The organism is Stieleria sedimenti (genome assembly GCF_025060895.1).
Classification (GTDB): domain Bacteria; phylum Planctomycetota; class Planctomycetia; order Pirellulales; family Pirellulaceae; genus Stieleria; species Stieleria sedimenti.
Map to the genome: position 1 here is coordinate 1 of NZ_JANZKV010000075.1, position 48,692 is coordinate 48,692.

35 protein-coding genes are annotated in these 48,692 nt (G+C 60.2%); 17 read left to right on the plus strand and 18 right to left on the minus strand.

Going from position 1 to position 48,692, the window contains the following annotated elements; translation table 11 throughout:
- Nucleotides 1–11 precede the first annotated feature (11 nt).
- Nucleotides 12–1,175 (minus strand): glycosyltransferase, encoded by a 1,164-nt coding sequence (locus tag NZK35_RS11515; protein ID WP_259632681.1) that lies wholly within the window; start codon nt 1,173–1,175, stop codon nt 12–14.
- 113 nt (nt 1,176–1,288) lie between these two features.
- A complete protein-coding gene (locus NZK35_RS11520; RefSeq protein ID WP_259632682.1) occupies nt 1,289–2,440 on the minus strand; it encodes an endonuclease/exonuclease/phosphatase family protein in 1,152 nt (383 codons plus the stop codon).
- A 165-nt stretch (nt 2,441–2,605) separates the two neighbouring features.
- Here NZK35_RS11520 and treZ point away from each other — a divergent pair, with 165 nt between their 5' ends.
- Nucleotides 2,606–4,420: a malto-oligosyltrehalose trehalohydrolase gene (gene treZ, locus NZK35_RS11525; protein WP_259632683.1), complete on the plus strand. Its 1,815-nt coding sequence runs from the start codon at nt 2,606–2,608 to the stop codon at nt 4,418–4,420.
- 19 nt (nt 4,421–4,439) lie between these two features.
- Here treZ and NZK35_RS11530 read toward each other — a convergent pair whose 3' ends face one another.
- A complete protein-coding gene (locus tag NZK35_RS11530; protein ID WP_259632684.1) occupies nt 4,440–7,337 on the minus strand; it encodes a hypothetical protein in 2,898 nt (965 codons plus the stop codon).
- A 389-nt stretch (nt 7,338–7,726) separates the two neighbouring features.
- On the minus strand, nt 7,727–8,122 hold the full coding sequence (locus NZK35_RS11535) for a fluoride efflux transporter FluC (RefSeq protein ID WP_259632685.1): 396 nt from the start codon (nt 8,120–8,122) through the stop codon (nt 7,727–7,729).
- A gap of 142 nt (nt 8,123–8,264) precedes the next feature.
- Here NZK35_RS11535 and ilvB point away from each other — a divergent pair, with 142 nt between their 5' ends.
- The gene (ilvB, locus tag NZK35_RS11540) at nt 8,265–10,046 is read left to right on the plus strand and encodes a biosynthetic-type acetolactate synthase large subunit (RefSeq protein ID WP_259632686.1); all 1,782 of its coding nucleotides are present in this window, start codon (nt 8,265–8,267) and stop codon (nt 10,044–10,046) included.
- Nucleotides 10,047–10,361: 315 nt separating this feature from the next.
- Nucleotides 10,362–12,701 carry a DUF255 domain-containing protein gene (locus NZK35_RS11545; RefSeq protein WP_259632687.1) on the plus strand — a complete coding sequence of 780 codons (2,340 nt, stop codon included), beginning with the start codon at nt 10,362–10,364 and terminating at the stop codon, nt 12,699–12,701.
- 364 nt (nt 12,702–13,065) lie between these two features.
- Here the strand turns inward: NZK35_RS11545 and NZK35_RS11550 are convergent, their stop codons facing one another.
- The 4 genes from NZK35_RS11550 to NZK35_RS11565 all read right to left on the minus strand — a co-directional run bounded on the left by NZK35_RS11550 (nt 13,066) and on the right by NZK35_RS11565 (nt 18,405).
- Nucleotides 13,066–14,400, minus strand: a complete 1,335-nt coding sequence (locus NZK35_RS11550; RefSeq protein ID WP_259632688.1) for a hypothetical protein — start codon at nt 14,398–14,400, stop codon at nt 13,066–13,068.
- The gene (locus NZK35_RS11555; RefSeq protein WP_259632689.1) at nt 14,397–16,859 is read right to left on the minus strand and encodes a hypothetical protein; all 2,463 of its coding nucleotides are present in this window, start codon (nt 16,857–16,859) and stop codon (nt 14,397–14,399) included. Before NZK35_RS11555 ends, NZK35_RS11550 begins: the two co-directional genes overlap by 4 nt.
- A gap of 137 nt (nt 16,860–16,996) precedes the next feature.
- The gene (locus NZK35_RS11560; protein WP_259632690.1) at nt 16,997–17,914 is read right to left on the minus strand and encodes an ABC transporter ATP-binding protein; all 918 of its coding nucleotides are present in this window, start codon (nt 17,912–17,914) and stop codon (nt 16,997–16,999) included.
- Nucleotides 17,915–17,964: 50 nt separating this feature from the next.
- On the minus strand, nt 17,965–18,405 hold the full coding sequence (locus NZK35_RS11565) for a GntR family transcriptional regulator (RefSeq protein ID WP_259632691.1): 441 nt from the start codon (nt 18,403–18,405) through the stop codon (nt 17,965–17,967).
- Between the two features lie 285 nt (nt 18,406–18,690).
- Here NZK35_RS11565 and NZK35_RS11570 point away from each other — a divergent pair, with 285 nt between their 5' ends.
- Nucleotides 18,691–19,560: an Fpg/Nei family DNA glycosylase gene (locus NZK35_RS11570; protein ID WP_259632692.1), complete on the plus strand. Its 870-nt coding sequence runs from the start codon at nt 18,691–18,693 to the stop codon at nt 19,558–19,560.
- 69 nt (nt 19,561–19,629) lie between these two features.
- On the opposite strand, the gene NZK35_RS11575 is transcribed toward NZK35_RS11570, so the two are convergent.
- The 4 genes from NZK35_RS11575 to NZK35_RS11590 all read right to left on the minus strand — a co-directional run bounded on the left by NZK35_RS11575 (nt 19,630) and on the right by NZK35_RS11590 (nt 24,123).
- Nucleotides 19,630–20,469 carry a biotin--[acetyl-CoA-carboxylase] ligase gene (locus tag NZK35_RS11575; protein ID WP_259632693.1) on the minus strand — a complete coding sequence of 280 codons (840 nt, stop codon included), beginning with the start codon at nt 20,467–20,469 and terminating at the stop codon, nt 19,630–19,632.
- Nucleotides 20,466–20,645 carry a hypothetical protein gene (locus NZK35_RS11580; RefSeq protein ID WP_259632694.1) on the minus strand — a complete coding sequence of 60 codons (180 nt, stop codon included), beginning with the start codon at nt 20,643–20,645 and terminating at the stop codon, nt 20,466–20,468. Before NZK35_RS11580 ends, NZK35_RS11575 begins: the two co-directional genes overlap by 4 nt.
- A gap of 96 nt (nt 20,646–20,741) precedes the next feature.
- A complete protein-coding gene (locus tag NZK35_RS11585; protein WP_259632695.1) occupies nt 20,742–22,262 on the minus strand; it encodes a DUF1501 domain-containing protein in 1,521 nt (506 codons plus the stop codon).
- Between the two features lie 109 nt (nt 22,263–22,371).
- Complete coding sequence (locus tag NZK35_RS11590; protein ID WP_259632696.1) at nt 22,372–24,123, minus strand: DUF1800 domain-containing protein; 1,752 nt, start codon at nt 24,121–24,123, stop codon at nt 22,372–22,374.
- Between the two features lie 492 nt (nt 24,124–24,615).
- On the opposite strand from NZK35_RS11590, the gene moaA reads away from it, so the two are divergent.
- The 3 genes from moaA to NZK35_RS11605 all read left to right on the plus strand — a co-directional run bounded on the left by moaA (nt 24,616) and on the right by NZK35_RS11605 (nt 27,802).
- Nucleotides 24,616–25,695: a GTP 3',8-cyclase MoaA gene (gene moaA / locus NZK35_RS11595; protein ID WP_259632697.1), complete on the plus strand. Its 1,080-nt coding sequence runs from the start codon at nt 24,616–24,618 to the stop codon at nt 25,693–25,695.
- Nucleotides 25,696–25,745: 50 nt separating this feature from the next.
- On the plus strand, nt 25,746–26,558 hold the full coding sequence (locus NZK35_RS11600; protein ID WP_259632698.1) for an SDR family oxidoreductase: 813 nt from the start codon (nt 25,746–25,748) through the stop codon (nt 26,556–26,558).
- A 167-nt stretch (nt 26,559–26,725) separates the two neighbouring features.
- Nucleotides 26,726–27,802 carry a sugar kinase gene (locus NZK35_RS11605; RefSeq protein ID WP_259632699.1) on the plus strand — a complete coding sequence of 359 codons (1,077 nt, stop codon included), beginning with the start codon at nt 26,726–26,728 and terminating at the stop codon, nt 27,800–27,802.
- A gap of 200 nt (nt 27,803–28,002) precedes the next feature.
- On the opposite strand, the gene NZK35_RS11610 is transcribed toward NZK35_RS11605, so the two are convergent.
- Nucleotides 28,003–28,608: a DUF2585 family protein gene (locus NZK35_RS11610; RefSeq protein WP_259632700.1), complete on the minus strand. Its 606-nt coding sequence runs from the start codon at nt 28,606–28,608 to the stop codon at nt 28,003–28,005.
- Between the two features lie 430 nt (nt 28,609–29,038).
- Between NZK35_RS11610 and NZK35_RS11615 the strand changes: the two genes are divergently transcribed.
- The 3 genes from NZK35_RS11615 to NZK35_RS11625 all read left to right on the plus strand — a co-directional run bounded on the left by NZK35_RS11615 (nt 29,039) and on the right by NZK35_RS11625 (nt 31,758).
- Complete coding sequence (locus tag NZK35_RS11615; protein ID WP_259632701.1) at nt 29,039–29,203, plus strand: hypothetical protein; 165 nt, start codon at nt 29,039–29,041, stop codon at nt 29,201–29,203.
- A gap of 60 nt (nt 29,204–29,263) precedes the next feature.
- Entirely contained in the window at nt 29,264–30,541 is a 1,278-nt protein-coding gene (locus tag NZK35_RS11620) for a DUF1559 domain-containing protein (RefSeq protein ID WP_259632702.1), read from the plus strand.
- 116 nt (nt 30,542–30,657) lie between these two features.
- Nucleotides 30,658–31,758: a CvpA family protein gene (locus tag NZK35_RS11625; RefSeq protein ID WP_259632703.1), complete on the plus strand. Its 1,101-nt coding sequence runs from the start codon at nt 30,658–30,660 to the stop codon at nt 31,756–31,758.
- Nucleotides 31,759–31,909: 151 nt separating this feature from the next.
- Here the strand turns inward: NZK35_RS11625 and NZK35_RS11630 are convergent, their stop codons facing one another.
- Nucleotides 31,910–33,208 (minus strand): nickel-dependent lactate racemase family protein, encoded by a 1,299-nt coding sequence (locus NZK35_RS11630; RefSeq protein WP_259632704.1) that lies wholly within the window; start codon nt 33,206–33,208, stop codon nt 31,910–31,912.
- Nucleotides 33,209–33,447: 239 nt separating this feature from the next.
- Complete coding sequence (locus NZK35_RS11635) at nt 33,448–34,164, minus strand: class I SAM-dependent methyltransferase (RefSeq protein ID WP_259632705.1); 717 nt, start codon at nt 34,162–34,164, stop codon at nt 33,448–33,450.
- 184 nt (nt 34,165–34,348) lie between these two features.
- On the opposite strand from NZK35_RS11635, the gene NZK35_RS11640 reads away from it, so the two are divergent.
- Both NZK35_RS11640 and NZK35_RS11645 read left to right on the plus strand, forming a co-directional pair.
- Nucleotides 34,349–36,103, plus strand: a complete 1,755-nt coding sequence (locus NZK35_RS11640; protein ID WP_259632706.1) for a DUF1549 and DUF1553 domain-containing protein — start codon at nt 34,349–34,351, stop codon at nt 36,101–36,103.
- A gap of 138 nt (nt 36,104–36,241) precedes the next feature.
- Entirely contained in the window at nt 36,242–37,549 is a 1,308-nt protein-coding gene (locus NZK35_RS11645; RefSeq protein ID WP_259632707.1) for a DUF1501 domain-containing protein, read from the plus strand.
- Between the two features lie 219 nt (nt 37,550–37,768).
- Here NZK35_RS11645 and NZK35_RS11650 read toward each other — a convergent pair whose 3' ends face one another.
- Nucleotides 37,769–38,230 carry a superoxide dismutase, Ni gene (locus NZK35_RS11650; RefSeq protein ID WP_259632708.1) on the minus strand — a complete coding sequence of 154 codons (462 nt, stop codon included), beginning with the start codon at nt 38,228–38,230 and terminating at the stop codon, nt 37,769–37,771.
- A gap of 311 nt (nt 38,231–38,541) precedes the next feature.
- Between NZK35_RS11650 and NZK35_RS11655 the strand changes: the two genes are divergently transcribed.
- Both NZK35_RS11655 and NZK35_RS11660 read left to right on the plus strand, forming a co-directional pair.
- The gene (locus tag NZK35_RS11655) at nt 38,542–40,530 is read left to right on the plus strand and encodes an NAD(+) synthase (protein ID WP_259632709.1); all 1,989 of its coding nucleotides are present in this window, start codon (nt 38,542–38,544) and stop codon (nt 40,528–40,530) included.
- 264 nt (nt 40,531–40,794) lie between these two features.
- Nucleotides 40,795–42,060 (plus strand): hypothetical protein, encoded by a 1,266-nt coding sequence (locus NZK35_RS11660; RefSeq protein WP_259632710.1) that lies wholly within the window; start codon nt 40,795–40,797, stop codon nt 42,058–42,060.
- Here NZK35_RS11660 and NZK35_RS11665 read toward each other — a convergent pair.
- On the minus strand, nt 42,057–42,947 hold the full coding sequence (locus NZK35_RS11665; RefSeq protein ID WP_259632711.1) for a TIM barrel protein: 891 nt from the start codon (nt 42,945–42,947) through the stop codon (nt 42,057–42,059). The genes NZK35_RS11660 and NZK35_RS11665 overlap by 4 nt on opposite strands.
- A gap of 53 nt (nt 42,948–43,000) precedes the next feature.
- Between NZK35_RS11665 and NZK35_RS11670 the strand changes: the two genes are divergently transcribed.
- Nucleotides 43,001–43,306: an MGMT family protein gene (locus NZK35_RS11670; RefSeq protein ID WP_259632712.1), complete on the plus strand. Its 306-nt coding sequence runs from the start codon at nt 43,001–43,003 to the stop codon at nt 43,304–43,306.
- Between the two features lie 101 nt (nt 43,307–43,407).
- On the opposite strand, the gene NZK35_RS11675 is transcribed toward NZK35_RS11670, so the two are convergent.
- The gene (locus tag NZK35_RS11675) at nt 43,408–44,415 is read right to left on the minus strand and encodes a 3-keto-disaccharide hydrolase (protein WP_259632713.1); all 1,008 of its coding nucleotides are present in this window, start codon (nt 44,413–44,415) and stop codon (nt 43,408–43,410) included.
- Nucleotides 44,416–44,710: 295 nt separating this feature from the next.
- Here NZK35_RS11675 and NZK35_RS11680 point away from each other — a divergent pair, with 295 nt between their 5' ends.
- Nucleotides 44,711–47,056, plus strand: coding sequence for a PSD1 and planctomycete cytochrome C domain-containing protein (locus NZK35_RS11680; RefSeq protein ID WP_259632714.1), 2,346 nt, complete (start codon nt 44,711–44,713; stop codon nt 47,054–47,056).
- 4 nt (nt 47,057–47,060) lie between these two features.
- Nucleotides 47,061–48,476 (plus strand): DUF1501 domain-containing protein, encoded by a 1,416-nt coding sequence (locus NZK35_RS11685; protein WP_259632715.1) that lies wholly within the window; start codon nt 47,061–47,063, stop codon nt 48,474–48,476.
- Nucleotides 48,477–48,692 lie beyond the last annotated feature (216 nt).

Below are 48,692 nucleotides of genomic sequence, written 5' to 3' on the forward strand. Positions count from 1 at the left end.
CGTCCCCCAGGTCATTCAACTAAACTGTTACGGGGGGCGTCCAGCAGGTCTTCGATGCGGCGGGTGATCGTGTTTGGGTGATGTTCAGATTCGACGAGATGCAATGCTGCGCGACGTTGCGTGTCGGCTTGCTCGGGGTTGGCTGCGAATTGCAGGATCGCTTGGGCGAGTGATGCTGGATCGTTGGGGTCGGACCAGAAGGCTGTGGGGGAGTCTTGCTGCAATTCAAGCGTTCCTCCGGCGCGTGTCGCGATCACAGGCGTGCCGAGCGCCATCGCTTCCAACACCACGTTCGGCATGCCTTCGAATCGGGACGGCAACACCAACGCGTCAGCCGCGTTGATCTCCGCGGCCGCACTGGCGAGGCTGCCGACGAATTGAATCTGATCGGCTAAACCGAGTGATCGGGAGCGTGCCTCCAATTCGCCACGCAACGGGCCGTCGCCGACCATCCGCACGGTCCAGGGGAAACGCGTCTCGGGCCACTGTGATTTCGCGATCGCCAACGCATCGATCAAATCGGCATGCCCCTTCTCTTCGGTCATGCGTCCGACACAAACCAGCACGGTTTGGTCGCTGGAGCGCGGCGGTGGTGTGCCGGCGGATTGGCGAAGGTTTGCCACATCAACCGGATTCTTGACCACAACAACGCTATCGGTGGCCAGGCCGTAGTACGATTCCGCCGACTCGGCGGCTTGCCGGCTGACGGCGACAACGACGTCGGAGTTGCGATAGGCCTCCGCCAGCCGCCGACGCTTGAGTGCGACGAAGCGTTTTTCGACCAGCGGTAGCGCCAGGTGTGGCGGGCTGACAATCGTCGAAACTCTGCGAATGCCGACCGCCGCTTTGCCGGCGATCAATGTCATGTGAAACGTCCGGTCGTAAACCACGTCGATCTTGTGATCGCGAATCACGCCGCGTAAAAATGCGGTCTGTCGACGAAGTTGTCGGCCGGGAAAATAGACGCCACCGGAATCCGGGCAGGTGTCAAACGAATGAATCGGGACATCCGACGGAACGTGACCCAGGAATTCACCCGCAGCTTCGGTCAAGTAGAGATGCGGTTCGAATCGCGATCGGTCCAGCGATTGCGAAAGCAGCAACACCTGCCGTTCGCTGCCGCCGCCGCGCATCGAGCTGACCATCAACAAGACTCGTTTGCGCAGATTCGGCATGCGGTTTCCATCTCTCGTTTGAAAACGTGGCGTAAGCTTCCAGCTTGCGATTCGGGGGAGTTGGCAAGCTGGAAGCTTACCCCACTTGGCAAGCTGGAAGCTTACCCCACTGTTTATCGTTTCACGTCGATCCAGACCAGCCGGTGATCGCTGGCCTTGATCCACGTGCTCTGTGGGCCGGCGCCGGTCGGCCAGAACACCCCGCTGTCGATGACATTCAAATCTTTGCTGGGAAGAACGAAGTCGACTCGCATCAAACCGTTGCGTCCGAAATCAGCGGTCTTGCCCTGCTGGACGTCTCGGGTGCGGGGATGATTCAACAGTCGGAGGATCGCTTCGCGGCGGCCGCTGCCATCGATCGGGTCGGCGTTCAGATCGCCCATCACGACAAAACTTGCGTCGGCATCGAGCGGGCCTGCCCGGCCGGCGTCATCGATCAACCACGTGTTGGCAGAATCATCGTCGGACAGATAATGATTCCAAAACTCGATTTCATCATGGTTGCGAGCCCCGTTTCGGTCTTCGGGTCCGTCGAACACCGGCGGCGTCGGGTGGCTGGCGAGGACGTGGAGCACGCGATCACCGATTTGAATCGGCACATCGATGTGATTCTTGCTGCTCAGCCGCAGCTCGGACCACGTCGCGTCGTCGTAATAGGGCTGCCCGGTCGCGGGTTCCACCGGGCGAATCGCACCGGGCAGATCTTTCCAACGCAGTTTTTGAAACGAGCGAATCGACGCGGTGTCGATCGGAAAACGGCTGTAGACGGTCATGGAGTATTGGCCGGGGTAGATGCCGTAACCCCAAGCGTCGTTGCCGGAACCCAATTGTCCATCGTTGTTCAAATCCAACGTCGAGTCGATTCCGGTGTTGCTGGGCGCACTATAGAAGAACGGGAACACGACGGGGGATAGTTTCCCCTCGCCATCGGCATTGTTTTGCGGGACCGCAAAATAGTTTTCCGCAAGCAGCCTGGCCGGTGCCGCATCGGGTTCGTGATCGAGTTCATTGATCAGCAGGACGTCTGGTCGTATGGTTTGGATGATGCTGGCGATCCGTTTCGCTTGCAGATCGTCGCGATCGGAAAGACGCTCTCGGATTTGTCCTTGGCGTTTGCCGTACAGAGAGGCGTTGAAGGTCGCGATGCGCAACGTTTCCGTCATCGGAGTCTCCGTGGACGACGTTTGGGCCGTCACTTCAGGCACCAGGAAGGTCGCGATCGAAAGCGCCAGGGTCATTCGAATCAACGTGGTCTTTCGATACATTGTTTGTCGTTTGGACCTCAATCGTGTGCCGGTCGCGAAACCGTTGATGACGTTCGCGATGCCGTTTCCCATGGATACAGACGGGCGGAACCACCCGTAGCCTACCCCGGACGCTGCTCGATGCTAAGAGAGCGGATCCAATTCTATCACGCTGAATCAGAACCGATGATTGATCTTCATAATTGCCTCGCGATCGAAGTGCACCAACACCTGGGGGCTCGACCATTAGCCGATGGGTCAACGAGTTTTTCGGTTTGGGCGCCGCTGGCCGATCGCGTCAGCATCGACGTGGTCGATGGGCCGCAAGCGATCGAGATGACCAAGGATTCGGTCGGGTATCATCACGCGACGGTTGCCGGAGTCACTTCGGGATCGCTTTATTTTTATCGTGTCGACGGCGGGCCGCGACGGCCGGACCCCGCCTCACGATTTCAGCCCCAAGGGGTCCACGGACCGAGCGTGGTGGTTGATCCGAGCTTTGACTGGACCGACCAGGATTATCGCGCCCCGAGTCGCGACGAGCTGATCATTTATGAGCTACACGTCGGAACCTTCACCGACGCGGGAACGTTTGTCGCGGCGATCGATCGAATTGCTGAACTCGTGGAATTGGGGATTACCGCGATCGAGTTGATGCCGGTCGCGGCGTCGGCCGGCCGCTGGAATTGGGGTTACGACGGCGTCGCGTTGTTTGCACCGATGAACGCCTTCGGGACTCCGAACGACTTTCGCCGCTTTGTCGACGCCGCACACGCGGCGGGGTTGGCCGTGTTTTTGGATGTGGTTTACAACCACCTGGGACCGGAAGGCAACTATTTGTCTGAATTTGGTCCTTACCTTTCGTCGAAACATCGGACCGTTTGGGGTGATGCGCCGAATTTCGATGATCCCGTTCACGGCGATGCGGTGCGACGCTTCTTTGCGGCCAACGCGGTGTACTGGTTGGACGAATTTCATCTCGACGGGTTGCGCGTCGATGCGATTCATTGCATGGCGGATGATCGTGAGCCACATGTGGCCGCCGAGATCAGTGACGAAGTGGCATTCTGGTCGCAGCAAAGCCGACGCAACGTGATGCTGATCGCTGAATCCAACGTCTATGATCCCGAGATGACGGTGCCGCGTGAAAGCGGCGGGATCGGTTTTGACGCAATGTGGTGCGACGATTTTTTGCACAGCACATTCTCAGTCCTCCGCCCCGGCGAACAGCTTTGCCATCGTCCGTACCTGCCCAAGACCGATTTGGACCACGCGTTGCGGCATGGATATGTTTACGAAGGCACCCTGCGCAACGAACGCCGACGATCGACGCCCTCCAGCCGTGTCGACACGCATGCCTTGGTGTATTCGATTCAGAACCACGACTTCATCGGCAACCATCCCCTCGGTGTCCGCTTGCACCAGCTCACGTCCGTCGATGCCCAGCGAGCAGCCGCGGCGCTGATGATGCTGTCGCCGGCGATCCCGATGTTGTTCATGGGCGAAGAGTTTGCGTGCGAGCATCCGTTTCGGTTCTTCGTCGATTTTTCCGACCAAGGACTGCGCGACGCGGTCGTCGAGGGCCGCCGCCGCGAGTATCCGCAACACGATTGGGATGGCGGAGTCCTGCCGACCGATCCGGCCGCGTTCACCGCAGCCAAGATCGGACCCCGCGGTGACGGCGATGCGGTGACGTTGCAGTGGTATCGTCGGTTGATCGAATTGCGGAAACGGTGCCGTGCAACTGGCTTGCTCGTCGATGCCAACTTGACGGTCGAAAACGACCTGGCAAAGAGTCTGTACCTGCTTCGCTACGCCGACGGCAGCGAGACACTGACGATCGCCGTTCGGCTCTCACCGCTGACCGAGCCGGATGATTCGATCGACGTTGATTTCGATGGCGAGTTGATTCTGGATTCGCGTGAGGAATCGGGGAGCGGCGGTTTGCGTTGCAACCATGCCAGGGTTTATTGGGGAGAGCGGTTAGCGGTTAGCGGATAGCGGCACGGCGCGAGCCGTCTCAGCGAAAATCCACGCGGACGCGTGTCAGCGGATCGGGCATCAGGTGGTAGCGTCTCGGTCGGCCGGCGGCGAGCGACTGGGCTTCGACGAACCAGGTGTCTCCCTCTCGCAGCGACACCGCCAGACTGCTTTGTTCGATCGCGATCTCCGCGGTCAGGACGCCGTCGTCGGACGCATGGGTTGCGACGTACCAAGTGGGGTTCCAGCGGTCCGAGCCGTCCAAGTCGTCGTGCGTCCGTCCCCGACGGGTGAAGCTGAGGTTCATCGCGGTCAGCAGATCGCGGTCGATGTCGAAGCCCAACGTGACGCGATCCGATTGCGTCAGGTCTGCATCGCGGCGTCCGACCGGCTGGGAATCATCCGTCGAGACGAAATGTTCGGCGGGGCCCTGTACCGCGACATACAGATACTGTTCATCCCAAGCGAATCGAAGCGTCAGCGGTCTCCGGCCTCGTGTTTGCGCGGATTGGGCGCCCCGAGCGTTCCAGAACGATTCGTGGAGCTGTCCGTCCAATCGCGGAGGTTCAACGGTTCTTGCGGCGATCGCGGTTTGGCGTGAAGTCGGCTGAAGCAAACTGGACCAGGGTGATTGGTGATCGGCGATGCGACGCACGTCGGCGGAGAAATCGTGCTCCGCCACCGGGGCTTCGGTGGGGGCTTCATCGGCCTGCTCGGATGTGGCTTGCTCGGTTTTTCCCCGTTCGCTCGCGGCTTGATCGCTTGCGTTCCGCGGGTGCCGAGCCAACGCGTCTTCGACGATCAAGCGAACCGGATGCATTTGCCAGGCCAGGTCGATCTGGTGGTCAGCCGTGTGTTCGGACGCGTGACGAAAGGGGGTGAGCAGGCTATTGGGGCGATGCAGGCTGTTGAATCGGTGATTGCCGAGCGGCAGTGCCGCGGAAGCTTGGATCACGGCCGGTGGCGTATTCGGGGTCGCGCTGCGGTTGGATTGGAATGGCGAAACGATTGCCGCATGACCGCCGCCGGTCGGCAACAGTTCCTGGGCAGCGTCGGGTAACGATTGGACGTCGCTGAAGGGCGTCGCGGCAGGTCCGCCCGACGCAGTCGATTCGCCCGCTGAACGCAGGCGGTTGATCAGTGCCCGATGCCGGTCCCATTCCTGGCTCTGCTGCCGCGCGCGGGCGTGGAGTCCCAAGAGCTGGGCGGCGGAGGAATCGTTGAATCGGCGTGAGATCTCGACCCACACCGCGATCGGGTTCGGCTCACCGATCGACCCTCGGGCGATCGACCACGCCGACCGAAATTGATCTTCGCGGCTGGTTTGATCCAGCAGTCGGCTCAGCGATTCGGCGAACTCGTCGGGCGTCACTTGTCGTGACGCGCCCGTTTGCGTCATCAGCAACTCGGTGATGGCCGCCTGCTGTTTCAGTCTTCCCTGGATGATATTCAATCGTCGACGACTGGCCTTGGTCTGACGCGGCGGCAAACGATGCCCACGGTTCAGACGAACGCCCAGCCCTAGGCTGTCGCCGCGTGCGAGTTGGGAACCTCCGCTGTAACGGGTGTTGATGGCGATCCAGGGATTCTCAACCGCTTCTGCGCCGGTGGCGACTTCGAAATCCGACACCAACATCAAGCCATCAGCGGCGAAGTCACCCACCAGCACGCCGCTGTCGGGAAGCATCGCGCTGTCGTGCAGGAGTGTCTCGCCGCGTCCGTGCAATGCGAACTCGACCACCTTTTCGGTGCCCCCGGCGACGGCGTGTTGCAGCAGCGCCGTTTTGGTTTCCACAGGCAGTGCGTCGCTGAGGGCAAGGATCGGTGGCTGGTGGACGTCGATCCAACGTCGCAGTGTCGCCAGCGAATCGTTCTCGTCAGCGGCCGGAAACGAGTCCACTGCCGCGACACCGAGTCTCATCGCGGCTTGGTCCAGGGCATGGGACGTCGGTGGGTCGAGCGTCCCGACGATCAGATTGCAACGCAATCGTTTCTCCAACGTTTCGCGTCCGATCAACGTCCACGGGATCTGGTCTTCGTTGGCGGCGATCACCAACATCGCACAGGATCCGGGCGGACCCTGCGGGGCGTCGGCCGACCGCACGGCCGACCAGGTTTGTCCGCCGTCGATGGATCGGAAAATGTTTCCGTGGTCGCCGGCACACAAGATGGTTTGATCATCCAGTCGACACGAGGCGCGGATGATCGATCGCGTGTTGACTCGATCAGACAAACTCGCGGACTGTTCCGCGGTCGCGGTCGGTCGGATCGACGATCGTGACAGTGCGTTGCGTGGCAGTGAGTTGGTCGATGGAGTCGATTGCGGGTCGAGCATGGATTGCCAGCTTCGTCCGCCGTCGCGCGACTGAAACGAGGTGGCGCCGGTGATCGGATCCGGAGCGCCGACGGCGGTGATGGAAGAACGCCGGTCGCCGGGGTGGTTGCCCGCGGTGCGATCGATCGCGTGCAGCAACGGCAGCTCGGAATCACCCGATCGACGCCACGAAGCTCCGGCATCGTGGCTGACCAAAATGACGCCGCGGCTGATCCGCGTGACGACGTCGACGCCGCCGCCGAGGGCGACGACGCGCCGGTCATCGACCCACAGGACGTCATTGAGTCGGCACTGCACCCCGCTTTCCACATCCTTCCACGATCGTCCGCCATCGGCGGTGACAACGATGCTGCCGTGGTCGCCGACCGCAACGCCGCGATCCTGGCCCCAAAACTGCAACGCTCGAATCGTCGCGGACGCTCTCAAGGTCTCGCTATCGCAGTAGGGCGGAGACGTCAGCGCGTCCGGGGCGGTGCCTGTGGAACCGGCACCCGATGTGATCGGGAGGGCTTGAATGGGCGGCAGCGATCGCAGGGTGTCGGGACCGTTGGGAGCTGGCTGGGCATGAGCTGCCGGTGTGCCGACCAGTCCGAAGGTCAGCATCGCGATCAGACCTGCCCACGCGGGGAGAGACCTTCCCGCGCCGCGCTCACCCCTCCCGCTCAGCGGTCGTGCGGTTTTAAGTCGTTGAAAATAAAGGAGTTTAGTCACTCTCCCCCTGGGAGAGTCGAGCGCAGCGAGGAGAGGGTTTGCCTCGATGCGCCGGCGGCGCTGGAAATCACTGAAGTGGAAATGACGATTCACCGTTCGACCTCCCCTCGCTTCGCTCGACCCTCCTGCCAGGAGGGTGACTTCGGAACCGCGCGACCTCCACACGGGAGGGTGATTGCTTAACTCGGTGTGTCTGGGGGCTGTCGTGCGCGTCTCCACCGTTTGGCGAGGAAAGCGACCTCCATGATTGTGGTCTGTCTGGTGCATCAATGTTCCGCCGTTCATGTTTGAATCCACCACCTGACCAGGTTGCCCGCGAGAATCAAAGCCAAATAGCCGAGGATCAGGTTGGCCAGAACATAGATTCCCGATGCCCCCCAGCGGCCCTCACCAGCGAGCATCGACGACTCGGCCGTGAACGTGGAAAACGTGGTCAACGAGCCCAGGAATCCGACCCGGAGGGCAAGCATTAATCGCTCAATGGACTCCGATTGTGTCGGGTCAAGGGAAGACAGAGCCCCCAAAAGGCCGCATCCGACGAGATTGGCGATCGTGGTTCCCAGCATCGTCGACCCGCCCGGCAGCGCCGCCGCGGTGAGCGTCACGCCGTATCGGCAGAGCGATCCGATCGCTCCGCCCAAGGCGATTGCTGCCAAATTGAACCAACTAGTCATCATTGCCGGGTGTTTTTCGCATTGCCTAAGCTTCGGCCCCCACTTACGTTAGCGGCTAGGTTCGGAAGTTCTCCCTGCCACGTAAATGTCAGTTTTTCTACTTTCGACGTCTCCATTTCCATTTCGTCCTAGCAATTTCCCACTCATGAGCACCGCAAAAGCTGCCAACACTGAAAACCGCGTGATGACCGGAGCCGACATCATTGTCAAATCACTGGTAGATCACGGGGTCGATGTACTATTCGCCTATCCGGGCGGATGCAGCATGCCGTTGCACCAGGCCCTGACGCGTTACGGCGATTCGATTCGGACGATTTTGCCGCGTCACGAACAGGGGGGGGCATTTGCCGCCCAAGGTTACGCCCGTTCGACCGGTCGGGTCGGCGTGGTGCTGGCCACCAGCGGCCCGGGCGCCACAAACCTGGTCACCGCGATCGCCGACGCCAAACTGGACAGCATTCCGATGGTCTGTCTGACCGCCCAGGTTCCCACCCGAGCGATCGGTTCGGACGCGTTCCAAGAAACGCCGATGGTCGAGGTGTGTCGCGGAATCACCAAGCACCACTACCTGGTGACCGATATCCGCGAATTGCCGCGAGTGATGAAGGAGGCGTTCCACATCGCCAGTTCCGGTCGCCCGGGGCCGGTGTTGGTCGATCTGCCCAAAGACGTTCAGCTGTCGGACGTGACGAGCGACCTGGATCTCGATCCGCCGATGAATCTGCCCGGCTACGAAGCGGCGCCCCCGCCGGTGGCCAGCGAGACGATTCGTCAGCTCACCGCCGCGATCCGACTCGCCCGTCGCCCGATGATCTACGCCGGCGGCGGAATCATCTTGGGCAACGCCAGCGAAGAACTCAACGAGTTCATCAACAAGACGGGGATTCCGACCGTGACCACCGTGATGGGCATCGGTGCCGTTCCGCCGGACAACGAAAACTCCATGGACTGGTTGGGGATGCACGGCGCGGCGTACGCCAATTATGCCGTCCGGGATTGCGACCTGTTGATCGCGTTGGGCGTTCGTTTTGACGACCGCGTGACCGGGAAAGTCGAAGCGTTCGCCAAGGACGCCAAGATCATCCACGTCGACATCGACGGATCCGAGCTGAACAAGAACAAGGAAGCCCACATCCCGGTTCGCGGCGACGTCAAGCAAGTGCTCAACGCCCTCAATAAGACCGTCACCAAGTGCGACATCGAGCCCTGGCGCGAGCATTGCAAGGAACTCAAAGCGAAGTACCCCTTCAAGTATGACACCGAGTTCGACGGGATCTTGCAGCAGCACGCGATCCGCACGCTCAGTGACATCACCGCGGACATGGACGCCCAAATCTCCGTCGGTGTCGGACAGCACCAGATGTGGGCGGCCCAGTTCTACCGATTCCGACGCCCCCGCACCTGGCACTCCAGCAGCGGACTGGGCACCATGGGATTCGGATTGCCGTGTGCGATGGGCATTCAAGCGGCGCTGCCGGATTCGTTGGTCATCGACATCGATGGCGACGGCAGTTTCCAGATGAACGTCCAAGAACTGGCGACCTGTTTCTGCGAAGAACTGCCCGTCAAAGTCTTCCTGCTCAACAACCAGCACCTGGGAATGGTGGTTCAGTGGGAAGATCGCTTCATGGATCGAAACCGGGCCCACACCTACTTGGGACCGATCAGTCACAACGAAGCCAGCGGCAACAGCGACGCGGAACGGTTCTCCTACGCCACCGAGCGTTATCCCGACTTTGTGAAAATCGCGCAAGGATACGGGTGCGGTGCGGCGACGGTGAGAAAGAAGGCCGATTTGGAAGGTGCGATTCGAGAAATGATCGCCCATCCGGGTCCCTACGTCTTGGACGTCGAAGTGCCTTACCAAGAGCACGTCTTGCCGATGATCCCCGGCGGCATGACCGTCGATGACATGATCCTGCAGTAGGGGCAAGGTCACGCTTGCGCCGCGTCCCAGCACGTGGCGTCAGCCAGTGGCGCGTGTTGGCTTTGGCTTCACCACGGACCGGTCGCTGACCGGTCCGCTGATTGATCCACGATCCACCGAGTCAATGGTGAGCCGCTGGCCGTAAGGCCTCGGGCAGCCGCCGCAATGCCCGGCCGCTTACGCGTCACGGCTCACAAAGCCAACAAGCCGTCCCGCTGGGCGCGAAGCGATGCGCGATCGCCGCTACAATGATTCGTCCCCACCCTTTCCGGACGAGTTTTTCAAGTGATGGTCATGATCGATCGGCGTCAACGCATGCGTATCCCTCTGCTCGCCACCGGCATGGCGTTGCTCGCTCTTGGACGACCGGTTTCCACGCAGGAGCCCAAGCACATGCACACGAACCAGTTGGTCAACGAAACCAGTCCGTACCTGCTGCAGCATGCCCACAACCCGGTCGATTGGCACCCCTGGGGCGAAGAGGCGTTCGCCAAAGCCAAGCGGGAAAACAAACCGATCTTCTTGTCGGTCGGTTATTCAACCTGCTACTGGTGCCACGTGATGGAAGTCGAATCGTTCGAGGACCCCGAAGTCGCGGCGGTCATCAACAAGTACTTCGTCGCCATCAAAGTCGACCGTGAGGAGCGACCGGATATCGACGAGCAGTACATGCTGGCCACACAGATGATGACCGGACGCGGGGGCTGGCCCAATTCCGTTTGGCTGACCCCCGACGGCAAGCCCTGGATGGCGGGAACGTATTTCCCCAAGCCGACGTTCATCTCGGTGCTGAAACAGATTAACGAGTTTTGGGTCAATCGCCGCGATGACGTCAACCGCCAAGCCGACGCGCTGGCCGACGCGGCCAAGCGATCCAGCACCACCGCGGCCATCCAAGCGGTCCCGCTGTCGCTGGAACTGGTGGACCAGGCCTGCGCGAATCTGCTCGGTCAGTTCGATGCTCAAAACGGCGGATTCGGCGGAGCACCAAAATTCCCGCCCCACGGCACGCTGGCGTTACTGATCGACCAACACCAACGCACCGGTGACAAGTCGCTGATCGAACCGATCACCAAAACGCTCGACGCGATGTGGCTCGGCGGCATGCACGACCATCTTGGCGGCGGCTTTCACCGCTACGCAACCGACGCCGATTGGCTGTTGCCGCACTTCGAAAAAATGCTCTACGACAACGCGCAACTGATGCGCATCTACGCCGACGGGTACCAGATCACCGGCAACGAGCGCTACCGTGACGCCGTCGAGGATATCGATCGCTGGGTGCGCCGCGAAATGACTTCGCCCGAGGGAGCGTTTTACAGCGCGCTCGATTCCGGTGAAGTCGGAAAGGAAGGCGAAGCGTACGTGTGGACCGCCGACAAGATCAAAGACGTACTCGGTGAAGAAGACGCGGCACTGTATTCGCAAATCTACAACATCGTCCCCGAAGGCAACTTTTTGGAGGAGTCGACCGGGCACAAGACCGGCGAGAACATCCCCCACCTGAAACAGTCCCTCGACGCGATCGCCCAATCGCATCCGCTGGGCAAGCAAGGGTTGATCGATCGAATCGAAGCGATGGAAGACAAGCTACTGCGCGATCGACTGACCTGGCCCCAGCCACACAAGGACGACAAAATCCTGGCCAGCTGGAACGGATTGATGATCGACGCCCTGGCACACGCCGGTCGAGTCTTGGACGAACCGAAATACATCGAATCCGCCGCCGCGGCAGCCGACTTCATTCTCGAGTCGATGATCCGCGATGGGAAGCTGCTCCGCACGTACCGCAGCGGAACCGCCAAGCTGCCCGGCTACCTGGACGATTACGTCTACTTTTGCAAGGCGCTCTTGGAACTGCACGCCGCGACCGATCAGCAACATTGGCTGGACAAAGCGACCGGGCTGGTCGATTTCATGCTCGCTGAATTTGAAGACGACGCGGACGGCGGATTCTTTTTCACCGGAGACTCGCACGAAGCCTTGATCGTGCGTTCCAAAAACCTTGGCGGCGGCGGCAACATGCCCAACGCCAACGGCATCGCCGCGCAGCTGCTGGTTGATCTGGCCGAGTTGACGGGCCAAACCAAGTATCGCGACTCGGCCGAGAAAACGCTGCAATCGTTTTCGGGGGTGATGGCCAAACAGCCGCACACGACCGAACACCTGCTGATCGGAGTGTCTCGCTATCTGGCCACGTCCACGGCGGGCTCCGAACAGGCAGCCGCAGGCGACACCAAACGCGTCGATCCGATCACGTTCACGGTCGATCTGTCGAAGTCCCAGGTGCGTCCCGGTGAGACGGTGACGGTCACGGTGACGCTGGACATCGATGACCGCTGGCATCTTTACGCGACCAATCCCGATGCGGAGTTCTTGATCCCGACGAAGGTGTCGGTCACAAGCGATGCGGCGATCACGGTCGGCGAGGTCGTCGCGCCAAAGCCCGAGTCGCGAACCGATCCGATCCTCAAGACCGAACTCAATACTTACGCCGGGAAGATCGAGTTCAAAGTCCCGGTCACGGTCGATGAAGCGGCGAAGTCCGGCACGGCAACGCTCACCGTGGTCGTCGACTCGCAAGCCTGTGATCAAGCGAGGTGCCTGGAGCCGGAGAAGACGGCGTTTGAGTTGAAGGTGGACGTTCGCAGATAACGGTCGCGGTACTCGTTTAGGGTTGGGGACCGGCTACCCGACTAACGCTCGGGCGTGAGACTCGATCGTTGACGCTCGGCTCAACGAAGTTACCCACTCCATCGACCGTATTTTTAAGTACGAAGGCACATCATTTGGGACATGGCTCCCCTCTCCCCAAAACAGATCGCGCGAGAGACATTTGTTCGCAGGTGGACGTTGACCGCGATCTGTTTTGGGGAGAGGGGAGCAACGGTGGTCGCTGCAATATTTCCATCAGGTCTCACTGGCACGGGAGGGTTACTGCCTAACTTGATGCGTATGGGGGTGCGTTTCGCGGCCCCGGGCTGTGTTGTGTCACCGCTCTGCTCCGCTAGCCACGTGATCAGCGAAACTTGAGCACCACAAACTGTTTCAGGATCGCGGACAGTGTTCCATCACGCGTGCCGAACGTTCCGCTGTAGCCGCGGCCATCGGTGAACCAGATCGACGCGTTGCCCAATTCACACGTCTCTCCATCGGACTCGAATTGAAATGGATCGCCTAACGGATCCAGGGTTGTACTGGCCGGTAGGTTCACCTTGGCCAAATCGTTAAGCGTTGCCGGGTATTGGTTGAACTTCAGCTTGTACGTCGCCACCGCGGCGGCCGTCCGGGCGTGCCGGCGTTCGTTTGCAACTCGCGCATAGACGGTCGCCAAGTAGTCCTTCGATTGGCCCGGGCTGTGCTGTTGATTGTACGCGGGGATCTGGAGTGCCAGGTCCAATCCGGAACCTGATTCCCGACGGAACTCCTCTTGCAGTTTCATCACTCGTTTGATCGCGGCAAATGTTCCGATCCCGCCGACACGCGAGAATTGGTCGTTGCGGTCGAGCCATTCGATGCGACGGCTGGGGGCGAACGTTTTCGGTATCGGGTCACGACGCCATGTCTCGATGACTTCGCCACGCAGCAACCAAGGGATTTGCGCCAGTTTGGTCGAGCGAATGCTGTCCTGCCACGCCTGATTTAAATCGGGTGACGTTTCGACCAGTTGCACGATTTCATCCAATTCGGCTTCACTCCAAATTCCCTTGGCGATCGATTGGCTGACCAACGGAAGCATACGGAGCGAGACTTGGCCTGTCGGTCCGATACCCAGACCCTGAAAGAGTCGAAAAGCCTCCATCGCCCGATCGGTCTGTTTGTCACGGACCGCGCCACGAAATTCCGTTCGCAACAATTCGGGCAATCCGCGGAGGGAGGCCAGCCCGCTGGAATAGCTGTTGGGATTTCCGAATTCATTGGCGTGCCAAATCGAGGCCTCGTTCGGATTGAGCTGTTTGGCCATTTCCAGCAACGGTGCCGCTTCGGCCAAATAGTCGTTAAGGTAGGCGTTGATCGGGTGCTGTTCGTCGAGATTCTCAAAGAGGTCGTCGTGTTCTTCGAGCACTTCGAACAAGAGGTGATATTGTTCGTTCAGCGCGTCAACCGCGCTGGCCAGTTCGCGACTCGATTTGGTGTGCTCCCTGCTAGTCCGGTCCGCATAGTCGGCGGCCTGGGTCACCGGTGAATCGATCAGCTCCGCCGGAAACGACCGCTCCAGCATCGGTCTGATCTTTGCCGCTCCGGCTTGCCAAGTTGCGGCTGCGGAGATGCAGAACAACAGCAGCGCGATCGGCGGAGTGATCGCCAGCGCGATCATCGTTCGGTCTCGAAGGGTTTTTGGGGAAGCACTCATGGTTGATTCCTGATCTGTAATTCAACGTATTCCCAGTCGCGGCCCCAGAGTTGGCCGTAGCCGTTGACGCGATCCACGGTCATCGTTTCGATCGCCGGCGCCGCACGCAGGTCGTCTCCGTAGCGACTGGTTTGGAACACGCCACCGGTTTGATGAAGCTGGTGAAGTTTCCATCGCCAGCCGAGGTCGTCACTGCGGTTGGCCGCGGCGTCGATCCCTTCCAGCATGGCGGTGACCAGGGAGTCGTAGAATCGGGGTTCCATCCAACCGACGAGCCCCGGCGGCTGATGCTCCAGCACGGTCAGATGGTGATTCAAATAGCGTCCTCGATCGTCTTGGAAATTGTGTTGCCAAGTCACCACCACCGCACGGCGACGCGCGGCGGCTCGACTGGCTGGCGTTCCAATGGCTTGTTTGGCCGCTTGCACGGCGGGCTCATCGGCACGTTCAGCGGGCACGTCGGTTTGGAGCGTATCGATCAGCAGCACTTCGAAGCGATCCGCGATTTCCTGATCGGAGAGCAGGCTGCTGCGTCGGAGCGCGGGAAGTAAGGTTGCCGAGGCGTCGAGCCATTTGGCCAATTCGGTCCACGCTTGGTCGTCTTGATTCTGTCGCCACTGGATTCGTGTCTGCATGATGCTCCCATGCCAGCGGGAATAGATCCACGGATCCATGCGGGCAAACACTTGGTCGCTGCCCCCGGCTTTGAGCGGCGCGACGCTCTTCAGTGGATCCAGCTTGTAGTCGCCGAGGTGGTCCTGAAGATCCTTCATCTTGTCGCCCAACGGATCATGACGAAACGCGAAGTCGCCCGCGAATCCGGTTATCGGCACGCCGACAAGCCGAGCGTTTTGGGTGGAATCACGCTGGGCTTCGCTGATCAATTCCGACCGCAGCGTCGGATCCATAGAAGGGACCGAGAGCACATGCGTGGCTGCAAAACCGATCGGCAACAACACGATCAGCCCAACCACGCCACCGCCGACGACGAACGTCAACGGTCGGTCAGCCGTGTCCATGTAACGCCGCATCATCACGTACGTCGCCAGCATCGGAGCGAGCCCGCAGAGAACCAACCCGTAGATCGGAAAGCCGAGTGAGACGTAGGCGAACACCAACCAGCCCGTCGTGATCAGGGCAAGGATCGGAGCCAGAATGACCGACAAAATCAGTGTGCGGACAAACTGGCTGACCCACTGGGAGATCGAATAGATCCATACGATGAACATCAAGATCGTCACCAGCGTCGGTAAGCCGGCAGCGAAGTCGGAGACACTTTCCTGATGGACGATTGTCAGATTCCAAAGCCCGTACACCAGCAGCGAACAGCAGAGGATTGCGATCGGTACGGCATGCAGTGCGAGATAAGTCTTTCCGGGAGACACGCCACGGTCGGCCAAGAAACGCACCCGCTCGGATGCCCCGTCGTGTTTGAACACGCTGATGCCCAACCAGCACACGGCCAAGGGGGCCAAGAATAACAGCCAAGGCAACAGTCCGATGATCCCGCGGTACCGATCCACCGCCGCCAACTGAACCGCGGCCAGGAAGCTGATCAGCAACATGCCGATCAAGATCGCCAGCATGCCTTTGGCCGAGTGAATCGATTGCCAAATGATCGGCGCGGTTTGAGTTCCAAATGTCGCCGGGATGGCTTCATTCGTTTCGCGTGCCGGAGAATGGGGCGAGACGTCCAGCAGCGGTGTGACCGACGGGGCTTCCGCGGCGCCCAGAGTTTGGATCGCGGCTCGGTACGTGATCGGAGTGACGATTGCAATCCCCAGCAACGTGAACCCAAAGTTGATCCAATCCAATGGGCCCATCGCCATCGGGCGATTGGAAAACTCGGAAACGAGCGACGTCGCGATCAATGGCGAAAACGCCAGCGGAATCAACGCGATCAACGAATAAAATTGATTCTTGATCCGCCAGGCGACATAAAAACCTGCCAGCAACACGAACAACGAATGGGAGATCCAAACCGGATAGCTAAACGGGTTACCGGAATAACCGGTCTGACCGCCGATCATCCAGTGCGAGGTGTCGCGATGCCCGAGATCAAACGCCGTGATGACCAGCAATGCAAACGCCCACATCACGGCCAGGCCGGCCATGCCGACCAGCAATTTTGTCGTCGCGAGCCGTTTGGACGAAATCGGCAGCAACGCCAGCCAATCGATCGTGCGTAGGGATCGTTCCTGGCCGACCAACAAGGGGCCTGCACCGGTCGCGAACAGGCCCGGAAAGACCAGCATCGTTACTTCATGGGGCAATTGAAATCGAAACGATTCCATCGCAACGCCCAGGATGGCGTTGATGACGATGATCAACAGCGAGACGATCGCCAGCAAAGCGACCAACGGCGCGAGCTGGCGAGTTTCCTTCCACCAGAACCACGCGGTCGAAGAAGCTTCGTGCCGCGTCGTCGTCAGTGCAGTGAGTGTTGCTTCGGTGCTCATGGTCAGATCAATTGAAGTGTTCCGCCCGGGGACGGCGGTTGCATCAACCCATGGGCGCGAGCCCACGGGCAGGTCAAAGAAGTACTCGTTCGGGTGCGGCGGACGCTTACGCGTACCGACTGGTTTCAGCGATGGTGTCAGATCGCCGCGGACATCGCCGGTGCGGTGCGGTCGGACGTGCAGGCGACAAAAATTTCTTCCAGTGTCGCGACACGCGTCCGGACCTCCGTCACGCCCGGCGTTTCGCGAAGCGTGTGGATCATTTCCGGTGACAGGTGTCGGACGAACAATTGGCGGGATCGGCCCGACGTCTCTTCGGTCAACACTTCGGCCGGCTCGGGAGGCGGTGCGATCGATCGCAGCGGATCGTCGACGTCGATGACGACCTCATGAATCGATTCGCGAAGCTCCGCCAGCGGGCCGTGCAACCGGATTCGGCCGTGGTGCAGGATCGCGATCGTGTCGGCGACCCGCTCGACTTCACTGATCTGATGGCTGGACAGGAATACCGTTCGCCCCGTCGCGGCGCGGTCGATCATCGATTCCAAAAAGTTGCGACGCACTTTCGGGTCCAACCCGCTGGTGGGCTCATCCAAGATCAACAGCGACGGGTCATGGGCGAGGGCAAGTGAGAGCGCGACCTTGGCGCGTTGGCCCTTGGAAAGATGGCGGATCTTCTGTTCGGGGCGGATCTCGTAGCGGCGGATCGACGCTTCATAGTTCGGCAAGAACGAGGCATCGTAAAACGACGCGGTGAAGCCGCCGATTTGTGCAACCGACATCCAGTCATAAAGAGCCGGTGCGTCAGAGACGTAACCGATTTGACGACGTACGCCCTGCGGGTCACGCAGCGGGTTGACGCCGCAAACCGTGCAGGAGCCGCTGGTCGGTTTTTGGAATCCGGTCAGGATGCGAATCATCGTCGTCTTGCCGGCACCGTTTTCGCCCAACAGCGCAAACACCGTTCCCGGCTGGATTTCCAAGCTGACGCCCATCAGAGCGTCGCAGCGACGGAAGTGCATCGTCAGGGCGTCGGTGGTGATGACGGGTTCCATGGTCGTTTCACTGGGTTCGGGAAGGCGGTCAGTTGCTTGTGCTTCGCTACTCATTCTTCGGCTCCCCCGTTGTCACTCGGTTCGGTCGACGACACCAAGACGGCCGGCTCGGTGTCGACCAACTGACGCAAGTGATCGTCCACGAAGGTCTTGATCTGCTTTTTCGATAGCCCGGCGTGCCAGGCCTCGGCCAACACCGATCCGATGCGTTCGTTCAACACCGTCTCGCGCTCGCGGCGACAGATCTCCACCGCCGCATCGCGAACCACCATGCCGCGGCCCCGCAAGGTCTCGATCACGCCGTCGGCCTGCAGTTGATTGAACGCCCGCGCGACCGTGTTGGGATTGAGCGCGACCTGGTTGCTGAGCGCGCGGACGCTGGGGAGCAGTTGTCCCGGGCGGATCGTTCCTGCGGCGATGGCAAATTTGACTTGCCGAACAAGCTGCAAATAAATCGCGACGTCACTTTGGACGTCGATCGAAAAAAACATGGCTGGACCTGAACGAGGAGCCAGTGATTGAGTGTGCTATCGCGATAGTACAGCAGTTCAAATGGCCTGTCAACGAGATTTTTTGAAATCTGTTTTCGGCCAGGCGGCGGGAGCCCGGAGGCAACGGCAAAGTGGGGTAAGCATCCTGCTTGCCATCCGCGCCGGCTCTGCCGGCGCACCCGGTGTGGCTCTCGCCATTACTGAAGACCGTCGCTCAGGGCTTCTTCGCGGCTAAACATCGATACCGCTATCGTCAGGGACTTTGGTGTTTTCGATCGAACGCTCATGCCCTTGCGCTCGACAGCCACCCATACTTACCCGATCACCATTCGCCGCCATCGAGAGTTTGCCAGCACCATGCCCGAAGGACACAAGACCCATTTCCTTGCCCGGCAACACACCGACTGGTTTGCCGGGCAATCGTTGAAGGTGACCAGTCCGCAAGGACGGTTTCGCGGCGACGCGCGAAAGGTATCCGGCCGGGTGATGGATCGTTGCGAGGCGATCGGCAAGCACATGTTTTATCACTTTGAAAACGATCGTCTGATTCATGTTCACCTCGGTCGGTATGGAAAGTATCGAATGCACTCGACGCCGCCGCCGGCTCCGGTCGGGCTGGTCCGGATGCGATTGGTGGGCGAGACGTGGTCGCTGGATCTGAACGGCCCGACGACCTGCCGCGTCATCGATCGGCAAACCCGCGAGGAAGTCATCGGCAAGCTCGGCCCGGACCCGCTCGCCGAGGGTTCGCCGGCGCGGAAGAAGGCGACCGTTTGGGGATCCGTTCGCGAGAGTCGGAAACCGATCGGCGCGCTCGTTTTGGATCAGTCCGTGGTCGCGGGTGTCGGCAACATCTTTCGCGCCGAGTTGTTTTTCGAACTCGGGCTCGATCCGCGTACCCCCGGTGCCGAGTTGGGCAAGGCGACGTTTGATTTGCTGTGGAAGTCGCTGGTCAAGATGATGCGAACGGGATTGAAGTACGGAAAGATCGTGACCGTCACCGCCAGAGAGGCCCGCGCGCCGCTTGCGACACTGGAGGGCCGTGATCGTTTCCGCGTGTATGGCAAAGCGGCATGCCCCCGCTGCGACCGGCCTATCGAAACGATCGAAATCGCGGCGCGAAAGTTGTACTGGTGCCCTGGCTGTCAGGGCTAAATCGATGTGGGATAGGCGTTGAGCCTGTCAATCCAGTGGACGACAGGCTGGAAGCCTCTCCCACGGTCGTTACGCCGGTCGGACCCGTTGGACTTCGCCGCTGCGAAAGCGTCGCCGGTTGCCGTCGACAATCAATTCCAGCGATCCGTCGTCGGCGATGCCGGTGCAGTACCCGGTGATCGTTTCGTTGCTCTGTTTCAATGACAGGTTTTGACCGGCCAGCGCGCAGCGCGACCGGTATTGACCGATCATTTCATCCGGACCGTCGTCCAGTTCGCCGAGCATTTCGGCGAGCGATTCGGCGTGGGCGGCCAGCAACGTTTCGCGGTTGACGTGGCGATTGGCGATCTCAGCGATGGACGCCGACGGGGTGGAGTGCTGGGAATTCAGGTCGGGTTTCCCGTTCAGATTCAAGCCGATCCCGATCACCATCCGTCCGGCGATCGTCGCATTGGTCTCGATCAGAATGCCCCCCAGTTTATGCAGCGCGGGGGACGTGGTGGAATCACTCGACCGCAGGACGCAGATGTCGTTGGGCCACTTCAGCGCGACACGGCACGGCGGGCAGCTGTATTCGATCGCGCGAGCAGCTGCGACGCCGACGGCGGGCGACAGCACGGATGCGGACGGGTGGGTCAATTCAAACGGAATGACCAGCGAGAACGTCAACGCGTCTTCTTGGCTGATCCAAGAATTGCCGTGTCTGCCGCGGCCGGCGGTCTGGTGGTCGGCCACGTACAGTCGCGGCAGCAAGCGATCGTCGATCCGGTCCGTCTGCAGTTCCGCCAGCGCATCGCTATTGGTCGATGCGATTTCCCTGCGGTAGACCGCCGAAGCGATCACCGCGTTTCGGATCAAGTGATCGAGGGTGTGGCGCATGCTCGGTGTGACGCCTTCGTCACAATTCAAAACGGCATCCAAAGTCCAAGCGACATCCAGGTGAAGAGTGCAAACAGGACGAGCAGTCCGATCGCGACGAGTTGCCAGTGAAGCGGCGTGCTCTTGGAACGCAGCGGCGTTCCGAACTCGCGCTCGACAAATTCGTCGTAGTCGAATTCCTCGTCGTCTTCGTCGTCGTAGCTCATCGGGGTGGGGTAAGGTTTCAGCTTGCCATCAGGGGACGTTCGCAAGCTGGAAGCTTACGCCACGGGATCGCAAGCTGGAAGCTTACGCCACTTGGTTTAGGTGAACAATCCGAGCGGGCCGGCGGTCGGACCGGCGGAGAAGAAGTTTCGGATGTTGGGAATCACGTCGACCAGATCTTGATTGTTTCCGACGCCGAACCACATCGCCAAGTCCGCGGCCATCTCGTCGACCGAGGTCGTCGGGATCAGTCGTCCGCGGCCGAGGTTCAAGTTGCCGGCAATCGGATCGACCGGACTGGTGAGACTGGTGGGATACTTGCCGAACAGCTTGCCACCGTCGACGCTTCCGCCGGCGACGATCTGGTTGCCTCCCCAGGCGTGGTCGCTGCCCTGGCCGTTGGTGCCCAGGGTGCGGGCGAAGTCCGAGGCGGTGAACAGTGCGACGTCGTTTTGGATGCCCAGTTCAACGGTGGCGTCGTAGAACGAACGGATCGCCCGGCTGACTTCGGCCAAATTCGTCTGCTGGGCTCCGATCAGGCCGCTGTGGTTATCCCAACCACCATTGGTGACAAAGAAAATCTGACGCGTTTGGCCGAGGGTCTCTCGGGCTCCGATCACCTTAGCCACCATTTTTAGTTGGTTGCTCGGGTTTTCCGATGCGAACGGGGTGGTGATGTCGACCGCGTCGGTGGCGCTATTGAATTCCAGGGCGGCTTCGGCGGAGTTGCGGTTGGTTTCGGCGAATGATTTCGCCAACAGGTCGTTGTAGGTCTGGTCCAAGATGTTATTGATGGCCCTGGAATTCATCCGGTCCTGGCGTCCCAAGCTGCCAGAATAGCCGTTGACCTTCGTCGCACCACTGTTTCCGATCGCATAGGGGATCACGTCCGAACCGGTCTGGAACAGGTTCATGCCGTTGACCGAGATGTTCATCGAGACGGTGGGGTTGGAATTGGTGCTTTGCAAAAGATCGGCCATTCGACCGCCCCATCCGGTGATCTTGCTGCGTGATTGCGGGAATCCGGTTTGCCAGTGGCGCTGCAGGTCGGCGTGGGAAAACAAACCGAGGGGCAGTGCGGCACGCGAGTTGTATTGGGCCCGTGTGGTGGGTTCGATCAGCGACCCGACGTTGGAAACGAAGCTCAGGTTCCCCGTCTTGTAGAGCCCTGCGACACCGGTCGTGGAAGGGTCGGGCAGCGGATCGGGTGCGGGGTCGGCAAAGGCTTGTGCAGCCATGGCGGGGTGCAAGCCAAAATTCCTTGCGTCGGGACCGGCGACGGAAATCAGCGAACTTTGATCGATGGCAAGACCACTCGGGTTGGTGTCGGGATCGTGAACGCCACCGCGGGCGTTCACATAATCGCCGTACTCGCCGCTGGTCGAGGTGCCGTCGTAAGGTGTCAGCATGTTGTACGAGTCGTTGCCACCGAGCAGAAACAGGCACACGATCGCTTTGTAACCGGTCGGATTGGATTCTGCCGCCATCAACGATTTCGTCGCCTGTAGATTCAACAGCGTTGCCATCAACGAGGTATTCGTCATCAGGCCACAACCGCCGGCGGCTTTGAGCAGCGCGCGACGCGAGGTGAAAATCGATTCGTTGGAGTGAAGATTCATGGCGTGGGATCCGGAAAAGCAGAAGAGTGTTTGGGAGACGCGTCGATCAAGCCGTTCGATTGATCGCGCCGATGAAGAGCTGGGGCGATGGTCCGGCCTCCTGCTCGGGCTATTGTTCAACCGCGCAGTCCGGGGACAGCACGACGGCGTTGAGTATCACTTCGAGACGCTCGACGTGGGAGGCAGACGGTTCGCTGGCGATCGCATTCTTGATGCTCGTTTTCGTCGCTTCGCTCATCGACCCGTTGCACAGCCAAAGATCGAAACGCTGCAGGATTTCATCCAGGTTGTCCAAGTCTCTCGCCAATTCCAGTTCCGGTTCCAGATGGAACGTGATCCGGCATGTGCCCTTCCGCATTCCATATTCCACGTAACGCCTGTACGTCCAGACTCGAAAACGATTCAACATCTTGTTGGCCGTCACGCCATTGAGAATTTGAAACTCGGGTGCGACCAACGAATCATAGGGATTGCGCCGGGACGGCGTGTAACCGATCAAGTCACCCGGCGGCTGGTAGTCGGGCAAGTAAAAATTGAAGACGCTGGGCGAGCGGAACGGCATCTGGCCGAACTCGCCGCCGACACTGTTGGAAAGCATCATGTAGCCGGCCGCATAATTTGTCGTCGGTCGCATCGCTCGGATCAGGGACGTCGAACGCAGGATCGGCTCGCGCAGCCGGCTGTACTCGGTGCCGCGAACGATCACATCCACGCGTGTCGGATTCCTTCGCCGCACCACACGCTGGCCGCGATACAATTCTGGGTCCGTCAAGATCGCTTTGACCACGGCCTTGATGTCACCGCGGACGCCGCGGCCGTTGTCATTGAAGATTCGCGTCACCCGTCGCAGGTAGGCCCGGGAGGGATTCGATTTCACCATCCGCTGGATCAGCAGTCGACAGATGAATGGGGCCACGTTGGGGTGATTGGCGATCGCATCGAGCCCCGCGCCGATCTCGGCTTTCACATCCGCTTGCGTCACCGCGGACGGCAGCGGAGGCAGCACCGTGCCGAAGACGGTCTTGCTCGCCGGGGCATTCGGATCTTCGGAGTAATTCAAGTTGTTGTCGTGTTCGGCGACATGAATCTCCATCGGCTCGCCGAAGTTCCGCGGAACGTAAAAGTCGTTTCGGGAGTAGTGCTTGTATTTAAACCCCGTGAACAATCGTCCGAGTTCTTTGATCTGTTCGTTGTCGTAGGTGGGGATTAAATTGCCACTCTCATCGGTCATCAGACGACCATCTTGGTGCAGGTGGTACAGACCGACCGAGAACAGTTGCATGATCTCTCGCGCGTAGTTCTCATCGGGGAATCGCCCCGCACTGATGTTGGCCTTGCGATTGCCTCGCGAGCTCAGCCAGTCGCCCATGCAGGGGTGGTAGGTGACGTCTTCAAGAAGCTCGCGGTAGGTTCCGTCAATCCCTTCGGCCAGCATGTCGTAATAGTCAGACATCCCCAGCCAATCGGTGATCGTTGCTCTGCCCCCACCGATCGATCGTTTGTCGTCGTTGTTGAAACCGGTTCCCGAGTCACCGATGACAAAGATCTGGGAAAGTGCCCAGGCGACCCGTTGCCGCAACTGATCTTCGCTGGTCAGCGCGATGTGCCACCATGCTTGATAACGGTACAACGAAACGCCGATGTTCTGGGTATTCGGCTCGCGTCCATCGACGTGGATGATGTCGCGTGCGACGGCTTCGTGTGACGTCGGCTGCAAGTCGAATTGCTGGTCGATCCACTGTGACGTGGCGCGTTTGTAGCCGACTTCACCGATGCGGCGGGCGAGCGAATCGATCGACTCCTGCGTCGGACCGAAGGTCGCTTTGGAAAGAAACTGCGCCGCCCGAACCTTGGCCTTCATTAGCCGCACCTCGCGCGAACTTGTGACCGGAAATTCACCCGCGGAAGAAACCACAGGGTCAAGCGATGACGAGCCGATCAATGTGACCAGGAACAGTGCAGAGAGAGCCCATTGAAGTCGATCGCGTTGCTTGCGCATGATCACCACCTAAAGCGAATTGGAAAAAACGGCGGCTGGGAAAAGAATGACGAGAGAGCGATGAGCCTGGCGAGATGCGGGACGCGGCCGAGGTCGCCGCCGCCAGCAGGTTCGAAATTAACGAGAAGCACGGCCCGATGCAAAGCGCAATGCCGGCTTCATCAACCTTGCGTCCCAAATAATCGGCACCCCTCCCCCCTTGGGTGCTGTGTCGTGTAAGGGTTTGTATCCAAACGCCCGGCGAAGCTGCTCCAATGGGTGGTTTGACTCGCGTCACCCTCGGTCGGCTCTGGGCGAGGTGAGGACGTCGAAATTCCGGATCAATTCCGCTAGGCTGAAGCGGAGCCGAACGGATTGACGCTTCTGTATTTTGTTCCTCGTTATCGACGCGAGCGATTGATCACGCCTCCACCTGCCCAACGACCTACCGACAGCTTGATCGGCGAACCGCTGGTCGACCGATTCGGTCGTGTCCATCGCAGTCTGCGCATCAGCGTGACCGACCGATGCAACCTGCGCTGCTTTTACTGCATGCCCGAATTCGGCGCCGAATTTGCCGCGCGGGAAACGTTGCTGACCTTTGAAGAGATCCAGCGGATCGCCGACGTGTTGGCGTCGCGTTGTGGGATCCGCGACATTCGCTTGACCGGTGGCGAACCGCTGGTGCGAAAGGATCTGCCTCGCCTGGTCGAGATGCTGGCGTCGATTGAGGCCTTGGATGATTTGTCGTTGACGACCAACGGGATTCTGTTGGAGCAGTTTGCCGAACCATTGCGCCGGGCGGGGTTGAAGCGTTTGAACATCAGCATCGACACGCTGGACGAAGTCAACTTTCAAAACGTTTCGCGACGCAGCGGTATCGATCAGGTGATCCGCGGAATCGACGCCGCGATCGCGACAGGGTTCGAGACGATCAAGCTCAACACGACGGCGGTCAAAGGCGTCACCGAAAAAGAAATCATCTCGCTGGTCAAGTTTGCGATTGAACGCAACGTCCAAATTCGTTTCATCGAATTCATGCCTCTGGACACCGACCGTTCTTGGCGGACCGAGAATGTGCTCAGCGGCGAGACGATCGGCGCGATGATCGAGCGAGCGTTCGGGCCGCTGCTGCCGGTTCCCCCGCCGGTCGCATCGCAGCCGGCTTCTGATTTTCGTTTGCCGGGCGGGCATTCGATCGGGTTGATCCAGTCGGTGACCAAGCCGTTTTGTGATGCTTGCGACCGGATTCGTTTAACAGCGGACGGCGCGATTCGAAATTGCCTGTTCTCGCAGCAAGAGTTTTCGATCCGGGATTTGCTACGGCGCGGCATTCGCGACGACGGACTCGTCGACCAGTTTCGACGGGCGGTTGCGGCCAAGGCGGCCGGCCATGGGATCGACGACGGCGACTTTTCTCCGCCCGAACGTCCGATGTATTCGATCGGCGGGTAAACTCCAACCGGCACTGTTAGCGGGCTGCCGGACAGATTAAATTACCGCCCATGAATAATCTATTTGAACTCAACAGCGACGTCGCGGCGGTGATTGGCGGAACCGGCGAATTGGGCGGGCTGATGGCAGAAGCACTCGGCGCCGGCGGTGCCAAGGTCGCGGTGATCGGCCGCAACGCCGAACGCGGCGAAGCGCGGGCCAAGAAAATCACCGACGGCGGCGGCGAGGCGAAGTTCTTTGCCGCCGATGGATTGAGCGCCGAGTCGCTCGATGCGGCCCGAACGGCGATTTCCCAGTGGGCCGGCGCACCGACATCGGTGCTGGTCAACGCCGCGGGCGGCAACCGCCCCGAGGCGACGATTCCACCGGGAGGCGATTTCTGCAAATTGCCGCTGGAAGCGTGGCGCGATGTTTTCGATCTGAACCTGGTCGGCGGTGCACTGTTGCCTTGCCAGGTGTTCGGCCAAGACATGATCGACGCCGGCGTGGGCAGCATCATCAACATCGCATCGATGAGCGGCATCATCCCGCTCTCGCGTGTCGTCGCTTATTCCGCGGCCAAGAGCGCGGTGATCAACTTGACGATGTGGCTGGCCCGTGAATGGGCGACCACCGGAGTCCGCGTCAATGCGATCAGCCCCGGTTTTTTCCCCGCCGAACAGAACCGAAAGCTTCTGTTTAACGACGACGGCAGTTACACCGAGCGCGGCGGTCAGATCATCGGGCACACGCCGATGGGCCGCTTCGGCAATCCGGAAGAGCTTGCCGGTGCGACCATTTGGCTGGCCAGTCGAAAGGCGTCTTCCTTCGTCACCGGACAAAACATCGCGATCGATGGCGGCTTCGCATCGGTCACCATTTAACCACCCGTGCGAGAGGCGTTTGGCCTGTCGAAACGACGTGGAATAGGCTTCCAGCCTGTCGAAATACCGTGGGATAGGCTTCCAGCCTGTCATCACAACAGCCGACAGGCTGAACCCCTGCCTCTCCTTTCCCCCAACCCTTTCGTCGCACAACGAGACCATCGGACATGATCGAACTTCGCAATGATGCCAAGTATGCCCTCGTCATCCCCACCAGCATGGGCACCCGGCTGACGCCGGTCGACCATCAGCCGTTCCACTGCAGCGACACCTTCAAGATGCAGGCGACGAGCGCCGAGTCGAACGTCGGTAGCGTGTCGTCGTTTCTCGGATTGCCGGTCAAGATTTTGACGGCGTTCGTCAAAGACAGTCCGATCGCCCGGTTCATCAAAGACGACTTGGCGCGGCGGCACATGGATTACGAAGGACCCGAATTCGAACAAGCCACCCCGTGGGGCGTTCGGCACCAGATCAACATGGCCGACAGCGGTTGGGGCTCGCGTGGACCGCGCGTCCAAAATGACCGCGCCGGTGAAGTCGGGCGTCTGCTCAGCGTGAAGGACTTTGATTTGGATCGGATCTTTCGCGACGAAGGGGCGAAGATCGTTCACATGTCCGGTTTGATCGCGGCGTTGTCCGAAGAGACCAGCCAGTTCTGTTTGGAAATCGCCCGCGCGGCCAAAAAACACGGCGCCCGGATTGCATTTGACCTCAACCACCGGGCCTCTTTCTGGGTCGGTCGCGAAGACGAATTGTCGGCCGCGTTCAAAGAGATCGCCAGCCTGTCGGATATCCTGATCGGCAACGAAGAAGACTTTCAATTGTGTCTGGATATCCAGGGACCCGAAGCCGGAGGAAAGGACATCGGGGCGAAAGTCGACGGTTTCAAAGAGATGATCGGGCGGGTCAAAAAGGAGTATGCCGACACGACGTTGTTTGCCACCACGCTGCGGGAAGTCGAAAGCGCCAACTCCCACATGTGGGGCGCCATCGTCTCTCATGGGACTGAGTTTACCGTCGTGGAGCCTCGCGAAATCGGTGTGCTGGATCGGATCGGTGGCGGCGATGGATTTGTCGGCGGACTGCTCTATGGCGTGCTCAACGGATGGGATGTCGAAAAGAGCACCCAGTTCGGCTGGGCCACCGGCGCGCTGGCGGCGACCATGTTGACCGATTACGGCCAACCCGCCGATGAAGATCAGGTTTGGAGCATTTGGCAGGGCAATGCTCGCGTGAAACGCTAGCCGTTGATTCCGTCGGGATCGGCTGGGGCAATGGTGAGCCGCCGGCCGTAAGGCCTCGGGCAGCATCGGAAGGCCCGGCCGCTTACGCGTCACGGCTCACTCAATCAATCAGCCCGGTGCGCGACCGACGCGTGTCTGGGGTTCAACAAGCGCCACTGGCTGACGCCGCGTGCTGGCATGCGACATGCCAGCGGGAATGCCTATCCCGATTGCCACTGCAAGATCGCATCACTGGGCCAAACCAGCATGATGACGTTCAACAACAGGCTGTCTCGGATCGTCGCCAACAGCACCACTTCGACGACGATCAACAAGGCCACGCTGTAATACCACTTCAGCCGCGATGCGATGGCGTACCCGGCAAGGCAGGCCAACAGATCGAAGACACTGTTGGCGATCGAGTCGCCGTAGTAGTCCAGTGAAATGGTCGCCTCGCGGTAACGTTCGATGACCATCGGCGTATTCTCCAGAATTTCCCAGGCGGCCTCGACCACGGCCGCTGTTTTCAATCGGACGCCAGCGGACATTCGCCGTCGAAGCGGCCACAACGCGGCAAAAAATAAGATGCCGTGCAGCACGTGGGTGAAGGTGTACGGGTCGATCAGGTGCTGGGAATTGTGCCGGGAATCAATCTCCCAGGACCAGGGTCTGTAGGACCCGCACTGGCACCAGGCCGGCTGTCCCAGCAACCACAGCACCGTCACCATCGCGGTCGCGATCAGGGTCAGGTCCAGCCACACCGGCCGCGCCCACGTGGTGGGGCCAGATCGAGGTGCCGGTGGTGGTTCGGATTGGGAGTCTTGCATCACTCGACAAACGTGACCTGAAAATTGAAAGCTGACGAAGCAGTAGAAAAAAAATTCGGCCGCCACGAATGATCGTCCGATTCGTCGCGGTCGGATGACTTTTTGAGCTTGAGGGCGTGTGATTGCTTCTTGTGCTCCGACAACGGCACATGCAATCCCCATCGGCGTGCGTCCTCGTGGATCCACTGGGCAATCTGGAAGTGTCACGCTGTAACGCCATGATGGTTTCCCGCGATTATCGGACGCTGGGGGGTTTCATGGGAGGCTGCGTGGGGGTTGAATGTTAGCGTCGGGACAAACGCCGGACTGCGGGGGCAGGCGGGCGACGGGATGAACGCAATGGTCGACACCGCCGTTGCTGGTAATCCAATCGTGACCGCGTACTCATCATGTCAGCCGGCCTGAAAGTCTACTTTTGATCGGCAGTTCCATGAATCGAATTCCACTTCTTGTGTTCATTGTGGCATCCGTCGCGCTGCCCGGATGTTTCTCCAGCGAGCCCACGGTGATCCAGCCGCGGACCTATCAGATGAGTGAGCAGGAGCAGATTAATCGCGACCGCGCCGCGAAAGCGTTGGCTGAGCATCGCCAGTAGACCATCACCCGATCACTCGTCATCTCATCTCACGGATCGTCATTGATAAGGGAAGCGACAATGAAACTGAATCCATGCCGGGCCAACGCAGCCCGGGCGCAAGCGTTCACGCTGGTCGAGCTGTTGGTCGTGATCGCGATCATCGGCATCCTGGTCGGGCTGTTGTTGCCGGCGGTCCAGGCCGCTCGTGAAGCCGCAAGGCGGATGAGTTGTGGCAATAATTTCAAGCAGATCGGATTGGCCGTTCACAACTATCACGCCGCGTACAAGCAGCTGCCGATTCACATGAACGGAACCCGCCGTCTTCCTCCCACGGGAAGTTGGTTCAGCGAATACGGCGACGACTGCAACATGATGATGTTGAGCACCTTCGTGGGGCTGACGCCTTTCTTCGAGCAGCAAGGGCTGTGGGATCAGATCAGCAATCCCAATTCGGTTGATTTGACCGATCCGGGTGTGACGCGTGTTCCGCCGTGGCCTGCGATGGGGCCGACGCCGACCGAAGAACCCAACAGTGTGGTCATCGTCAATCAGAGCAATAACGCGTATCCGCCGTGGATGACCGAGATACCGATGCTTCGTTGCCCCAGCGATCCGGGTGTCGGATTGCCGGCCATGGGACGGACCAACTACGCCGCTTGTCTGGGCGACGGGTTGCACTACACCGACAACGGTCCGTACTGGTTCAACTTGCGCGGGGTTCCCAAGATCGAGGTTCACAACAATTCCAACACCAGCTTGTTGGCGTCGGCGCGGGGCATGTTCGTGCCTCGGGTGGAGAAAAAGTTTCGGGACGTGTTGGACGGACTCTCCAACACCATCATGTACGGCGAAATCGCGACCGATCTGGGCGACCGCGACATTCGCACCCTGGCCCACAGTTTTGCCCCGGGGACCTTTAGCGGGTTGCGCAACAATCCCACCGCCTGCCGCAACGACATCGACCCCGATCGCCCCCGATTCTGGGATCCTTCGCTGACCGACGTCATGGCGGGGAATCAGGGGCGCGGGTTTCGTTGGGCCAGCGGGATGCAGCCCTACACGGCGATGAATACGATTCTTCCGCCCAACTCAGAGACCTGCATGTCGCTCGAAGACACCACGCCGGGTGTGCTCTCGGCGAGCAGCCGACACCAAGGAGGCGCCCATCTCTTGATGGGCGATGGCGCCGTGATTTTCATCACCGATTCCATCGAGGCTGGCGATCCGACCAACGGAACGGTTGTCTACTACGGCACGGGAAACCGGAGCCCCGGTGCCGCAAGCCCGTATGGGTTGTGGGGGGCGTTGGGGACGCGAGCCAATCACGAGGTGATCCAAGAGCAGCTCAATCAGTAACCATCCGCCGCGATGCATTTCTTTCCTCCGCTTTACCAGATGTTAGCGGCAGGGCGCGATCCCTCCGGTCTTTCACGCGGAAACCGGACGGCTCGCTCGCGCCGTTCCGCTAAAAAATGCTTCACGTCGTTCCCAACCGGGCCGGCAGCGAAGTGGGCCCGATTTTTTGTGGCAGCGATTCGCCCTTGAAGCCGTTGTCGGCTGAACAGATGGCCTATGATTGGCCGTGCAAGTACAGGTTTCTCCCCGACCAGCGAATCGCCGCCATGGCCGATCCCACCGCGACGAATCGATTCCGACGCAAGAAAAAACGACGAAAGCCGAGGCCGGGTGATCCGATTCCCATGCCGGCATGGCTGTTCTATCCGCTGTCACTGGGCAGCCTCGCCGCGGCGGTGCTGCTGTATCGACGCGGTGATCCCGTCACGGCCATCACGATCGTTGTCATCGCGCTGTCCGGTTGGGGCGGGTTCAGGATGGGGTTCGGCCGGATCGCGGCATCGGTCCTGGGGCTGGTCGCCGCGATTGCCTACGCGCCGGCGATGGGTCTGAACTACCAGGTCGAGTTTTCCGAACGGTTCGGAACCAGTGGACTGGCCAATCGTTTTCTCTGCATCGCTGCAATCGGTGTACTGATTTCACTTGTGGTCACGCTCGTGATCACGATGATCAGCAACTGGGTGTTCGCCAAACGCCGTGCATGGAAGTGGGCCAACCATTTCGCCGGCTTTGCGATCGGATTGGTCGAAGGGGTCGTGATCTGTTACCTGCTGCTCGGCGGACTGATCAGCCTTCAAATGTGGCAGCGTGCTGATGATATTCAGAACAACGCCGTCGCGACGGCCGTCGACGACTGGGCTTCGCGAACGCGTCAAAGCCTGCTCGGCCCGTTCATTCGTGACTACAACCCCTTCGAACGCTTCCAATCGTTGGCCGGCCTCGGCGAGTTCCGCCAAACGGTGCGCCGCTTGGGCGACCCCGAAAACGTCCAGCGGCTATTGGAAGATCCCGACATCGCGGAACTGCGATCCGATCCCGCGGTTGCCGCCGCGATCGATGAGATCCGCAACGATCCGGCACTCAATGAATGGTTCGAGCAGAAACGTCCGTTGGATCAACCGTTGCTGATGCATTTGCTCAACAGCCCCGCCGTGATGCGTCTGGTGGATCACCCCGACTTCCTGCCCAAGATGCGGCAAGCGTTGCAGGAACTGTGATCGCCAAGTGGGGCACGCTTCCAGCTTGCCGCTTCGCAAGCTTCGCTTGGCGTGTTGCAGGGGGGCAAGCTTCGCTTGCCGGGACGCAAGCTGGAAGCTTACGCCACTCTGAAAGCTAACGCCACTCTGAAAGCTAACGCCACTTGGGGGCTTAGGCTGCCGGGGCTTGCACATAGGGGATCACGTAGGGGCCTTCGGGGATGACCGCGACGGACTTGCACGCGCTGGCGTCCAGGGAAGCCTGAATGGTGGCTTGGAGATCGTCGACAATCGAGACGCCGGTCAGTGCTTGCAACGACGGTGGAAGCGAAGAGTAAAGATGGACCGTTCCCTGCTCCGTCGCTTTGGTTTGCATTTGCGTCTGCCAAGCATCGATCTGTGCAAGAGGTTGGTGCCGGATTGATTCCAAGAAGCCCTGGGGTCCCAGGCGTGTCAGCATCGCCTGGGCGGCGGCGTAGTCGTCCGATCCCAACCCTTCGCTGCACTCCGACACGATGATCAGATGGCCGCCGGGCTGGAGGATGTCGATTGCACCGACCATCCCTTTGACGGTTTGATAATACGTTTTGTCCAGCGGGTATCCGGCGGCACTGGTGATCACCGTCGGGAACCGCCGCGGTACGGGGACGCGGCAGTACTGGCCGATAAACGAAACGGCATCCTGGTGACTGGCCGTGATCTCACCGAAGTTGACCATGGACAGATTTCGTTGGTCGTCGATGACCGTATTGAGCGCGTACGCGCCGCCGATCAACTTGACGATTTCCAATTGTTCTTCATGCAGCGGGTTGCGATGCAGGTTGCAATTGGTGGCGGCGGCGTCGGACATGAAGCGATGGTTGTGAAACGTCCGAATCGTCTCGGCATGTGCCAGGCCGGGCGCGATCACTTTGCGGCCTCCCGAATAGCCGGCCATGAAATGCGGTTCGACCAGTCCGGTGGCGATCCGGACATCGGCTTGGACGAACCGGCGATCGATTTTGACCGGTGTCTGCCGGGTGGGGGTTCGGCCCAAATCGAGATGGTCTTCGTCACAGAGCGCATCGTGATTGACGACGTTGACGTGCTGCAACACCCAAGGGTCGCCGATCAATTCGGCAAGTTCGTCGCCGAGATTGGGGCGATGCAATCCCGTCGCGACCAAGACCGTGATTTGATTCTGCGGCACGCCGGCCGACACGAGTGTCTCGATCATCGGCCGCAGGAAGAGGTGATTGGGAACCGGCCGCGTGATGTCGCAGATCGCAATGCAGGCACTGCGGGCCCCCGCGGCAATGTCGTGCAACCCCGCCCCACCGCTCGACTCCACGCGGCATTGCAAGGCTTGGTGAACGGCGGCAACCGGATCGACCGAACGCGGCATCTCGGGCTTGGCGATCAGCGTGACGTCGGCGTCACGGGGCAAGGGCACCGCGATCCCGTTTCGACCGTAGAGCAGCGACACTTGCATCGAGATTGCAGACCCGGGGACTGGACGATCGGTGGAGCACTTTGCGACAAAGACTCAAGCGTAGCCGATCGCGTCCCCGGTTTCGACAGCCCTTCAATCTGAGAGTCTGTCGTTGTAGGTCAACGTTGTGAAGTATTGATTCCCTATGCCTTACAAGGTTTTAGCGGCCTACCGCTAAAAAATGCTTCACCGTCTTGTCGACAGGTCGTTGCGGGCGGTTCTCGTTTGCGACAAAGCGGTTAAGCACCGCGTCGCGGAAAGGCGACCGGTTGGCCGTACCACGGCGGGTGGGCGCCGGCTTTGACGGCCAACAAAATGGCCTTGCCGTGCAGATGCTCCGGACCGTGCGTGTAATCCCATTCCAAGCGTTCCTCGTAACGCAAGATCCGCAGTGCGGATTTCTCGTCGGTGGCCCAGCGGGCGAGCTGATTGGGGGCAAAGTAGTTGACCACGGCGCCGGCGGTTTCGCTTTGGGGAGCATCACTCTGCGATCCAGGCCAGCGGTCACAGCCGGGGTCTTCGGTCGTGTGGACTTCGACGTAGACGACGCCGCCGTCGCGGAGGCCGGCCGTCATTCGTTTCCATACCAATCGGGCATCATCGGCGGGGACATGATCCAAGACGGTGGTCGCACAGATGGCGTCGAAGGTGTCGGGTTGGATTTCGTGGTCGCAAACGTTCGCCACACAGGTCTGCACACGCGGGCCGACGCCGGCCGCCTCGGCCCGTTGCCGGATCCGCTCGGCACCCCGCGGGCTCAGATCGACGGCGGTGACGTGAAAACCGGCTTTGGCCAGTGCGATCGTGTCACGCCCCGCTCCGGCCCCCAGGTCGACCGCTTGTCCGCCGCAGTCCACTTGGTCAAGGTAGGCGGCCAAGGGAGCCGAAGGAACGTCCCCGTAGGCGATCTCGTCACGGTCGTAGGGTTCGAAAAACGGGTCGGTGGGGTCTGACATGAAGAATCCGGTAGGTTTTTGCGGCTCCAATCATCAAGATCGGCTCATCAGCGGCGAATGGAACGAGATTCACTCGCTATGCATGCCGCCCATGGTGGATAATAGCGTGGCGTCCAGCGACTGTACCAGTGATGCAAAACCAGTGATGCAAAACCAGCGATGCAACTAATCTGAACATGATCCGATGAAACAATTTTTCGTCTCCGTCGCGAAGTGGAGCTGGTTCGGGCTGTTGATGCTGATCGCGTTCGGGTACATGGCGTCCGGGCTGTCTGAACCCTCCAACGATCGACGCGGCGAGGTTGAAGCGGCCAGCGACGTTCGCTTGGACGGTTCGTCGCCCTCGACTGTTCCCGAATCTGCCGATTTGGAATCCGCTGCCGGGTCGCCGGTCGATTCGCCGCCGCGAGAGCCTTCTGCCCAGGCCGAATCGATCGTTCGCGTCACGGCAGCGGTCAACGCGGCGCGGAACGAACAACTTGCCGCGTTCGGGTTGCAGAGTGCCCCGCCGGCCGATTGGATGGCATCGTGTCGCCGCATGTCGTTGGCGCTGATCGGCAGCGGCGTGTCGCTGCAAGAAATTCGCGGATTGGAGAGTCTGCCCGAAGACCGGCGTGAATCGACACACCTGTCGAATTTGCTACGTGACCCACGATTCCATGACTACTGGGCCGAACGCTGGACACGGTTCATTGTCGGTGCCGACGAAGGCCCGTTCATTGTTTATCGCAGGCGTCGCTTTCGTCACTGGTTGTCCGATGAACTGGCTGCCAATCGCCCGTACGACCAGATCGTCCGCGACTTGATCACGGCCGAAGGGCTGTGGACGGACCGTCCGGAAGTGAATTTCTTGACGGTGACGTTCGACAGCAACGATGGCAATCCGGATCCGATTCGCTTGGCGGCCCGGACCAGCCGCGCCTTCTTGGGATTGCGAATCGATTGTCTGCAATGTCACAACGACTTCCTGGGCAACGTCAACCTGGGCGATCCCGTCGAGACTCGCGAAGGCCGACAGCAAGACTTTCACCAGCTGGCGGCCTTCTACAGCAGCGCCAAAACGAACGGATTGCAAGGGGTTCGCACGGGCGAGGCGGACTACGAGTACCAGTACCTGGATGAATCGGAAACGGTCGAGGTGACGCCGGCGGTGCCCTACGCCGCAGAGTTGTTGCCCGAGGAAGGGGATGCCCGATCACGATTGGCGACTTGGGTGACGCATCGCGACAACCGCCAGTTCTCACGTGCCGCCGTGGCCCGGTTTTGGGCATTGATGTTCGGACGCTCGGCGACCGAGGCGGTCGACAACTTGCCGCTGGATGAACCGCTGCCGCCGATGTTGGAGCCGATCGTGGACGATTTCGTGCAACACCGCGATGTTCGACGCACGATTCGGATCATCGCACAAAGCGATGCGTTTCGCGCTGACAGCCGGGCGGCGTTCGATGTCACCCCGCAACACGAAGAACGCTACGCGGTGTTTCCCTTGACCCGTTTACGAGCCGAACAAGTGGCCGGATCGATCGTTCAGGCGTCGAAGATCAAGGCGATCAATCGTGATTCCTCGCTGCTGGTTCAATTGATCCGATACGGTTCGATCAATGACTTCTTGGAACGTTTCGGTGATTTGGGTGAAAACGAATTCTCCAAAGACGGCATCACGATTCCGCAACGGTTGTTGATGATCAACGGCAACATGCTTCGCGAAGCCGGTCAACTGAATCCGATCTTGAACGCGACCGGCCACATCAATCTGTTCGCCCGTGATAACGCGCAGGCGATCGAGACGATTTTTCTATGTCTGCTCAATCGCTATCCCAACGCGGAAGAGCGCGACTATTTCATCGAAACAATGACCGAGCGTTCCGACCGCGGAGAGGCACTCGAAGACCTCTATTGGACGCTCGCCAACAGCACAGAATTCACGTGGAATCATTAGCATTCGTCCGTCGCGACGGTCGCCCGAGGGTGGTTTGTCCGCCGTCTGGTAACGACAGCGACGACCGATGAAGACCGTTGATCCTTCCGCATCGCCGACAACCCCCCGCCATCCCATTCCGTCTCACGGCTCGATCCCATGTCTCATCACGATCTGCTTTGCGACCCGCATACCCATCTCTCTCGGCGCACGCTGTTGGGGGCTGGTGCCGGCGGGGCGATGCTCTCGACCATCGCCCATCAACTCGCCTGGGCCGACGCGGTCGGTGCGACCGAGACGTCTCGGCCCAAGAACGTGATCCTGTTGTGGCTCGAGGGTGGACCGAGCCAATTGGAGACGTTTGACCCGCACCCGGGGTCGGCCATCGGTGGCGAAGTCAATGCGATCCCGACCAGCGTGCCGGATCTGCAGATCGCCGACACCTTGCCACGTGTGGCCGAGAAAATGCATTTGGGGTCGCTGATCCGCAGCGTGACGAGCAAGGAAGGCGATCATCAACGCGCGATTTACAACATCAAAAGCGGATATCGCCCCGATCCGACACTGGTGCATCCGTCGATCGGCTCGATCCTGTGTCACGAATTCCCCGAACAGTTGGACATCCCGCGACACATCTCGATCCTGCCGCAAAACGCTCCGGCACGCGGCGGTTACCTGGGACCCGTCTATGACGCATTCAAAATCGGTGATCCGCAGAACCCGGTTCCGGATCTGAAATCGCCGATCGCCGAAGAACGGTTCGATCGCAGAATGAAAGATCTGCAGTGGCTCGAAGACCGGTTCCGTCGGCAGCGACTGCGCGACTTGGACCAAAACCGAACCCTGCACCAGTCGTCCACCGATGCGGCGCTGCGGATGATGTCCAGCGAGCAGGTCAGCGCGTTTGATGTTTCCAGCGAATCCAAGGAAACGCTCGAACGTTTCGGCCAGACGCCGTTCGGACGGGGCTGCCTGGCGGCGACGCGTCTGATCGGCGCCGGGGTGCGTTGCGTCGAAGTCACGCTGGGTGGTTGGGATTCCCACATCACCAATCACTCCTTGCAATCGGCCCGCTGTGAAATCCTGGACGCGGCCCTGGCGGGGCTCTTGGACCGGCTCGTCGAACAGGACTTGCTGGAAACCACACTCGTCGTTTGCGGAGGCGAATTTGGTCGCACGCCGCAGATCAACGCGGCCGAGGGACGGGACCACTGGCCGCACGGTTTTTCAACCTTTTTGGCCGGCTGCGGCATCCGCAAGGGAGGCGTTTATGGGGCGACGGCGAAGGATCCCAAACTGGACCCCGACAAGCCCCTGGCGGACGTGGGAAGTCCGATCACGATCGGTGACTTGCACGCGACGATTCTGTCGACGTTGGGGGTGCCGTATCACGAAGAAAGGCAAACCCCGATCGGACGCCCGCTGAGAATCAGCGAAGGCGAACCGGTCAAAGACCTGTTGGCCTAGGCCTACGTGTCGGTGATGCTGTGCATCACATTCGGCTACCATTCGGCACGCACAGCGTGCCCTACCATTCGGCACGCACAGCGTGCCCTACCATTCGGCACGCACAGCGTGCCCTACCATTCGGCACGCACAGCGTGCCCTACCATTCGGCACGCACAGCGTGCCCTACCATTCGGCACGCACAGCGTGCCCTACCGCGAATGCGTCGACCGCGTGCGACTAGTGCGAATGTTCGAACGCGGGCTCTTTGCCTTCGTACGCGCGGTACAGATCGAAGATCGCTTTTTCGAGCACCTTGGCGGTTTCCGGATCCGCCGACTGCTTGCACTTCATCGCAGCGATGATGACGGCGTGGGCGGCGGTCAGTTTTTTGGTGTAACCTTCGCTGTCCGGTTTGATGCGTTGGGCCAAGAAATATGCCGAGATCGTGTCTTGAATCTTCGTGGCGTGCTCTTCTTTGGTGGTAACCCAACGTCCGGCTTGGTTGATCGATTGGGCTGACATCTCGCCATCGGCGATCTCGTTGATCTGCAACTGAGCCTTCGAAATCGTGTGCTCATCTTCGAGCATTTGTTCAAATCGCAATTGGTCTCCGTAAATGCCACAGGGAACCTGGCAGTGGGCCATGGCGATCGAGGCGGTGATCATCAGTGCAAATGCAGCGGTCAAAATTCGGGTCATGTCGTTCTCTCTCATCAAGTCGTTTCTTCAAACAGGTAGACACAGATCGTTCGCTTCGGTGCCGGTCCGCTTCCGGAATGCTGGCGACGAAGCGAAGCGGGTACAGATTATAGGGCGCAAGCCGGCATTGGTGGCGGGGGGACTGTCGAGAGACCGCGAATAATCCAACGCAGCGGAGCGGGGATTTCGCCGGGAGTGCGGTCGGACCGGTGCAGGTTACAATGGGCCGGGCGGTCAAAACGTTGCGTGACATTCTCGTTTTGATCGCGTGATCTCCGCGACAATCCACCCTTAGCCCCAGAACGAACGCATTGTTTCAGCACGGAATTTTTCGCATTCACGCGGCTGCCCCGCAGACCGTGATCGCCGATCCGTCGGCCAACGCCGAAGCGATTTTGAATTCGATCGGACACGTCGAGGCCGATTTGACCGTGCTGCCCGAACTGGCACTCACGGGCTATACATGCGGTGACCTGTTTGGCAGCGATGCACTGCTGGTCGGCGCGGCGGAGGGGCTGATGCGGATCGCCGAGTCGACTCGGGGCCGACGCGGCGCGGTGATCGTCGGATTGCCGCTGGTGGTCGGGGATTCCCTGATGAACGTCGCCGCGGTCGTCTGCGGCGGGACGATTGCCGGTGTCGTGCCGAAATCGTTTTTGCCGACCTACCGCGAGTTCTACGAGGGGCGGCATTTCCGACCCTCCGGACCGGCCGATCCCGAAACGGTCACCGTCGGGGGGAGGGGGGTTCCGTTCGGGACGGACCTGCTGTTCCGCCTGGGGGAAGCCGTCGTTGCGATCGAGATTTGCGAAGACCTTTGGACGCCGATTCCGCCGAGCAGCCACGCGTCGGTAGCCGGTGCCAATGTGTTGGTCAATCTTTCGGCCAGCAACGAAACGATCGGCAAGGCCGCGTGGCGTCGTGACTTGGTCAAGTCGCAATCGGGCCGTTGTCTCGCCGCCTACGCGTACGTTTCCTCCGGCCCGGGCGAGTCGACGTCCGACCTGGTCTTCGGCGGGCACTGTCTGGTCGCCGAAAACGGTTCGCTGATCGGCCAGTCGCGGCGGATCGGCGACGGAAGGTCGCCCGAATGGGTCGCGGAGATGTCCGTCACCTGTGACATCGATCTACAGCGACTGGCCCATGATCGACGCGTGGTGGGATCGTTTGATGATGTCGCAGATCAACTGAAACAGAACTATCGAACGATCGAGCTGGTCAACGACGCTGCAGAGCAATCGGCGCCCCAGAAGCTGCTTCGCTATGTCGATGCCCATCCCTTCGTGCCGTCCGAAGAAGGTGAATTGACCGAACGCTGCGGCGAAATCTTTGCGATCCAATCGGCCGGTCTGATCAAGCGACTGTCGTGTCTGCCAAAGTCGACTCGCTTGGCGATCGGCATCTCCGGCGGATTGGACAGCACCCTGGCACTGTTGGTCGCGCTCAAGGCGGTCGATGCCGTCGGTTGGCCGCGGCAATCCATTCACGCGATCACGATGCCGGGGTTTGGCACCACCGATCACACCCGAACCAGCGCCGATCGGCTGATCGAATCGACTGGCGTGACCGGCGATTGCATCGACATTCGCCAGCTCTGTTTGGACACCTTTCACTCGCTCGGCCACCGACCGCTGGGGCTGGAGATCGACGCGAACACGACCGTTGCCTCATTACAGCGTCAGCTGAATCAGTTGCCCGACGACGCAGCCGATTTGACCTTTGAAAATGTTCAGGCACGCATCCGCACGATGTTGTTGATGAACCGCGGGTTTGTGCTGGGCACCGGCGACATGAGCGAACAGGCTCTTGGTTGGGCGACCTACAATGCCGATCACATCTCGATGTACAACGTCAACACCTCGATTCCCAAAACGCTGGTGCGGTTCTTGGTCCGCTATGCCGCGGATCACTACTTCGAGGGACAGCTCGGTGCCTTGTTGCATCGGATCGCCGAGACGCCGATCTCGCCGGAATTGTTGCCGCCGGCCAGTGACGGGACGATTCGGCAGAACACCGAAAGCTCCATCGGCGCCTACGAGCTGCATGACTTTTTCCTCTACCACTTCGTCCGCAACGGATTCACACGAGACAAGATCCTCTATCTCGCCTCCCACGCGGCATTCGATCAGCCATACGATTCGGTGACCATCGCGGCAACGCTCGACCAGTTCATCACGCGATTCTTTCGCAATCAATTCAAACGCAATTGTGTGCCCGATGGTCCCAAAGTCGGTTCGGTCAGTCTTTCGCCACGCGGCGACTGGCGAATGCCCAGCGACGCCGAGAGCGGGGCGTTTTGAACCGCGAAGGTGGAATGTTTAGCAGGCGTGTGAATGATTCGCGCTCCGGTCGTGACGGATATTCCGGAACACCATATTGGTCCGAATCGAGTGTTCGTTCGCGTCTGACCGGTTGATGGTGTTGGCCGGAGGTGGGGCTTCGATTTTGCCAGGCATCTGCCGGTTCGGTTCTTGCTCGGGGTGGTGACTCGTCGAAGCCAATGGAGCAGCAATGGGCGATCCAAGGATGGTTCGCTCGTCGGCAGACAAGCAAGGAAGCATGAGATGTCAATCAGCAATCGTCGCGGCAAATCGGTCGCAAAACTTGCCGCGGCTCTGTGTATGCTTTCCACCGGTGTGGTGCCTGCAGATGGGAGCGAGCGACCCAAGCTGATCAAAACGACGTCTCCGATTCGTGTCGATCCCGTCCCCGTCGATGATGGCGGGGGCACGTCTCGTTTTGCCGAACTGGGCGATGCCGAACTGGGCGATGCCGGAGTGGTCGGCATAACCGACAAACTTTCCGCTGCCCGAACGGTTGCCCCTGCCCGATCGGCCGCGATTGTGCAGCGAACCCGCAGTCCGCAAACCCAAAGTCTGCGTCTGGACGCCGGGCGTGGCGAGCGGCTGACCAATCCGTTGGTCGTCGACGCGCCACCCAAACTTCGTCGCTTCCGGGTCGAAGACTATCCCTTGGTGATGCCGACGACCGATTCGCAGTCCGCCGCCGACGAAGCGGTTGTCGATGGCCAGAAGGTACTGCCAGCACAGCCGGTCGCTGAGTTGGACGCCGCACTGGATGTTTTGTCGGTCCAGACCAATCCAGAACCGGCACTGCTGGGAACCGCGATCAATCGTGGCTTTGGCAACTTGGCAATCGACCAAATCGGCTCGCATTTGGAGCAGCCGTCGTCGCCGGGACACACGATGGACTATCCGCCGTTGGGCCGTTTTTCCACCGATCTGGTGCTTCCGCCGGGGCAACCACTCGGACTCCACACGCCGGGCATGACCAGTTCGTTCCGCGAACAATTCGGCGCGGTCGATATCGGTCACCTGATTGAAGACACGCCCGAGTTCGTGGACGACGCCGTGCCGGCCTTGCCGTCGCCGACGCGTTCGCCCGAAGCCGATGCGATCGCGCGGCCGTTGCAGGTGCTCGGCCAAGGAGTCACGCCGCAGGCGGGGGCGGCCGCGATGGAGGTCGCGTTGAAAGATCGCAGGGACGGCGACGGACGAGTCGCATTGGAGGTGGAGGAGCTGATGGCGGCCAGTTCACCGCAACCAGAACCGTCCGAACCCGAGCAGGACGCCGGCACTCCCAAACCGTCGTTGGCCGAAAAATTTGTCGGCTGGTCCAGAAGGTTGACGTCCGGTCGTACGTCGTCCCAGAACAAGTCCGTTTCGGCGCGGCTGCCCAGCGAGCGAGCGACCGGTGAACCGTCCGCCGGTGAACCTTCAGCCGGCAGCACATCGCCCCGTCAAGCCGCGCCGCCGTCGAGAAAACGATCCGGCGGGATTCTCGCCCAGTGGCTCAACCGGTCTCGCTAGACGTCACAGACCGCGTAGGCTTCTTCGAGCGAGCGGATCGGATCCTCGCTGGTGGGGATGAATTCCTGGGCGACGTAGCCGCGGTATCCGGTGGCCTTGATCGCGCGCATCACGGCCGGGTAATTGATTTCGTTTCGGCCGTCCAATTCGCGGCGTCCCGGATTGCCGGCGGTGTGGTAGTGGCCGATGATCGACTGGTATTTTTCCAGGTTCGCGATCAGATCACCGTTCATGATTTGAACGTGGTAGATGTCGTAGAGCAGTTTAAATTTCTCGTTGCCGACTTCATTGACCAGTTCGGCACACAAGTGGATGTCGTCGCCCCAGTATCCCGGGTGTCCCTTCATCGGATGGACGGTGCCGTCAGGGTTGCGGTGCGCCTTGCTATTTAAATGCTCCAGGACCAAACCGATCCCTTTTTCTTCGGCATAGGGGAGGACGCGTTTCCAACAATCCAAACAGTTCTTGCGGGCGACCGCGTCACTGATGCCTTGCTTGCGCATCCCGGTGAAGGTGATGACGTTGGGGACGCCGTACTTGACCGCCAGATCGATTCCGTCACGCAGCTTCTGTTCGACTTCGGCGTGATTGTCTCGGTCCAGCGGCCCGGTGGCAAACCCGTGGCTGCCGACCAAGGAGATCTTCAGGCCCATCGCGGTGACTTGGTCGTAGAACTTTGGATTGATACCTTCCATGGCCTCCAAGCCGATGCGTTTGCACTCGACGGCCAGTTTCAGCATGTCCATCGGGTTGAAGCACCAGCCCATGATGGATTGTCGAATGCGGCCGCCACTTGCCGTGTCATCGTCGCTCATCAGAAGTCTGGGGGCGAAGGCCGCGCCGACGGCGGCGAGCAGATTGGCGGCGACAAAGTCACGACGTTTCACGGTGGGGCCTACCAGGTGTTTGGACGTTTCAAGTGTTGGAAACCGAATCTTCTATGCTAACCGAATTTCAGCAACAGATGGCCGACGCGGTCACGAAATTGCGTCCCGGTGAGGTCGTCAGTTTCGCAGACATCGCTGCCGCGGCCGGCCGTCCGCGGGCGTCTCGCGCCGCCGGACGCATGCTTTTCCAATCGATGGACACCCTGCCCTGGTGGCGCGTCGTCTACAGCGACGGCCGCCTGCCGCCCTGCAACCCAAGCGTCCAAGCCGAACGCCTAGCCGACGAAGGCGTCCAGTTGAACGCCTTTCGCGTCGTCGAGTCCCCGTTGGGACGCTTCAAAACAACGAAGGAAAACTAAACCTCCCAGTCCACCAAAAAGGTGTCGGACACCTTTTTGGTGGAATGGGCGGTTGGGGTGGAGTTGGTTGGGTTCGTCAGCGTGTCCGGTTGCTGCCCTGGCTATTCATCCTTCATCACCGGCGCCAAGTAAATGTCTCGATAAGACACGTTGGTGTGGTCGCCCTGTAAGTAGATCGGGCCCGGTTCGGTGGGGTGGGTGTGCACGGCGCCCGCGGTCGGCCCGGTGACGGGTTGGTTGTCGATCACTTTTTCGCCGTTCAAGACCACGGTGACGTGACGGTCGACTAGCGTGATGTCATAGCTCTGCCACTGGCCGCCCGGTTTGCCCGCATTGAACGCGGGTTCGATCATGCCAAAGATCGCCCCCACCCCCTGCAAGCCTTGCATCCGAGAGTCTCGATCGACCACTTGTGCCTCGTACATCCCGCGCAGGTAGATGCCGCTGTTGCGTTGCGTTTCGACCAGAAACTCAATGTGCAACCAAAAGTCTTCGAACACCGCTTCGGTTTTCAGATTGGCATAGTCGCCGGTGGCACTGAAATCGGTTTTAGGCGTCGTGTTCTTGAGCACGCCATCTTCCACACTCCAGCCATTCTTCTTTGCGGGTTCGTGAACCGTCCATCCGGTCAGATCCTTGCCGTTGAACACCGCGATCGGATGACCGAACCGGACGTTGGACAAATCGGGTGCGACGGCGGGCATCGGCGGGATCTTTTTTCCGGTAAACCGCTCACGCTGGATCGAGCCATCGGGAGACTGTCGCAGGATCAGGCCGTCGAGTTTTCCGTCGACCATGCCGACGTCCACGGTGGTCGTCGATTTTGCGTTCTTATTTTTCTTGATCGCGAACTTCAACCGTCCGTCGGATTGTTCGACCTTCTGATAGGGACCGGCCGAGCCGACGTACAACCGCAAGTAGACCAACGGTTGGCCGTCACGTTCTTGGACACTCATCCAGGCCGGCAGACCGGACTCGAGCTGCAGCGACCAATCACCCGCCAATTCCGACGCCAATGGCTCTGCACCCACCGACGCCGTGAACGGAGAAAAAAGCAGCAGACACAGGCAGAGACCGCGGGTAACGCGTCGTGGTTGATGTTGGTTCATGGCGGCGACTGGCGAAGAGAATTCGGGTTGTTTGATCAGCATGCGGGAGGGCATATCGTATCCCAATGCTCTCCCGCCCGCTGGTGAGCCGTGGTTGCACCACCCACGATCTTGCCTGGACAGCGGTTTCCGACTCGATCACAATGGTGGTGGCCGCAGAGCGGTCCCCCGCCACGGTGAATTCTTCGCCATTCCAACCGCTGCCCCGTCGATGCAAGCTTGTTTCCATCGCCACGCGCTCGTGCGCTTCACCGTTCTCGCCGGACTGGTTGCGGGTGTTCTGGTGCCCTGCGGCATGAGATCGCTGCGTGCCGAAGAGCTGCGTGCCGAAGAGCGGCGAACGGATGCTTCGGCCGACGAACTGCGATTCTTTGAACAAAAGATCCGCCCCTTGTTGGTCGAGCACTGCTACGAGTGCCACAGCGAAGAGGCCGGTGAGCAGCAGGGTGGTTTGCTGCTCGATCGGCGATCGGGGTGGATCGAGGGTGGTGACACGAACAAGGCCGTGATTCCCGGCGAACCCGATGCGTCCTTGCTGATCACCGCGATTCGGTATGACCACGATGATCTTCAGATGCCGCCGGAGCAGCGACTCGATGACGAAACGATTGCGTTGTTTGAGCAGTGGGTTCGGCGTGGTGCGCATGGTCCGGTCGATGACATGGGGGAGACCGAGTTCTCGCGATTGGGTGACCAGGACTACCTGTTTGATCAAGCGGCAAATCATTGGGCTTTTCAACCGGTCCGCCCGGTCGAGATTCCGTCGCCGGGGGCGATCGATTCCGATCACGAACGCTGGGGTGAAAACGCAATTGATGGTTTCGTGCTCGATTCGTTGCACAACGCCGAACTGACGCCTTCCCCTCCCGCCGACGCCGCGACCTTGGCTCGTCGCTTGCACTATGATCTGACGGGGTTGCCGCCGACGTTTGAGCACGTCACCGCGTTTCAGGAAGCGACGGAAGTGGATCCCGATGGCGCGACGCCGCGGTTGATCGACCAACTGATCGAATCACCCGAGTTCGGACAACATCTCGGGCGTCTGTGGTTGGACGTCGTTCGCTATGCCGACACCGACAACAACTATCGTCCGGACACACGCACGCCGCACTACCACCCGTTCGCGTTTTCCTATCGCGACTATGTTGTGCGCTCGCTCAATGACGACAAGCCCTACGACCAATTTCTGAAAGAGCAGATCGCGGCGGACCTGATGGGGTTTTCGGCGGATGCACCGGAGATGGCGGCACTCGGCTTTTATGCTTCGGGTCCATATTCCAGCCGGGCGCAGAACGAAGCGTTGGATGATTGGATCGATGTGACCACGCGTGGCCTGATGGGCATCACGGCGGCTTGTGCACGTTGTCACGATCACAAGTTCGAGCCCGTCCCGACCGCCGATTATTATTCGTTGCGCGGCGTGTTTGCCGCCGTCGCACGCGTGAATCCGTTGGATGAAACGAAGCTGCCGTTGTTGGCAACGTATCAGCCGACAGAAGCCCAGGCCGCCGACTTCGCCAAGAAGCGATCGGCCATCGAAGCCAAGATCAACGGGGCTGCGGGCAAAACGGCGAAAAACAACAACCGGCCCATCGCGCTGAAGATTCGTGAAACAGAATTGGCCGAGTTGCTCACGTTTCATCCAGGCGCCCCGGCGCGGGCGATGGTGGTTGCCGAGCGGAAACGGCCGCCGGAATCTTTTGTCTTTGTCCGAGGCGATGCTGCCTCACGCGGCGAGGCGGTGCCCCGTCGGTTCCTGAAGATCCTGGATCCGCAACAGCACGCGTTTCCAGAGACCAACAGCGGCCGATTGCAATTGGCCGACAAGATCGCGTCGGCGGACAATCCGCTCACCGCCCGCGTGTTCGTCAACCGCGTTTGGGGATACCTGATCGGTTCGCATCTGGTGGACACGCCATCGGATTTCGGATTGCAGGGGGCTCCCCCCACGCACCCCCGGTTGTTGGATTGGCTGGCCGATGACTTCATCCGCCACGACTGGTCGGTCAAACATCTGGTGCGACGGATCGTGATGTCACGGACCTATCAGCAATCCAGTCGAACGCGCGAGATCGCGGTCGCGGTGGATCCCGAGAATCGATGGCTGTGGCGGGCCAATCGAAAACATCTAACCATCGAAGCGATTCGTGACAGCATGCTGCTGGTCGCCGGCCGATTGGACCGCCGGATGGGTGGTCACCCCGAGCGACTCTGGGGCGACGACTACACCCGGCGTCGCGCGATCTACGGATTCATCAATCGCTTCAATTTGGATCCCACGCTCAGGGCCTTTGATTTCCCGGCCCCCGTGCAAACGCAACCCGCGCGGGGCGAAAGCATCGTGGCCCAACAAGCGTTGTTTCTCATGAACTCGCCACTGGTGATCGATCAGGCTGCCGCGATCGCATCGGCAGACGCGTTGAAGCGGCTCGAAAGCGAGGAGGCCAAAGTGCGGTTTCTGTTTCGGTCGATCTTGGGACGCGAACCGGTCGCCGCGGAAGTTTCCAGAACTTTGAAATTGGTCGAGTTTCAAAAACGATTTCAAAAACCGGACCGGCCACAAACACGCTTCATCGATTCACCTTGGCCGCTCGTCGCCCAGGCGCTGTTGATGAGCAACGAATTTCAGTATGTGGACTAGCAACATGAACCCTTTCGTTTCGCGTCGCCAGTTGTTGCAGTCGACCAGTCTCGGGTCGATCGCACTGGCCAGCCTGTTGCACGAACCGGCCGATGCCGGCAGGGCGCCCGAAGAGTCGCCGTTGAGCCAGCAATCGCCGCACTTTCCGGCCCGGGTCAAACGCGTGATCCACTTGTTCATGAACGGCGGTCCGTCCCAGATGGACACGTTCGATCGTAAACCTGCACTCAACCGGCTCGACGGCAAGCCGCTTCCCGATTCGGTCAAGAAACTGTTGCAACCGACCCAACGCAACCGCGCAGGAAACCTGTTCGGTTCACCGTTCAAATTCAAACGCTACGGCGAGTGTGGATTGGAGGTCAGCGAGCTGTTTCCCAACGTCGCCCGGCATGCCGATGATCTGTGTGTCATTCGTAGCATGCAAGGTGAAATCGCCAATCACACGCCCGGGTTGCTGTTGACCAATTGCGGACACTCCACACTGCCGCGTCCCAGTCTCGGTTCCTGGTTGTTGTACGGCTTGGGCAACGAAAGCGATGAATTGCCGGGGTTCGTCGTTTTGTGTCCCCGCGGGTTGCCGACCGCACAGTCACGCAACTGGACCAGTGCGTTTATGCCGGGTGTCTATCAGGGAACGCACATCGACACGGAAAATACCGGGAAGCAGATCGTCGCCAACCTGACGCGTGATGACGTCCGCCCGGGGTCGCAGCGGGCCCAGTTGGGGCTGACCCAATTCTTGAACCAGCGACACGCGGCACAGCGTCCGGGAGACGAGCGATTGGAGAGCCGCATTCACACGATGGAGCTGGCGTTTCGGATGCAAAGTGCCGGAACGGATGCCTTTGATTTGTCGCAAGAACCAACGCACATTCGCGAACTGTACGGCGAGACGACTCAGGGCCGCAACATGCTGTACGCGCGACGCCTGGCCGAACGCGGTGTACGCTACATCCAGTGCTACCACGGCGGCGGTCAACCATGGGACAACCACGGTTCGATCGTGCGAAACATCTCACGGTTGGCAAAGGAATCGGATCAGCCGATCGCCGCGTTGTTGACGGATTTAAAGCAGCGTGGAATGCTGGACGAAACGTTGGTCATTTGGGGGGGCGAAATGGGGCGCACGCCGACGGTCCAGCAGGTCAAGGATCCGACCAAAGTCGGCCGCGATCACCATATCGATGGTTACACTGTGTGGATGGCCGGTGGCGGCGTGCGTGGGGGAATGACCTACGGAGCAACCGACGAACTGGCGATGGCGGTGACGGAAAACAAAGTCACGATGCCTGATTTCCACGCCACCGTGTTGCATCAATTGGGTTTCGATCACAGACGATTGACCTACCGTTATTCGGGACGCGATTTCCGTTTGACCGACGTGCACGGACGCGTCATCGACACGATTTTGAACAGCTGAGTGATGCCCTTGTCCTTTTCACACCCTCCGGCGATGCGCGTGTTTCAAGTTGTTAGCGTTCGATCTTGGTTGCAGGTGCCCGAGTTTTTGTCGGCGATTTTCCATTCGACCCTTCCCTCGCTGCGCTCGACCCTCCCCGTCAGGCAACGCTGTGAAGCATTTTTTAGCGGCAGGGCGCGAGCCCTCCGGTGTTTTGGCAGAGATGAAGAACCGGAG

Coding starts and splice junctions, on each gene's coding strand:
- NZK35_RS11515 (WP_259632681.1), bottom strand. CDS start 1,175: ATGCCGAATCTGCGCAAACGAGTCTTGTTGATGGTCAGCTCGATGCGC.
- NZK35_RS11520 (WP_259632682.1), bottom strand. CDS start 2,440: ATGTATCGAAAGACCACGTTGATTCGAATGACCCTGGCGCTTTCGATC.
- treZ (WP_259632683.1), top strand. CDS start 2,606: ATGATTGATCTTCATAATTGCCTCGCGATCGAAGTGCACCAACACCTG.
- NZK35_RS11530 (WP_259632684.1), bottom strand. CDS start 7,337: ATGCTGACCTTCGGACTGGTCGGCACACCGGCAGCTCATGCCCAGCCA.
- NZK35_RS11535 (WP_259632685.1), bottom strand. CDS start 8,122: ATGATGACTAGTTGGTTCAATTTGGCAGCAATCGCCTTGGGCGGAGCG.
- ilvB (WP_259632686.1), top strand. CDS start 8,265: ATGAGCACCGCAAAAGCTGCCAACACTGAAAACCGCGTGATGACCGGA.
- NZK35_RS11545 (WP_259632687.1), top strand. CDS start 10,362: ATGCGTATCCCTCTGCTCGCCACCGGCATGGCGTTGCTCGCTCTTGGA.
- NZK35_RS11550 (WP_259632688.1), bottom strand. CDS start 14,400: ATGAGTGCTTCCCCAAAAACCCTTCGAGACCGAACGATGATCGCGCTG.
- NZK35_RS11555 (WP_259632689.1), bottom strand. CDS start 16,859: ATGAGCACCGAAGCAACACTCACTGCACTGACGACGACGCGGCACGAA.
- NZK35_RS11560 (WP_259632690.1), bottom strand. CDS start 17,914: ATGGAACCCGTCATCACCACCGACGCCCTGACGATGCACTTCCGTCGC.
- NZK35_RS11565 (WP_259632691.1), bottom strand. CDS start 18,405: ATGTTTTTTTCGATCGACGTCCAAAGTGACGTCGCGATTTATTTGCAG.
- NZK35_RS11570 (WP_259632692.1), top strand. CDS start 18,691: ATGCCCTTGCGCTCGACAGCCACCCATACTTACCCGATCACCATTCGC.
- NZK35_RS11580 (WP_259632694.1), bottom strand. CDS start 20,645: ATGAGCTACGACGACGAAGACGACGAGGAATTCGACTACGACGAATTT.
- NZK35_RS11585 (WP_259632695.1), bottom strand. CDS start 22,262: ATGAATCTTCACTCCAACGAATCGATTTTCACCTCGCGTCGCGCGCTG.
- NZK35_RS11590 (WP_259632696.1), bottom strand. CDS start 24,123: ATGAAGGCCAAGGTTCGGGCGGCGCAGTTTCTTTCCAAAGCGACCTTC.
- NZK35_RS11600 (WP_259632698.1), top strand. CDS start 25,746: ATGAATAATCTATTTGAACTCAACAGCGACGTCGCGGCGGTGATTGGC.
- NZK35_RS11605 (WP_259632699.1), top strand. CDS start 26,726: ATGATCGAACTTCGCAATGATGCCAAGTATGCCCTCGTCATCCCCACC.
- NZK35_RS11610 (WP_259632700.1), bottom strand. CDS start 28,608: ATGCAAGACTCCCAATCCGAACCACCACCGGCACCTCGATCTGGCCCC.
- NZK35_RS11615 (WP_259632701.1), top strand. CDS start 29,039: ATGAATCGAATTCCACTTCTTGTGTTCATTGTGGCATCCGTCGCGCTG.
- NZK35_RS11620 (WP_259632702.1), top strand. CDS start 29,264: ATGAAACTGAATCCATGCCGGGCCAACGCAGCCCGGGCGCAAGCGTTC.
- NZK35_RS11625 (WP_259632703.1), top strand. CDS start 30,658: ATGCTTCACGTCGTTCCCAACCGGGCCGGCAGCGAAGTGGGCCCGATT.
- NZK35_RS11630 (WP_259632704.1), bottom strand. CDS start 33,208: ATGCAAGTGTCGCTGCTCTACGGTCGAAACGGGATCGCGGTGCCCTTG.
- NZK35_RS11635 (WP_259632705.1), bottom strand. CDS start 34,164: ATGTCAGACCCCACCGACCCGTTTTTCGAACCCTACGACCGTGACGAG.
- NZK35_RS11640 (WP_259632706.1), top strand. CDS start 34,349: ATGAAACAATTTTTCGTCTCCGTCGCGAAGTGGAGCTGGTTCGGGCTG.
- NZK35_RS11645 (WP_259632707.1), top strand. CDS start 36,242: ATGTCTCATCACGATCTGCTTTGCGACCCGCATACCCATCTCTCTCGG.
- NZK35_RS11650 (WP_259632708.1), bottom strand. CDS start 38,230: ATGACCCGAATTTTGACCGCTGCATTTGCACTGATGATCACCGCCTCG.
- NZK35_RS11660 (WP_259632710.1), top strand. CDS start 40,795: ATGTCAATCAGCAATCGTCGCGGCAAATCGGTCGCAAAACTTGCCGCG.
- NZK35_RS11670 (WP_259632712.1), top strand. CDS start 43,001: ATGCTAACCGAATTTCAGCAACAGATGGCCGACGCGGTCACGAAATTG.
- NZK35_RS11675 (WP_259632713.1), bottom strand. CDS start 44,415: ATGAACCAACATCAACCACGACGCGTTACCCGCGGTCTCTGCCTGTGT.
- NZK35_RS11680 (WP_259632714.1), top strand. CDS start 44,711: ATGAGATCGCTGCGTGCCGAAGAGCTGCGTGCCGAAGAGCGGCGAACG.
- NZK35_RS11685 (WP_259632715.1), top strand. CDS start 47,061: ATGAACCCTTTCGTTTCGCGTCGCCAGTTGTTGCAGTCGACCAGTCTC.